Origin of the sequence: Mesobacillus foraminis, from assembly GCF_004340465.1 — a bacterium.
GTDB classification, from domain to species: domain Bacteria; phylum Bacillota; class Bacilli; order Bacillales; family Cytobacillaceae; genus Mesobacillus_B; species Mesobacillus_B foraminis.
Genome location: NZ_SLVV01000005.1, coordinates 392,435 through 449,456, shown reverse-complemented (window position 1 = coordinate 449,456; position 57,022 = coordinate 392,435). Strand labels below are relative to the sequence as shown.

At 42.9% G+C, this 57,022-nt stretch carries 63 protein-coding genes (1 of these 63 only partly in view); 49 read left to right on the top strand and 14 right to left on the bottom strand.

Going from position 1 to position 57,022, the window contains the following annotated elements:
• Positions 1–417, bottom strand: the 5' portion of a protein-coding gene (locus tag EV146_RS11090) for an aminotransferase class I/II-fold pyridoxal phosphate-dependent enzyme (RefSeq protein WP_121613731.1). The gene continues 1,053 nt to the left of window position 1, outside the view; 417 of the gene's 1,470 nt are visible here — the first part of the coding sequence; the start codon lies at positions 415–417; the stop codon falls past the left edge of the window.
• A 214-nt stretch (positions 418–631) separates the two neighbouring features.
• Between EV146_RS11090 and EV146_RS11085 the strand changes: the two genes are divergently transcribed.
• On the top strand, positions 632–1,603 hold the full coding sequence (locus EV146_RS11085; protein WP_132005831.1) for an NAD(P)H-dependent flavin oxidoreductase: 972 nt from the start codon (positions 632–634) through the stop codon (positions 1,601–1,603).
• Positions 1,604–1,670: 67 nt separating this feature from the next.
• Positions 1,671–1,940, top strand: a complete 270-nt coding sequence (locus EV146_RS11080) for a UPF0223 family protein (protein ID WP_121609401.1) — start codon at positions 1,671–1,673, stop codon at positions 1,938–1,940.
• 57 nt (positions 1,941–1,997) lie between these two features.
• Here EV146_RS11080 and EV146_RS11075 read toward each other — a convergent pair whose 3' ends face one another.
• Positions 1,998–2,618 carry a YktB family protein gene (locus EV146_RS11075; protein WP_132005828.1) on the bottom strand — a complete coding sequence of 207 codons (621 nt, stop codon included), beginning with the start codon at positions 2,616–2,618 and terminating at the stop codon, positions 1,998–2,000.
• Between the two features lie 168 nt (positions 2,619–2,786).
• Between EV146_RS11075 and EV146_RS11070 the strand changes: the two genes are divergently transcribed.
• The 3 genes from EV146_RS11070 (at position 2,787) to EV146_RS11060 (ending at position 4,448) form a co-directional block, all read left to right on the top strand.
• Positions 2,787–2,981, top strand: coding sequence for a hypothetical protein (locus EV146_RS11070; RefSeq protein WP_121609399.1), 195 nt, complete (start codon positions 2,787–2,789; stop codon positions 2,979–2,981).
• Positions 2,982–3,195: 214 nt separating this feature from the next.
• Positions 3,196–3,999: an inositol monophosphatase family protein gene (locus EV146_RS11065; RefSeq protein ID WP_132005825.1), complete on the top strand. Its 804-nt coding sequence runs from the start codon at positions 3,196–3,198 to the stop codon at positions 3,997–3,999.
• A complete protein-coding gene (locus EV146_RS11060; RefSeq protein WP_132005822.1) occupies positions 3,993–4,448 on the top strand; it encodes a GNAT family N-acetyltransferase in 456 nt (151 codons plus the stop codon). Before EV146_RS11065 ends, EV146_RS11060 begins: the two co-directional genes overlap by 7 nt.
• Before the next feature lie 26 nt (positions 4,449–4,474).
• On the opposite strand, the gene EV146_RS11055 is transcribed toward EV146_RS11060, so the two are convergent.
• Positions 4,475–4,660 (bottom strand): YlaF family protein, encoded by a 186-nt coding sequence (locus EV146_RS11055; RefSeq protein ID WP_132005819.1) that lies wholly within the window; start codon positions 4,658–4,660, stop codon positions 4,475–4,477.
• Positions 4,661–4,808: 148 nt separating this feature from the next.
• Between EV146_RS11055 and typA the strand changes: the two genes are divergently transcribed.
• The 3 genes from typA to EV146_RS11040 are packed head-to-tail and all read left to right on the top strand — an operon-like array spanning position 4,809 to position 7,284.
• Positions 4,809–6,644, top strand: coding sequence for a translational GTPase TypA (gene typA / locus EV146_RS11050; RefSeq protein ID WP_132005816.1), 1,836 nt, complete (start codon positions 4,809–4,811; stop codon positions 6,642–6,644).
• Between the two features lie 23 nt (positions 6,645–6,667).
• A complete protein-coding gene (locus EV146_RS11045) occupies positions 6,668–6,982 on the top strand; it encodes a YlaH-like family protein (RefSeq protein ID WP_132005813.1) in 315 nt (104 codons plus the stop codon).
• 11 nt (positions 6,983–6,993) lie between these two features.
• Positions 6,994–7,284: a hypothetical protein gene (locus tag EV146_RS11040; protein ID WP_132005810.1), complete on the top strand. Its 291-nt coding sequence runs from the start codon at positions 6,994–6,996 to the stop codon at positions 7,282–7,284.
• Between the two features lie 28 nt (positions 7,285–7,312).
• Here EV146_RS11040 and EV146_RS11035 read toward each other — a convergent pair whose 3' ends face one another.
• A complete protein-coding gene (locus EV146_RS11035) occupies positions 7,313–7,513 on the bottom strand; it encodes a YlaI family protein (RefSeq protein WP_121609392.1) in 201 nt (66 codons plus the stop codon).
• A 172-nt stretch (positions 7,514–7,685) separates the two neighbouring features.
• On the opposite strand from EV146_RS11035, the gene EV146_RS11030 reads away from it, so the two are divergent.
• Positions 7,686–8,141, top strand: coding sequence for a pyridoxamine 5'-phosphate oxidase family protein (locus EV146_RS11030; protein WP_121609391.1), 456 nt, complete (start codon positions 7,686–7,688; stop codon positions 8,139–8,141).
• A gap of 20 nt (positions 8,142–8,161) precedes the next feature.
• Here EV146_RS11030 and EV146_RS11025 read toward each other — a convergent pair whose 3' ends face one another.
• A complete protein-coding gene (locus EV146_RS11025) occupies positions 8,162–8,755 on the bottom strand; it encodes a YhcN/YlaJ family sporulation lipoprotein (protein WP_241993888.1) in 594 nt (197 codons plus the stop codon).
• Positions 8,756–8,962: 207 nt separating this feature from the next.
• Between EV146_RS11025 and EV146_RS11020 the strand changes: the two genes are divergently transcribed.
• Positions 8,963–10,300, top strand: coding sequence for a PhoH family protein (locus EV146_RS11020; RefSeq protein ID WP_121609389.1), 1,338 nt, complete (start codon positions 8,963–8,965; stop codon positions 10,298–10,300).
• Positions 10,301–10,323: 23 nt separating this feature from the next.
• Here EV146_RS11020 and EV146_RS11015 read toward each other — a convergent pair whose 3' ends face one another.
• Positions 10,324–10,821 carry a molybdopterin-binding protein gene (locus EV146_RS11015; RefSeq protein WP_132005899.1) on the bottom strand — a complete coding sequence of 166 codons (498 nt, stop codon included), beginning with the start codon at positions 10,819–10,821 and terminating at the stop codon, positions 10,324–10,326.
• Positions 10,822–11,004: 183 nt separating this feature from the next.
• Between EV146_RS11015 and EV146_RS11010 the strand changes: the two genes are divergently transcribed.
• Positions 11,005–11,286: an Fpa/YlaN family protein gene (locus EV146_RS11010; protein ID WP_132005896.1), complete on the top strand. Its 282-nt coding sequence runs from the start codon at positions 11,005–11,007 to the stop codon at positions 11,284–11,286.
• Positions 11,287–11,458: 172 nt separating this feature from the next.
• Positions 11,459–12,667 carry an FtsW/RodA/SpoVE family cell cycle protein gene (locus EV146_RS11005; protein ID WP_121609387.1) on the top strand — a complete coding sequence of 403 codons (1,209 nt, stop codon included), beginning with the start codon at positions 11,459–11,461 and terminating at the stop codon, positions 12,665–12,667.
• Positions 12,668–12,709: 42 nt separating this feature from the next.
• Here EV146_RS11005 and EV146_RS11000 read toward each other — a convergent pair whose 3' ends face one another.
• Positions 12,710–13,678: a COX15/CtaA family protein gene (locus EV146_RS11000; protein ID WP_132005804.1), complete on the bottom strand. Its 969-nt coding sequence runs from the start codon at positions 13,676–13,678 to the stop codon at positions 12,710–12,712.
• Between the two features lie 608 nt (positions 13,679–14,286).
• Between EV146_RS11000 and cyoE the strand changes: the two genes are divergently transcribed.
• From cyoE to EV146_RS10960, 8 genes are all read left to right on the top strand, one after another.
• Complete coding sequence (cyoE, locus tag EV146_RS10995) at positions 14,287–15,225, top strand: heme o synthase (protein WP_121609385.1); 939 nt, start codon at positions 14,287–14,289, stop codon at positions 15,223–15,225.
• 105 nt (positions 15,226–15,330) lie between these two features.
• Entirely contained in the window at positions 15,331–16,395 is a 1,065-nt protein-coding gene (gene coxB / locus EV146_RS10990; protein WP_132005801.1) for a cytochrome c oxidase subunit II, read from the top strand.
• Between the two features lie 27 nt (positions 16,396–16,422).
• Positions 16,423–18,291 (top strand): cytochrome c oxidase subunit I, encoded by a 1,869-nt coding sequence (ctaD, locus tag EV146_RS10985; RefSeq protein ID WP_121609383.1) that lies wholly within the window; start codon positions 16,423–16,425, stop codon positions 18,289–18,291.
• Positions 18,291–18,920 (top strand): cytochrome (ubi)quinol oxidase subunit III, encoded by a 630-nt coding sequence (locus EV146_RS10980; protein ID WP_132005798.1) that lies wholly within the window; start codon positions 18,291–18,293, stop codon positions 18,918–18,920. Before ctaD ends, EV146_RS10980 begins: the two co-directional genes overlap by 1 nt.
• A 4-nt stretch (positions 18,921–18,924) precedes the next feature.
• A complete protein-coding gene (gene ctaF, locus EV146_RS10975; RefSeq protein WP_132005795.1) occupies positions 18,925–19,260 on the top strand; it encodes a cytochrome c oxidase subunit IVB in 336 nt (111 codons plus the stop codon).
• 152 nt (positions 19,261–19,412) lie between these two features.
• Complete coding sequence (gene ctaG / locus EV146_RS10970) at positions 19,413–20,318, top strand: cytochrome c oxidase assembly factor CtaG (protein WP_132005792.1); 906 nt, start codon at positions 19,413–19,415, stop codon at positions 20,316–20,318.
• Positions 20,319–20,375: 57 nt separating this feature from the next.
• Positions 20,376–20,840 carry a DUF420 domain-containing protein gene (locus EV146_RS10965; protein WP_121609379.1) on the top strand — a complete coding sequence of 155 codons (465 nt, stop codon included), beginning with the start codon at positions 20,376–20,378 and terminating at the stop codon, positions 20,838–20,840.
• A gap of 115 nt (positions 20,841–20,955) precedes the next feature.
• Positions 20,956–22,131: a GNAT family N-acetyltransferase gene (locus EV146_RS10960; protein WP_132005789.1), complete on the top strand. Its 1,176-nt coding sequence runs from the start codon at positions 20,956–20,958 to the stop codon at positions 22,129–22,131.
• 273 nt (positions 22,132–22,404) lie between these two features.
• Here EV146_RS10960 and ytvI read toward each other — a convergent pair whose 3' ends face one another.
• Entirely contained in the window at positions 22,405–23,463 is a 1,059-nt protein-coding gene (gene ytvI, locus EV146_RS10955) for a sporulation integral membrane protein YtvI (RefSeq protein ID WP_132005786.1), read from the bottom strand.
• Positions 23,464–23,610: 147 nt separating this feature from the next.
• Between ytvI and EV146_RS10950 the strand changes: the two genes are divergently transcribed.
• On the top strand, positions 23,611–23,958 hold the full coding sequence (locus EV146_RS10950; protein ID WP_132005783.1) for a hypothetical protein: 348 nt from the start codon (positions 23,611–23,613) through the stop codon (positions 23,956–23,958).
• Positions 23,959–24,004: 46 nt separating this feature from the next.
• Here EV146_RS10950 and EV146_RS10945 read toward each other — a convergent pair whose 3' ends face one another.
• Positions 24,005–24,364 carry a YugN family protein gene (locus EV146_RS10945; protein WP_132005780.1) on the bottom strand — a complete coding sequence of 120 codons (360 nt, stop codon included), beginning with the start codon at positions 24,362–24,364 and terminating at the stop codon, positions 24,005–24,007.
• A 621-nt stretch (positions 24,365–24,985) separates the two neighbouring features.
• On the opposite strand from EV146_RS10945, the gene EV146_RS10940 reads away from it, so the two are divergent.
• Positions 24,986–26,032, top strand: coding sequence for a CAP domain-containing protein (locus EV146_RS10940; protein ID WP_241993887.1), 1,047 nt, complete (start codon positions 24,986–24,988; stop codon positions 26,030–26,032).
• 51 nt (positions 26,033–26,083) lie between these two features.
• Here the strand turns inward: EV146_RS10940 and EV146_RS10935 are convergent, their stop codons facing one another.
• Entirely contained in the window at positions 26,084–26,566 is a 483-nt protein-coding gene (locus EV146_RS10935) for a PaaI family thioesterase (protein WP_132005774.1), read from the bottom strand.
• A 147-nt stretch (positions 26,567–26,713) separates the two neighbouring features.
• Here EV146_RS10935 and ylbD point away from each other — a divergent pair, with 147 nt between their 5' ends.
• The 4 genes from ylbD (at position 26,714) to EV146_RS10915 (ending at position 28,304) form a co-directional block, all read left to right on the top strand.
• Positions 26,714–27,118: a YlbD family protein gene (gene ylbD / locus EV146_RS10930; protein ID WP_132005771.1), complete on the top strand. Its 405-nt coding sequence runs from the start codon at positions 26,714–26,716 to the stop codon at positions 27,116–27,118.
• Positions 27,119–27,130: 12 nt separating this feature from the next.
• On the top strand, positions 27,131–27,376 hold the full coding sequence (locus EV146_RS10925) for a YlbE-like family protein (protein ID WP_121609371.1): 246 nt from the start codon (positions 27,131–27,133) through the stop codon (positions 27,374–27,376).
• Positions 27,377–27,460: 84 nt separating this feature from the next.
• Positions 27,461–27,904, top strand: a complete 444-nt coding sequence (locus EV146_RS10920; protein WP_121609370.1) for a YlbF/YmcA family competence regulator — start codon at positions 27,461–27,463, stop codon at positions 27,902–27,904.
• 124 nt (positions 27,905–28,028) lie between these two features.
• A complete protein-coding gene (locus tag EV146_RS10915) occupies positions 28,029–28,304 on the top strand; it encodes a YlbG family protein (protein ID WP_121609369.1) in 276 nt (91 codons plus the stop codon).
• A gap of 47 nt (positions 28,305–28,351) precedes the next feature.
• On the opposite strand, the gene EV146_RS10910 is transcribed toward EV146_RS10915, so the two are convergent.
• The gene (locus tag EV146_RS10910; protein WP_132005768.1) at positions 28,352–28,741 is read right to left on the bottom strand and encodes a DUF7147 family protein; all 390 of its coding nucleotides are present in this window, start codon (positions 28,739–28,741) and stop codon (positions 28,352–28,354) included.
• A 163-nt stretch (positions 28,742–28,904) separates the two neighbouring features.
• Between EV146_RS10910 and EV146_RS10905 the strand changes: the two genes are divergently transcribed.
• From EV146_RS10905 to coaD, 3 genes are all read left to right on the top strand, one after another.
• Positions 28,905–30,317: a hypothetical protein gene (locus EV146_RS10905; protein WP_132005765.1), complete on the top strand. Its 1,413-nt coding sequence runs from the start codon at positions 28,905–28,907 to the stop codon at positions 30,315–30,317.
• A gap of 271 nt (positions 30,318–30,588) precedes the next feature.
• Positions 30,589–31,161, top strand: a complete 573-nt coding sequence (rsmD, locus tag EV146_RS10900) for a 16S rRNA (guanine(966)-N(2))-methyltransferase RsmD (protein WP_121609366.1) — start codon at positions 30,589–30,591, stop codon at positions 31,159–31,161.
• 1 nt (position 31,162) lies between these two features.
• A complete protein-coding gene (coaD, locus tag EV146_RS10895) occupies positions 31,163–31,648 on the top strand; it encodes a pantetheine-phosphate adenylyltransferase (protein ID WP_121609365.1) in 486 nt (161 codons plus the stop codon).
• A 27-nt stretch (positions 31,649–31,675) separates the two neighbouring features.
• On the opposite strand, the gene ylbJ is transcribed toward coaD, so the two are convergent.
• Entirely contained in the window at positions 31,676–32,899 is a 1,224-nt protein-coding gene (gene ylbJ / locus EV146_RS10890) for a sporulation integral membrane protein YlbJ (RefSeq protein WP_132005762.1), read from the bottom strand.
• Positions 32,900–33,173: 274 nt separating this feature from the next.
• On the opposite strand from ylbJ, the gene EV146_RS10885 reads away from it, so the two are divergent.
• Complete coding sequence (locus EV146_RS10885; RefSeq protein ID WP_132005759.1) at positions 33,174–33,965, top strand: patatin-like phospholipase family protein; 792 nt, start codon at positions 33,174–33,176, stop codon at positions 33,963–33,965.
• A complete protein-coding gene (locus EV146_RS10880) occupies positions 33,962–34,987 on the top strand; it encodes a SepM family pheromone-processing serine protease (protein ID WP_132005756.1) in 1,026 nt (341 codons plus the stop codon). The genes EV146_RS10885 and EV146_RS10880 overlap by 4 nt, the downstream gene beginning before the upstream one ends.
• A gap of 2 nt (positions 34,988–34,989) precedes the next feature.
• On the opposite strand, the gene EV146_RS10875 is transcribed toward EV146_RS10880, so the two are convergent.
• Entirely contained in the window at positions 34,990–36,222 is a 1,233-nt protein-coding gene (locus EV146_RS10875; RefSeq protein ID WP_132005753.1) for a nucleotidyltransferase, read from the bottom strand.
• A 165-nt stretch (positions 36,223–36,387) separates the two neighbouring features.
• Between EV146_RS10875 and EV146_RS10870 the strand changes: the two genes are divergently transcribed.
• The 4 genes from EV146_RS10870 to EV146_RS10855 all read left to right on the top strand — a co-directional run bounded on the left by EV146_RS10870 (position 36,388) and on the right by EV146_RS10855 (position 38,746).
• Positions 36,388–36,912 carry a YceD family protein gene (locus tag EV146_RS10870; RefSeq protein WP_132005750.1) on the top strand — a complete coding sequence of 175 codons (525 nt, stop codon included), beginning with the start codon at positions 36,388–36,390 and terminating at the stop codon, positions 36,910–36,912.
• A gap of 87 nt (positions 36,913–36,999) precedes the next feature.
• Entirely contained in the window at positions 37,000–37,173 is a 174-nt protein-coding gene (gene rpmF / locus EV146_RS10865) for a 50S ribosomal protein L32 (RefSeq protein ID WP_046522242.1), read from the top strand.
• Positions 37,174–37,294: 121 nt separating this feature from the next.
• Positions 37,295–38,047 carry an enoyl-CoA hydratase/isomerase family protein gene (locus EV146_RS10860; RefSeq protein ID WP_132005747.1) on the top strand — a complete coding sequence of 251 codons (753 nt, stop codon included), beginning with the start codon at positions 37,295–37,297 and terminating at the stop codon, positions 38,045–38,047.
• Positions 38,048–38,182: 135 nt separating this feature from the next.
• Positions 38,183–38,746, top strand: a complete 564-nt coding sequence (locus tag EV146_RS10855; RefSeq protein WP_132005744.1) for an RsfA family transcriptional regulator — start codon at positions 38,183–38,185, stop codon at positions 38,744–38,746.
• Positions 38,747–38,865: 119 nt separating this feature from the next.
• Here EV146_RS10855 and EV146_RS10850 read toward each other — a convergent pair whose 3' ends face one another.
• Complete coding sequence (locus EV146_RS10850; protein ID WP_121609357.1) at positions 38,866–39,339, bottom strand: N-acetyltransferase; 474 nt, start codon at positions 39,337–39,339, stop codon at positions 38,866–38,868.
• A gap of 246 nt (positions 39,340–39,585) precedes the next feature.
• Here EV146_RS10850 and EV146_RS10845 point away from each other — a divergent pair, with 246 nt between their 5' ends.
• The 14 genes from EV146_RS10845 to murB all read left to right on the top strand — a co-directional run bounded on the left by EV146_RS10845 (position 39,586) and on the right by murB (position 56,898).
• Complete coding sequence (locus EV146_RS10845) at positions 39,586–40,494, top strand: 2-dehydropantoate 2-reductase (protein WP_132005741.1); 909 nt, start codon at positions 39,586–39,588, stop codon at positions 40,492–40,494.
• Positions 40,487–40,882, top strand: coding sequence for a DUF3397 domain-containing protein (locus tag EV146_RS10840; RefSeq protein WP_241993886.1), 396 nt, complete (start codon positions 40,487–40,489; stop codon positions 40,880–40,882). Before EV146_RS10845 ends, EV146_RS10840 begins: the two co-directional genes overlap by 8 nt.
• 91 nt (positions 40,883–40,973) lie before the next feature.
• Positions 40,974–42,614: a bacillithiol biosynthesis cysteine-adding enzyme BshC gene (gene bshC / locus EV146_RS10835; RefSeq protein ID WP_132005738.1), complete on the top strand. Its 1,641-nt coding sequence runs from the start codon at positions 40,974–40,976 to the stop codon at positions 42,612–42,614.
• A 474-nt stretch (positions 42,615–43,088) separates the two neighbouring features.
• A complete protein-coding gene (mraZ, locus tag EV146_RS10830) occupies positions 43,089–43,520 on the top strand; it encodes a division/cell wall cluster transcriptional repressor MraZ (RefSeq protein ID WP_121609354.1) in 432 nt (143 codons plus the stop codon).
• Positions 43,521–43,574: 54 nt separating this feature from the next.
• Complete coding sequence (gene rsmH / locus EV146_RS10825) at positions 43,575–44,507, top strand: 16S rRNA (cytosine(1402)-N(4))-methyltransferase RsmH (RefSeq protein WP_132005735.1); 933 nt, start codon at positions 43,575–43,577, stop codon at positions 44,505–44,507.
• A gap of 54 nt (positions 44,508–44,561) precedes the next feature.
• A complete protein-coding gene (ftsL, locus tag EV146_RS10820) occupies positions 44,562–44,915 on the top strand; it encodes a cell division protein FtsL (protein ID WP_121609352.1) in 354 nt (117 codons plus the stop codon).
• A gap of 2 nt (positions 44,916–44,917) precedes the next feature.
• Entirely contained in the window at positions 44,918–47,152 is a 2,235-nt protein-coding gene (locus EV146_RS10815; protein WP_132005732.1) for a penicillin-binding protein, read from the top strand.
• A gap of 215 nt (positions 47,153–47,367) precedes the next feature.
• On the top strand, positions 47,368–49,284 hold the full coding sequence (locus EV146_RS10810; protein WP_132005729.1) for a stage V sporulation protein D: 1,917 nt from the start codon (positions 47,368–47,370) through the stop codon (positions 49,282–49,284).
• Positions 49,285–49,467: 183 nt separating this feature from the next.
• Positions 49,468–50,940: a UDP-N-acetylmuramoyl-L-alanyl-D-glutamate--2,6-diaminopimelate ligase gene (locus EV146_RS10805; RefSeq protein ID WP_132005726.1), complete on the top strand. Its 1,473-nt coding sequence runs from the start codon at positions 49,468–49,470 to the stop codon at positions 50,938–50,940.
• Between the two features lie 152 nt (positions 50,941–51,092).
• Positions 51,093–52,067: a phospho-N-acetylmuramoyl-pentapeptide-transferase gene (mraY, locus tag EV146_RS10800; RefSeq protein WP_132005723.1), complete on the top strand. Its 975-nt coding sequence runs from the start codon at positions 51,093–51,095 to the stop codon at positions 52,065–52,067.
• On the top strand, positions 52,068–53,420 hold the full coding sequence (murD, locus tag EV146_RS10795) for a UDP-N-acetylmuramoyl-L-alanine--D-glutamate ligase (RefSeq protein ID WP_132005720.1): 1,353 nt from the start codon (positions 52,068–52,070) through the stop codon (positions 53,418–53,420).
• Between the two features lie 91 nt (positions 53,421–53,511).
• Positions 53,512–54,612 carry a stage V sporulation protein E gene (gene spoVE / locus EV146_RS10790; protein ID WP_121609346.1) on the top strand — a complete coding sequence of 367 codons (1,101 nt, stop codon included), beginning with the start codon at positions 53,512–53,514 and terminating at the stop codon, positions 54,610–54,612.
• A gap of 226 nt (positions 54,613–54,838) precedes the next feature.
• Positions 54,839–55,930: an undecaprenyldiphospho-muramoylpentapeptide beta-N-acetylglucosaminyltransferase gene (gene murG / locus EV146_RS10785; RefSeq protein ID WP_132005717.1), complete on the top strand. Its 1,092-nt coding sequence runs from the start codon at positions 54,839–54,841 to the stop codon at positions 55,928–55,930.
• 59 nt (positions 55,931–55,989) lie between these two features.
• Positions 55,990–56,898, top strand: coding sequence for a UDP-N-acetylmuramate dehydrogenase (gene murB / locus EV146_RS10780; RefSeq protein WP_121609344.1), 909 nt, complete (start codon positions 55,990–55,992; stop codon positions 56,896–56,898).
• The last annotated feature ends 124 nt before the right edge of the window (positions 56,899–57,022 follow it).

The following is a 57,022-nucleotide window of genomic DNA, read 5'->3' as shown; positions in this document are numbered from 1 at the left end:
TTTCTCATCTATCTCAGGATGAATGAAAATTGGAATAGCTCCGGAGAAAACAATTGCTGACATGACGGATTTATGCACATTCCTTGGTACGATGATCTTATCCCCAGGGCCGCATACAGCCATGATCATCGTCATGATTGCCCCGCTGGTCCCCTGAACGGAGAAGAAGGTATGGTCAGCTCCGAATGCCTCGGCGGCCAACTCCTGGGCCTGTTTGATAATCCCTTTTGGTGAATGGAGGTCATCCAGTGGGCCTATATTGATTAAATCAATCGAAAGAGCATTATCACCAATGAATTTTCTAAATTCAGGGTCAATTCCTGACCCTTTTTTATGACCGGGAATATGAAATTGAACAGGGTTCTTTTTGGCATGTTCTACTAAACCGCTGAAAAGCGGGGTTTCTTTTTGAGACAACAATGGTTGCTACACCTCTTTATATGAGTACTAATAAACTTTACAAATAAAACAAATGAATTATAGCACTATTCATTACCTTTGCAAAGAAGTAATCGAGTATTAATGGGCAGTATTTCTTTTCACCCTCCTCTTATTAATACCCTTGTTTTATTAGAATAAAAGGAAATTCATTTTCAGAAGCGAATAGTGAAAACGAAAGGGGTGTAATAGATTGAATTGGAACACGAGAGTAACCAGGCTTTTGGGGATTCAATACCCTATTATTCAGGGAGGGCTGGCTTATCTGGCATATTCCGGGCTGGCAGCGGCTGTTTCAAATGCGGGCGGCCTTGGTCAAATAACAGCCATGTCGCTAGAGAACCCTGAAGCATTAAGGGAAGAAATCCATAAGGTCAGGAAGTTGACGGACAAGCCGTTCGGGGTTAATTTTGCCATAGGACAACAAAGGAGGCCGTTTTCGGTTTTTTTGGATGTAGCGCTGGAAGAAAAGGTCCCGGTTGTCACTATGACAGGAGGCAATCCTGCCCCCATTATTAATCAGCTCAAAGGAACACCTGTAAAAAAGCTCGTACTAGTAGCAGCAAAAAGACAGGCGCAAAAAGCGGAGGAGCTTGGGGCTGATGCGGTAATGGTTGTTGGTCAGGAGGGGGGAGGACACCTTGGGAAAAATGATACAGGGACCATGGTGCTGATTCCAAGTGTGGCTGATGCTGTTGATATTCCTGTTATTGCATCAGGTGGCATCGGGGATGGAAGAGGTCTTATGGCCGCACTAAGCCTCGGTGCAGAGGGCATTGAAATGGGCACCAGGTTCATTGCCACCAGGGAGTGTGTCCATGCAAGCGACCTTTATAAAAACAGTCTGATCATGGGCACTGAAAGCGATACTGTAGTCATCAAAAAGTCCCTCGGTTCACCTGGAAGGGCGATAGCTAATGAATGGACCAGGAAGATCCTGGAGCTCGAGAAGACAAATGGAGATTATGAGTCGCTAAAAGACTTCATCAGCGGAGAAGCAAATAAAAGATATATTTATGAAGGGAAGGCGGAGGAAGGGTTCGCCTGGGCTGGACAGGTTATGGGTTTAATTCAGGATGTTCCGTCTGTCAGCAAGCTTATGGAAACTATTATTTCGGAGGCAGAAGCGATCAGATCAAAGTGGCAGGTATCCAAAGACATGTAATTTGCACCAAATGCCAGCAATGTGTAAAATCAACAGGTAAATCTGTTAAGGCAGGTGCTGAAAGAATATGGAATATCAATATCCCATCGACCATACCTGGTCAACGGATGAAATCATTGATGTGATCCGTTTTTTTGAGGGAATCGAGCAGGCATACGAAAAAGGAATTGACAGGGAAGCATTAATGGCTGCCTACCGCCGCTTTAAGGAAATTGTTCCCGGCAAATCTGAAGAAAAAAAAATCTTTAATGAATTCGAGGAAGAGAGCGGATACTCCTCCTATCGGACCATTAAGGCGGCGAAGGAATTGCCCGCAGGAAAAGTGAAAATGAAATGAAGAAAAAAACGGCCTAGGCCGTTTTTTTTTTCATTCTCCTGCCTTTGCCAGCAAGGTTTATGCCATTTTATATAGGGGTATTAGGGTCTTAAATACACCATCAATCATCTTCGCCAAGTCATCGGGGCTGAGTTTGATGGCCCTTTCCCGGGGAACTTGATATCCACATAAAATTTCAGCCTTCTTAACTGTCTGCAAACGGCTGAACATGGAAAGCAGTTCATCTCTCGATAGCTCGTCATGCTTTATAGTGTCTGGTTTTGTATGATCAGTTGACCAAACAAAATCTGCTGGAATTTGCTTATAAATGAAATCAGCATTTTTTTCCAGTACCTTACCGAAAGCCTCTTTATCGGGTGCCTCGTAAATGAGTGCAAACCAAATGAAAACATGGCTTTCCCAAAGGCCGATTTGGAAGTGGGGCATCATTTTATAGCCGCGGGAATTAGCTGCAAATGCAACCCAGGTATCCTTTGGCGGATTTTTGGTACGGCGGGCATGTTTAGCTACATGGTAGAACATTTCTTCTCCAGTCAATGATGACAGGGTAGGAGTGAACTCCTTGCCCAGCTCTTCAAGCTTTGGCCTGACGTGCTCCTTCAGAGCCTCCATCCGTTCATCAAGACCGTCTATAGTAAAAACATTAAAATCGTTTTTTGTAAAACCGGAAACTGGCATGTCATAACCTCCTGAGTCTTTAAGACCAATTGTACCAAACTCGAATGTTATATTGAAGCAATTGGCTTGGAATCTAGGTAATAGCACAAATTTGTTACATCGTCCAATAGTATTTCATAGAATATAAACAAGAATCTTAATTTAAATGGAATGAAGGAGTGCATAGATGTGAAACAACTGATAAATACCACAAGAAAAAAGAATGGAGAGCTTCAAAGGAAAGCCGTACTTCGACTGGAAATGGATTATGAGCTTGCAACACTTTTTGAGGCCATGGGGGAATCCAATAAACCCAAAATGAAGGAATGTAAGCAAAAGCTGGAAAAAATCCGCCAGGAATTGGTCAGGTTAAAAGCACTATAGATTTCATCTTGTAGAATGAAAAAAGGATCGGGTAAAACAAATGGGTATTGGAAATATAAATAGCAGGGTAAAATGAAACGGACTCCTGGGCGATGCGGGGAGTTCGTTTATTATTTAACTTTCTTATTAGGGTAAAAGGGGAAAAAGCTTGAAGCTGAGAATTTTTTCCTTTAAGCTAAATCATAACATTATTGATCCGCAGGGGGAATAGACAATGCATATCGACTTGCATGAGATTGATACATACGCGAAACGATGGATAAAAGAAGCGGGGCAACGGATTCGTGATTCCTTCCCTAAAACCTTGAATGTCACGACTAAGTCGAATCCTAATGATTTGGTGACAAATATTGACCAGGAAACAGAACAATTTTTTATCAATAAAATTAATGAAACCTTTCCTGATCATCAAATCCTGGGAGAAGAAGGCTATGGTGACACGATATCGAAATTGTCTGGTGTGGTATGGATTATTGACCCAATTGACGGAACAATGAATTTTGTCCACCAGCAGCGTAACTTCGCCATTTCGATAGGAATCTATGTAAATGGTGAAGGGCGAATAGGACTTATATATGATGTTGTGCATGACGAACTTTACCATGTCATTAAGGGCAATGGCGTATTCTTAAATGATGAACAGATTCCCGAACTTGAGGAACGCAGTGTTTCAGAATCGATTATCGCCCTAAATGCAACATGGGTAACGGAAAACAAACGCCTCCCTCCCGAACTGCTTGCCCCTCTCGTAAAAGCAGCCAGAGGAACAAGGTCCTATGGTTCCGCTGCATTAGAAATGGTATATGTTGCCACTGGGAGAATTGACGCTTATATTACTCCAAGACTTGCCCCATGGGATTTCGCTGCGGGAATCATTATGATTGAAGAACTGGGCGGAGTTGCCACTAATCTAAGGGGACAGCAGCTTGACCTTTTAAAGGAGAATTCCGTTTTCGTTTCAAAACCTGGACTACATGCAGATATCATGCAAAATTTCCTGGAAAACGGAAAATGGTAAATCTGAATTGGAGGCCCTTCACCTTTAAAGAGATGGCCTTCTTTGAAAGTGTGGTGGAGGACAGCCCCGCTTGGCAAACAGTTGAACTTAACGGGAAAGCTTTATCAAATTTCATCGGGGAGTGGCAGTCTATAGGTGAGTGGCGAATTTGGGATATAGAGGGCGAATTAGCCGGAATCACCTTCCATTTAGAAACAGCACCTTCCAATGGAAAGCCATGGTTAGGAACGATGCTGGTAAAAAATTCGATGAGGGAAAAAGGCGCCGCCCATTCAATGATTCATTCCTTATCCCAGGAACTGAAAGATAAAGGGTCCTCCGTTCTGTTCACGGGAATCCCGATTGCTCAAAATACTTGGGCAGAATTCCTGTCCCGCTGTGGGTTTGAACAATTCAAAACAGAAACTTCAGAAGAAGGGACATATCTGATCCTCATTCGTCCACTATAAAAGGAGGCCGGAATTCCGGCCTCCTTTTAAATTTCCCCGCGTTCGCGCAATTTTTTCTTTGTTTTAAATCCAAAGCCCATGATGAAAACAAGAGCAGCGATAGAGGCAACAGCCCCGATAAAACTGCGTTCACCAATGGCAATTCCTATGCCAATCATGCATGTTGCAGCGGCAATTGCAAAAAATAACAATACCCATTTTATTTGTTTCATGGAGTTTTCTCCTTTTAAATAGCTTATAATCCTATAATTTCTATTGTACAACAAAATCTTTTTAGGTTTCTACAATAAATGTGATATAATAACTCAGTTGTTGTAAAAGAGAAAAAATAACATTTTATATAAAGGCAGGTAAACATTTTTGAAATTACGAGAAGATATCAGGAATATTGCGATCATCGCCCACGTTGACCATGGTAAAACCACATTAGTTGACCAGCTGTTAAGACAAGCGGGCACATTCCGCGCTAATGAAAATGTTGAAGAAAGAGCCATGGATTCCAACGATCTTGAAAGAGAACGCGGAATTACGATTCTGGCCAAAAATACAGCTATCCAATATAAAGACACAAGGATCAACATCCTGGATACACCGGGACACGCCGATTTTGGCGGGGAAGTAGAACGCATCATGCGCATGGTGGACGGTGTTCTGCTCGTTGTCGATGCGTATGAAGGGTGTATGCCGCAAACACGCTTCGTTCTAAAGAAAGCACTGGAACAGAAGCTGACACCGATTGTTGTAGTCAACAAGATTGACCGTGATTTTGCACGTCCAGAGGAAGTTGTAGATGAAGTACTTGATTTGTTTATTGAATTAGGTGCTGATGAAGATCAGCTGGAATTCCCGGTCATCTATGCTTCAGGTATTAACGGAACAGCCAGTGTGACTCCTGAGAAGCAGGACGAAAACATGCAATCCCTATATGAAGCCATTATCGATCATATTCCGGCTCCAATCGATAATAGCGATGAGCCGCTGCAATTCCAGGTTGCCCTTCTTGACTATAATGACTATGTTGGACGTATCGGAATCGGCCGTGTTTTCCGCGGAACCATGAATGTCGGCCAGCAGGTTGCCTTGATGAAGCTGGACGGCTCGGTAAAACAATTCCGTGTGACAAAGATGTTTGGCTTCTTTGGCCTAAAGCGGGAAGAGATTCAAGAAGCACAAGCGGGTGATTTGATTGCGGTATCCGGCATGGAAGATATCAATGTCGGAGAAACGGTGTGCCCAATTGATGAGCAGGATGCCCTTCCAGTGCTAAGAATTGATGAGCCTACATTGCAAATGACATTCCTGGTAAATAACAGTCCATTTGCCGGAAAAGAAGGGAAATATCTAACCTCCCGAAAAATCGAGGAAAGACTTCGCGCCCAGCTTCAAACCGATGTCAGCCTTCGAGTGGATAACACTGATTCGCCTGATGCATGGATCGTTTCCGGACGTGGTGAGCTTCATCTATCCATTTTAATTGAAAATATGCGCCGGGAAGGATACGAGCTTCAGGTATCAAAACCGGAAGTTATCGTTAAAGAGATTGACGGAGTTCGTTGTGAGCCGGTCGAACGCGTACAGATTGACGTGCCAGAAGAACATACTGGATCTGTTATGGAATCCATCGGTGCGAGAAAAGGTGAAATGCTCGACATGATCAACAATGGCAGCGGCCAGGTCCGTTTGATCTTTAATGTGCCTGCACGTGGATTGATTGGTTATACAACCGAATTCCTTACATTGACACGAGGCTATGGAATTATCAACCATACTTTTGACAGCTATCAGCCAATGGCCTCAGGCCAGGTTGGCGGACGCCGCCAGGGTGTACTCGTCTCAATGGAGTCAGGCAAAGCCTCTACTTACGGAATTATGGGAGTAGAAGACCGCGGAACCATTTTCGTTGAGCCTGGTACTGAGATTTATGAAGGCATGATTGTTGGTGAACATACACGTGAAAACGACATTACGGTTAATATCACGAAAGTTAAACAGGCGACGAATATTCGCTCAGCCAATAAAGATCAGACTTCCGTCATCAAAAAACCGCGCCTTATGACTCTTGAGGAATCACTTGAGTATCTGAATGATGATGAATATTGTGAAGTGACACCAGAAAATATCCGTTTGCGTAAAAAGATTCTTGATAAAAACGAGCGGGAGCGGGTTGCAAAGAAAAAGAAGTACGCAGAGCAATAAGCTATTAACTAGGGGGAAGGGTTATGGATGTAAGCGAGCGTCTGACGTTTTTTGCTGCATTGTACAAAGTGCATGAAAATCCCGATGCAGGCATGTGGATGCTTTACCTGACGATCATTATGCTTTGTGTCATCGTCTACAAGCTGGGCTTTGCCAAAAAATTGCCCTTGGGAAAATCAATCCTGATTTACCTTTTTCTAATACTTGGCTGTACGATTTTGACATTTCTTGGAGTATTCCTTCCAATAGCAGAAGGGCTGGTAGTTGCAGCACTTATCTTAATCATTTATAAGATCAGGCTCCGCCAGCACAAAAAACAAGAAATGGATGCAAGTTGAGGTGTTGAAGCATGATGTCGCTGCAGGATAAGCTCTATAACTGGATTACCATCAAAGTCGTAACAGATGAAAGGCCACACGATACGGCTGCTTCTGACACCAGGAAAATGTTTGAACAGCTTTTGGCCGATGAGCACGGAATTGTTGAGCCCAGTTTTACTACTGATGAGGAGATGTATTATATTTCTGTAGAAGTTGACAAGGAAACAAAGACCTACAGATTTCCTCGAGAGCTGATAGAAGTGATGCTTAAACAGATTTGTGATGAGCCGGAAAAGTATGTAAACTATCCAGACTCATAAAAAAAGCCGCCAGCATTGGCGGCTTTTTTTACCATTCATCATTTTCCACTGGCGATTTATAAAGACGGAAGTTTCCGGTCGCCAGTCTTTTTTCTGTTTTTTCGGTGATTCGATCGTGGCATTCTTTGCATAAGTATGTATGGATAGGGCGGTTTCGGAGCTGTTTCGCCTTAAGGGTTTCGTCATTGATTGATTCAATCTTTTCACAAATTACGCATTTGACTCTCATGTTATTTCACCTCGTTTAAAAGCGTTTAAGTATACATAGCTGAAACACTGCTGGTTTATATTATAGTATAGAATTCCTTTAATTTCGACATGTTTCATTTTTTGAATGAACAGATTATTTGCCCTGAATATGGTTCCGTAGTAAGATGGTGGTAATTTAAGGAGGCTGGACTATGGTAAATCAAGTTGAACCAAAACTGACATCTGTCTTGTTTGAGGATTTGCAAAACGAACGCTTCGTAACCATTGCCACTGTGGACCATGAAACAGGAGGCCCCAACGTCAGTGCTATTTCCTGGGTTTTGGCCAAGGATGACCAGACAATTTTTTTCGCTGTCGACAATCGCTCCCGGATTGTCCAGAATATTAACTCCAACAATAAAGTGGTTCTGAATCTTATTGCCAACGAATCGACGTATTCCATCCAGGGACAGGCGTCTGTTAAAGCGGAAAGGCTGGAAGAAGTGCCTTTAAAGCTCGCCTTGATTGAAATTCAAATCAGTGAAGTAAGAGACGTTATGTTTTATGGTTCAAAGATTGTAACTGAACCAAAGTATGATAAAACCTACGATAAAAATGCCGCTGCCCGTTTGGATAAGCAAGTGATGGACGCCATGAGAAAAGCTTAGTCAGAGTGACTAAGCTTTTTCTATTCCTTGTCCTTATGGTAATTGGACTGTTTGTCCTGTTTTTGTTCAAGATTCCGTTTTTCGTCAGTTTCCAGCTGTTCCTTGTTCTGCTCTGTTGCATTTTTAGGATTAGGTTCGATAATATCTGCCGGCACTTCCGGCATAATTCTTCCTGTAATATCAGCCAGTTCGTTCATGATTCCCTGAAGAGGCCTTCCATTGTTAAAGTCTTCTGCAATCTCGTCGAGGCGCGCTGTAATATCCGGATCGGCAACTACGATTGCCTCAGCTCCATAGGGGTCATCCTTCATGCTTTCTGCGACCGCATATTTAATTGTACCAACCTCCGACCTTTCAAGGTTTGCCTTAATATCAATTCCAACCACCGCGAGATTGCCAATTACCACGGCTGTGGCATTTTCAACCTGAGGGACACGCTCCGCCAGTTCAGCCAGGTGGTTTGAAATATTTTCGCTTTCCTCCCGGTCCACATGCTCAAATGCACTGTTTTTAACTTTTACTAAATCATCCTGCCTGTTCTGGGATGCATCTTCACGAGTACCGCATCCTGAAGCCAGCAGAATTAAAATGAATATCGCTGCTATGCTTTTCACTTTTGACACCCCCGAATTTACTTTTGGTTTAAAAGAAGGATGATAACCATGAACGTTTTTCTTACCTTCAGAAGATAAAAAAGACTTGCCTACATGGTATTGTGCAAAATACATTCTATCTTTATACGGAAAAACATATATTTTACCAAGTCCCAGCTGAAAGTCTTTAGCGGCGCAAGAAAAAACAGGAAGGTGGGAGGCAAGAATTTGGGTAAAATATACGTACTAGATACGAATGTCCTGCTGCAGGACCCGCACGCCATATTCTCGTTTCAGGATAATGAAGTGGTCATTCCTGCTGTAGTGCTCGAGGAAGTTGATTCGAAAAAACGGTATATGGACGAGATTGGGCGAAATGCGAGGCAGGTTTCCAGGCTGATAGACGGAATGAGAGAAACTGGAAAGCTTCATGAAAAAATTCTCCTTGAAAACGGGGGAACTTTAAGAATCGAGCTTAACCACCGTTCTTTTCATCAGCTTCAGGAAATTTTTGTGGAAAAAACGAATGATAATCGAATTCTGGCAGTTGCCAAAAACCTTTCTCTTGAAGAGCAGACGAAAGAGGATGGACGTCCTGTCATTCTTGTCAGCAAAGATGCATTAGTGAGGGTAAAAGCTGATGCTATCGGACTTACTTCGGAGGATTTCCTGAGTGACCGTGTAGTTGCAATCGACGACCTGTATACAGGTTATCTGGAAGTATATGTTGAAGCGGCCAAAATGAATCAATTTTATGAAAAAGGGGAGCTCTCATTAACAGAAATCAAAGGACATACTCTCTATCCCAATCAGTTCCTCCTAATGAAAGACCTGCTGGGAGGTTCTGCTTCAGCACTAGGAATAGTGGACAAGAAAAAAATGAAAGTCAGAAAGCTGATTTTTGACCATGAGGGGAAGCCGGTTTGGGGAATCAGGGCAAGGAATGTCCAGCAAATTATGGCGATGGAGATGCTGTTGCGGAATGATCTTCCGCTGGTAACTTTAAGCGGCAGGGCAGGTACCGGAAAAACGCTGTTGGCCCTCGCAACCGGTTTATATCAAACAGAGGACCTTGGCAGGTATAAAAAGCTGCTGGTGGCTCGTCCAATTGTTCCTGTCGGAAAAGACCTGGGCTTTCTGCCAGGTGAAAAGCAGGAAAAGCTTCGCCCCTGGATGCAGCCAATATTTGACAATCTTGAGTATTTATTTAATGCCAAAAAGCCGGGCGAATTGGATGCCATCCTTGCCGGAATGGGTTCCATAGAGGTGGAAGCATTAACATATATAAGAGGAAGAAGCCTGCCGGACCAGTTCATAATTATCGACGAGGCACAAAACTTGACCAAGCACGAGGTTAAGACCATCCTGACACGGGTAGGGGAAGGAAGTAAAATTGTTTTAATGGGAGACCCGGACCAAATTGACCATCCTTACTTGGACGCCTACAACAACGGGCTTACATACGTGGTCGAAAAGTTCAAGGATCAGCATATTGCCGGTCATGTCAAGCTGGTAAAGGGAGAAAGGTCCGCACTTGCCCAACTGGCAGCAGACCTACTGAATTAGCCGGGCTGAACCAGCCCGGGTTTTTATTTTACAGTGAAGCTTTTTACGCCTTTCAGAGGATCGTTGGAATTGGAGCCATCCCCGTAATAGGCATGAACAGGGCCGTCCTCGGTCAAAGGCCTGCCTGATTTTGAAAAACCGAGGATTAATTTTTGGGCTTCCTCAAGCGGCAATTCTAATTCTCCATCTCGATGTTCGACAAGAACGATTTTTGCATCATCCTTGATTCCTGCATTAAGAAGGAAGGGTTTTAATGGAATGCCGTAAGTGCCCTCCAGTAATTTCTGTTTTTCATACTTGCGCTCACTTTTCAGTGTTGGAGGAAATACTGCACCTTCCATGATCTCCCTGTCCCAATGTTTAGAGACGGATTGGGTGTATTTTTCTGTTTCATCGTGGTTTTCTGCGGTTTGATTAAAGTATGTATCTAAATTAACTTTACGATCATCAAAAATCCAGACACTGGGATCGAGTGTGATCTGATAATTGGTCTTTCCCTTTATTGGAATGATGGATTCCATCATGCGCGCACCTCCGTAACTTATTCAAGACAAGTATATCTCTATTTTATTTAATTGTCATTCGACCCTTCCTCCAGCCTTGATTTAAATTCTGCTGGTGCTTAATAGTCTTGCATTTTCGGCCATCTAACTGTAAAATTTATAGATAGGATTGGGTTATGCTCGGAAACGGGGGGATCAATGTTGGCGTCTGAAATGATTATTAATCATCAGGAGAAAGCCCATGCCATACTAAAGGCTGACGCTGATAAAATTTTAAAGCTGATAAAAGTGCAAATGGATAATCTCACAATGCCTCAATGCCCTCTTTATGAAGAGGTATTGGATACGCAAATGTTTGGGTTATCCAGAGAGATAGATTTTGCAGTCAGACTTGGGCTAATAGAAGAAATTGACGGTAAAAATCTCCTGGGCGAGCTGGAGAGAGAGCTTTCTGCTCTTCATGAAGCTTCAGTGAGAAAATGAGATATTAAGAAACTCAAACAATTCAGGGGAATTGTTTGAGTTTTTTTATGCCAGAAGGGTGTGGAGGCTTTTTGTAAAAATCACTTCCTTTTCAACTTTTCCTTCTCTATGAGCAGGATATCCTTTGTTATGATAGAATAAATAATACAACTTAGAAGATGGGGACGAGACGATGTTAAAAAAAATACTTAAATCCTATGATTACTCTTTAATCATTGTAATTGCCCTCTTGTCTTTGTTTGGACTGGTTATGGTCTACAGTGCCAGCATGGTCACGGCCATTCAGCGGCATGAAGTCCCGGCTGACTTTTTTTATGAAAAGCAAAAACTCAATCTTATCGTGGCAATGGCTGCCTTTATCTTAACCGCGCTGTTCCCTTATAAAGCAATGAAAAGCACACGGATATTGGTTCCGATGGTGACTCTGACCCTTCTTGGATTAGGAGCCTTATTCCTGTTCGGAAAAGTGACCAACAATGCGTTAAGCTGGATTGAATTGGGAGCAAGGAGCATTCAGCCTTCAGAGTTTGCCAAGGTGAGTGTCATTATTTACCTTTCTGCGGTTTATGCAAAGAAACAGTCGTACATCAACGAATTCAATAAGGGTGTTGTCCCGCCGCTCGTCTATCTGGTCCTGGTGTTTTTCCTGGTAGCGGTGCAGCCTGACTTCGGTACAGCGGGCATTATCATGCTGATTGCAATTAGCATCATCCTGTCATCAGGAATGAATCTGAAAAACATCACCAAGCTCGTCCTGATTGCTGTAATTCTTGTCGCTCCACTTGCTTTAATCATGAAGGATGAAGTATTTTCGGCAAAAAGGATGGATCGTCTGACCTCTTACAGTGACCCATTTAAGGATGAGGAAAACTCGGGTTACCATTTAGCCAATTCCTATTATGCAATTGGTTCTGGAGGACTCACTGGGCTAGGACTTGGACAAAGTGTTCAAAAACTCGGGTATTTGCCTGAAGCGCATACGGACTTTATCATTTCCGTTATCTCGGAGGAGCTGGGAATCTTCGGGGTGGGATTTGTACTCCTTTGCTTGGGCTTTATCGTCTTAAGAGGAATTTATATTGCCCTTAAATGCAAAGACCCATTCGGGAGCCTGCTCGCAATCGGGATTTCCAGCATGGTGGGAATCCAGTCATTCATTAACCTGGGCGGAGCTTCAGGAGTCATACCGTTAACCGGTGTGCCTCTACCATTTGTCAGCTACGGGGGCTCATCCCTGCTCCAGCTTGGGATTGCAATGGGGATACTAGTGAATGTATCCATGTTCGTAAATTTTGAGGAAAAGTATAAAAGCCGGGACAAACAAAAAGCAGAAACGGAAGCTGCTAGCGGCTCCGGAAATGTGTACAGATTTCGATCATAAAAAAAGCTGCAGTCCATCAGGACAGCAGCTTTTTTTTGAGTATCAGACATTTGGCGGGGATGGTTTCTGATGAGCCTTTTCAATATTTGCATTTTCCGCCAGCCTGAAGGAATTCTTCCTGTTTCGTGAGACAAGCAGGATAAGATAGCTGAGCACTCCGAACAAACAAGAGATAAAGAAGGCATGGGCTAATGCGATATAGAGGTTAAGCCTCGAGAAGATCACCAGTGCACCTGCGATTACTTGCAGGGAAACCAGGATAAAGGAAGCTATCCATGACCAATAAATAACCTTTTGGCTCTTATAATGCCTAACAGCGATTACAGTAATATAGGCAATCCAGACAAAAATCAGGCCTGCAGCTGTCCTGTGCCCCATTTGCACCCATTCATAAAGATTTTCAGGCAGCTTTGGGTCAGAATTAACGCACATTGGCCAATCCGGACAAACAAGGCTTGAATTGGTATGTCTGACAAGGGCGCCTGTATAAACAACTAAATAGCTGTAGACGGTAATCCCAATGATATGAAACGTCATTCTCCTGTCAATCACTACTTTATCCGCTTCGAATTTTTTATCTACTTCAAAGATTAAAAGGGTCAGCAGAAATACTGCCGCAAAAGAGATGAGCGAGATTCCAAAATGGAGGGCAAGTACAAAATCATTTTGCCCCCATACAACAGCCGCAGCTCCGATGAGACCTTGGAGAACGATGAAGAAGAGGGACAAAAAAGCCAAAAATTTTGTTTCCCGAATATGGCCGATTGTACGCCAGGTCCAGATAGAAAGTGCGAGCACCATTATTCCGAGGGCTCCTGATACAACCCGGTGGGCAAGCTCGATGACAAGTTCAGGAGTTATATCAGATGGGACCAGCTGACCGTTGCACAGAGGCCAGGAGCGGCCACAGCCCATTCCCGACTCTGTTTTTGTAACGAGGGCACCGCCCAGCAGGACAAATAGCATCCCTATTGTCGTCAGGACGGCAAGCCATTTTAATGAACGTTTCAATGAATTCACCTGCTTGTTTAAAAGTTCGATAAGTTGTTATATAATTCAGATGCAATGTATAATGGATGGTGATGTGTTTGTCAGCAGTATGCCCGATTTCTATCATAGCCGAATTCGAGGAAAAAAGACAGATTCCAACATTCCATACTTTATCGATACTACACAATCTAAAGGGATTATACAATACATAAAATACAGGTACTTTTAAACAAAAAGGTTGATTCCCACTCCTAGCTTTGCTAGTAATATAGATAGTGTTTTGTGAAAATACCCACAGAATGCAATCCCTTTTAATATTATCCGGAAATACATATTTTCCTTATGAATCTGCAGGAGCCGGCCAGCATGGCAGAAAAAGCAGCGTTTTATTTATTGAGGAAGATAAGGGATAAGGTCTAAACACTTTTTGTCACAAAACAGTTACAATTTGTTCAAAAAAAGTTCACAAAAATTATTCAAAGTGTGATTTAATATACTTTGGAACCTTTATTTTTCTACACAAATATTTTTTATCTTTTTCACAATGATTATTGTAGAAAAGACGAATGATAAACATACATTCACTAGAACGTTTGGTGTAGCAGTATAGAAGAGAAGGAGGAAGTGAAATGTCTAATCCAAAAGCTTACAGTCAAGCTGTTCTGGATGGCAGCCAACAGGCCCTCGATTCGGGAATGGGAGAAAATTCGACATTGAAGGATTTTCTAGCACTCATTAAAATTGGGATCGTCAACTCGAACGCAATTACCACTTTCACAGGATTATGGCTTGCACTGCACTTTAGCGGCAGCCGCTTCTTGGATAACCTTGATATCGTTTTTTTAACATTGATTGGATCATCTCTCATTATTGCTGGTTCGTGTACTTTGAATAACTATATAGACCGGGATATCGACCATTTGATGGAAAGAACGAAAGGACGACCTACTGTAACAGGAAAAATGCAGGCTTCGAGAGTGGCGCTGCTTGGTTTCTTGTTAATAGGCCTTGGATCGGTCCTTTTATTTATGACAACCATAACGGCTGGAATTATCGGCTTGATTGGAGTTTTCAGCTACGTTGTTCTTTATTCCATGTGGTCCAAACGCCTGCATGTATCGAATACCATTGTTGGAAGCATTTCCGGTGCTGCCCCGCCATTAATCGGCTGGGCTGCTGTGGATGGCAATCTTGATATCATGGCATGGACATTGTTTTTGATCATGTTTGTCTGGCAGCCTCCCCATTTTTATGCTTTAGCCATGAGAAGGGCCGAAGAATACCGGGCCGCAGGCATCCCTATGCTGCCTGTTGTTAAGGGATTCAAGCGAACAAAATTATCCATTTTTCTTTGGGTGACCGCACTGCTGCCGCTCCCTTTTCTGCTACTTGACCTGGGGACGACATTCTTAATCCTTGCGACAGCATTAAATATTGGCTGGCTGGCACTGGGAGTATACGGCAGGAAGTTTAAAGATGATATTAAATGGGCTACAAAGATGTTTATCTATTCGATTCAATATCTGACAGTTTTGTTTGTAGCCATGGTAATTGTTACACTTATTTAATTGGTAGGACTTTTACTCCAGAAATTCTTCTGGAGTGAATTTATCCATATTTTATTTTCAGAATCATTTAATGAATTTTTTACGAAAGAGGGGTTTTATTAAGCTATGAAAAGGCTTGCGAAATGGCGTCTGCTACCATTATTTGCTGTCATGGCACTCTTGGCCGGCTGCGGCGAACCGTTTCTGTCAGCATTGAAGCCGGCAGGAGAGGTTGCACAAATGCAGTATGACCTGATGCTGCTCAGTACTGCAATTATGGTGGGGGTAATTGTAGTTGTAACAATAATCTTTATTATTGTAGTAACTCGTTTTCGTCGTAAGAACGACAACGAAATACCAAAACAGGTTGAGGGCAGCCACAAACTGGAGATGATTTGGACCATCATCCCAATTCTTCTGCTTTTGATACTGGCTGTACCGACAGTAGCTGCAACTTTCAAACTTGCTGATGTATCTCCAATGGAGAAAAAGGGTGAGGATGGAAAAACGGAGGCAGTAGTTGTCAAAGTACGTGCGAATCTTTACTGGTGGGAATTTGAATATCCGAACGAGGAAATCCTTACGAGCCAGGACTTGGTTGTCCCAACGGATGAAAAGGTTTACTTTGAGCTGAAGGCGTCGGATGTCAAGCACTCCTTCTGGATTCCTGCGGTTGGCGGTAAAATGGATACCAATACAGAAAACGTCAATAAGTTCTGGCTAGAATTCGATGGGAAGGCTTCAGATGAAGCTGGCAGTCTGTTCTATGGAAAATGCGCCGAGCTGTGCGGTCCATCCCATGCTCTGATGGATTTTAAAGTAAAAGCACTTCCACGTGATGAATTTGATCAGTGGGTTGCGGCTGCGAAGGCTGTTAAAGAGCCTAAGCAGGCTGAAACTGCCCAAGCACAGGCAGGCCAAGAAGTATTTAACAACAGCTGTATTGGCTGTCATGCTGTAACTCCAGCAAATTCAACCCCTGAGCAAGCTCGGATGGGCCCGAATTTGACCGACTTTGGAAACCGTTCTCGTGTGGCCGGTGTTCTTGAACATAACGAAGAAAACATAAAGAAATGGCTGAAAGATCCTGAGGCTATCAAGCCAGGGAACAAGATGACAGGGAAATACAATCTGTCAGACGAAGAAATTGACGCCGTTACTGAATACTTAATGGGCTTGAAAGTCCAGTAATTACAGGGGACGAATGGAGGTAAAACTGTGAGTACCTATGCTCAGAAAAAAGGGGCAGGCGCTGTGATTTGGGACTTCCTTACAACGGTTGACCATAAAAAAATCGCTATCCTATACTTGATAGCGGGTGGGTTTTTCTTTATCGTTGGTGGACTGGAAGCCATGTTCATCCGAATCCAGCTTGCTATCCCGGATAATAATTTTGTCAGTGCCGGAGTTTACAATGAAATTTTAACCATGCATGGAACAACAATGATCTTCCTTGCTGCCATGCCGCTAGTTTTTGCATTTATGAATGCCGTTATGCCGCTACAGATCGGAGCCCGTGATGTAGCATTCCCGTTTCTAAATTCTTTAGGTTTTTGGCTGTTTTTCTTTGGAGGAGTGTTCTTAAACCTTTCATGGTTTTTAGGCGGTGCGCCTGATGCCGGGTGGACATCTTATGCATCTTTGTCACTGGCTTCCGAAGGGCACGGCATTGACTTCTATGTTCTCGGATTGCAGATTTCCGGAGCAGGGACCTTAATAGGGGGCATTAACTTCCTGGTAACAATCATTAATATGCGTGCGCCAGGTATGACATATATGCGGATGCCGCTGTTTACATGGTCTACATTTGTCGTTTCTGCACTAATTCTATTTGCATTTCCTCCGCTTACAATCGGTTTATTCTTAATGATGTTTGACCGTATGTTTGGAGCGAACTTCTTTGACCATACAATGGGTGGAAATACAGTTATCTGGGAGCACTTCTTCTGGATCTTCGGACACCCGGAAGTATATATTTTGATTTTGCCGGCTTTCGGTATTTTCTCGGAAATATTTGCTACATTCTCAAGGAAACGTCTGTTCGGATACTCATCAATGGTTTTCGCAACCGTACTTATCGGGTTCCTGGGCTTCATGGTTTGGGCCCACCATATGTTTACGACTGGTTTAGGTCCAATTGCAAATGCGATCTTTGCGGTTGCCACAATGGCCATTGCCGTACCGACTGGTATCAAGATTTTCAACTGGCTGTTCACAATGTGGGGAGGATCTATTAAGTTCACAACCCCAATGCTATATGCCATTGCGTTCATTCCATCCTTCGTTGCCGGTGGAGTAACTGGCGTCATGCTTGCATCAGCTGCTGCTGACTATCAGTATCATGATACTTACTTTGTAGTTGCCCACTTCCACTATGTTATCGTGGGGGGAGTTGTGTTTGGTCTTCTAGCAGGAACACATTTCTACTGGCCAAAAATGTTTGGAACCATGCTGAACGAGTTTTTAGGAAAGATTTCCTTCTGGCTTTTCCTGATTGGCTTCCATTTAACATTCTTTATCCAGCATTTCCTTGGCTTAATGGGAATGCCGCGCCGTATCTTTACATTCCTTCCAGATCAGGGGTTTGAGACTGGAAACTTGATTTCTACAATCGGCGCATTCTTTATGGCGATTTCAGTCATTGTTTTACTAATTAACATCATCATGACCTCCGTGAAAAATGAGAAGGTTGGAAACGATCCATGGGGTGACGGACGTACTCTTGAATGGGCACTTCCATCTCCGCCGCCGTTTTATAACTTTAAACAGCTTCCGTTAGTTCGCGGACTTGATGCTTACTGGCTTGAGAAAATGGAAGGCAAGAAAGGGATGACACCAGCTGAACCGCTCGGTGATATCCATATGCCGAATAACTCGTTCATTCCGTTCGTCATATCCCTTGGCCTGTTCATAGCTGCTTTCGGTGCTATGTACCGTGCAGAACATTCTTGGGGTCTTCCTGTACTGATTGCCGGAATGCTGGTTACTCTTCTTTCCATGCTTGTTCGCTCTGTCAAGGATGATCATGGCTATCATATCCATAAGGAAGATCTGATTGATGATAATGATAAGGGGGTAAAGGCATAATGCACGCTGATGAAAAATTTACGTATGAAACATGGCCTGCGGCGCCTGAAAGAGCTACCCTTGAAGCAAAGAATAAATTTTTAGGCTTCTGGTTCTTCCTGGGCGGAGAGACTGTATTGTTTGCGTCTCTCTTTGCCACCTATCTTGCCTTAAAGGATAAAGTTCCTACTGCTGAACATCACCTTGCCAAGGACTTGTTTGAAATGCCGCTTGTATTCTTAATGACCATGCTGCTTTTAACAAGCTCATTGACAAGCGTATATGCAATGTACCACATGAAAAATTTTGACTTTAAGAAAATGCAGCTATGGCTCGGTATAACTGTGCTGCTTGGCCTGGCCTTCCTTTGCCTGGAAGTATATGAATTCAATCATTATGTTCATGAATTCCATCATACATTTACGAGCAGTGCCTTTGGTTCAGCCTTCTATGCATTGGTAGGTTTCCATGGAGGACACGTGGCATTTGGACTTTTATGGATTGTGGCTTTAATGGTCCGCAATTCCAAGCGTGGGCTCAGCTTGTATAATGCACCCAAATTCTATGTGGCAAGCCTTTACTGGCACTTCATTGACGTAGTATGGGTATTTATCTTTACAGTTGTATACTTAATGGGAATGGTGGGATAAACTGATGGCAAATCAACAACCAACTTCAGGTAACCCAAAAGTCGACCTGGAATACAGACGGAGAAAAAATTCAGAGGAAATGAGATACCAGGTCATCACTTTCTCGCTGATGATTTTCCTGACCCTAATTGCTTTTGCGGCAGTTGGATTCTCTGACTTTTCCGGCTGGTTCATTGTACCGTTTATCATTCTTTTAGCAGTCATTCAGGTAATTTTCCAGCTTTACTATTTCATGCATATGAGCCATAAAGGCCATGAAGCGCCTCAGCTGTTCCTGTACTCGGGAGTTCTGGTCGGAGCATTGACACTTCTCGCTTTTATGACAATCGTTTGGTGGTAAAGATACTAAAAATCGGCGTCTAGCACGCCGATTTTTTTGTCTTTGGAAGTATTTCCTAATACATAAAAGGTACCTTGTTTCGTTGCAGTAGGCTCCATCCAAAAGGTATAATAGACTTAAAGCTTCCTTAAAAAATTTGGGGTGATATAGTAGTGTTATCTTTAGATTTATTCGGATTCAGGGCGAACTGGAGTCCTTATTATTTGGTAAGCCTGGTGCTGGCGCTGGGTGCTTATTTATTGCTTGTATATAAATATTATCCGCGTTTTAAAGAAGGGGAAAAAGGGAAAGCCGGCCAGACTGTTTATTTTACAATTGGTATCGTACTTCTCTATGCTGTTAAGGGGTCTCCACTTGATTTGATGGGACACATTACGTTTTATGCTCATATGATTCAAATGGCGGTCCTCTATCTGGTCATCCCGCCTATCCTTATTCTGGGAATACCAGAGTGGTGCTGGAGAAGTTTGCTAAGGAACAAGTTCATCAAGCCCGGGTTTTTGTTTATCTCAAAGCCGCTGATTGCATTGATTCTGTTTAATGGGTTCTTTTCTTTTTATCATATCCCTTTGATTTTCGACGTTGTTAAAACAGATATGTGGCTTCATGCCGTTTATACATCCGTGCTGTTTGTCTTTGCACTTGGAATGTGGTGGCCGCTGATTAACACTCTTCCTGAATATCAAACCTTGTCAGGACTAAAAAAAGTAGGGTATATATTTGCGGATGGGGTTCTTTTAACTCCGGCATGCGCCCTGATTATTTTTGCCGATTCAACCATGTATGCCTCATTTTCAGACCCTAACGCATGGGCTCAGGCCCTAATGCTTTGTGTACCGGCATCAACACTTTCCGGCTTGGATTTAAGCGGTCCTGAAATGTTCAGTTCCCTCTCCCTGCTCGAAGACCAGCAGTTAGGCGGAGTGCTGATGAAAATCATCCAGGAAATCGTATATGGAGTTGTGCTTGCACATATATTCTTCAATTGGTACAGAAGCGAGCAGAAGGTGGACAGTGATGAAACACCAGTATACACTCAGCCAAGGCCCGCTGAATAACATAAGTGCTGGCTGTATTAATAAAATGAGAGAACGATTAGAGAGAGGATAATAAAAATGCAAAACCTTCCCGTCCTGCCTACGATCAGTACGACGTTCATAGTCCTGAGCGCCATATTTGTCGCTATTGGTTGGTGGCAAATTAAACAGAAAAAAATTGAGGCGCACCAGAAGACCATGCTTTTAGCTGGTGTCTTTGCCCTTATTTTTTTCATTATCTATGCATCAAGGACCATTTTTATTGGGAATACCTCATTTGGCGGACCAGACAACATCAAAATTTATTACACGGTGTTTTTGATCTTCCATATTACCCTTGCTACAACCGGTGCTGTATTGGGCATCATATCGCTTTGGTCAGGCTATAAGAACAATCTTTCATTACATCGACGGCTGGGACCGGTCACAAGCATAGTCTGGTTTTTTACCGCGATTACCGGTGTTGCAGTTTATTTGCTGCTTTATGTATTTTACAAAGGTGGGGACACTACTTCCGTCATTAAAGCGATTCTGGGAAGCTAGTACTCAATGTGTTATTTTAAATGCTGCCATTTGGCGGCATTTTTTATATTGGCAAAGGAATTGTGCCTCGGGAGGAGAAATTTAATAGTAGAAGTTTTTGAGGGGGAATCTGAAGATGATGATCAGAAAGTTGGAGGAAAGAGACTTCTTAGAATCCATAAAACTATCCATGTATGCCTTTCAATATACAGTACCTGATGCTGAGATACCGAAACGAAAGGAAATGTTAAAGGAGCATCAGATCTTGGGAATTTGGGAAAAGGAGAAGCTTTCAGCAAAGCTCCATATTTTGAATCTTAAAATTTGGCTGGGAGACACTCAATGGGACATGGGAGGTATAGCTGGAGTGGCTACCTACCCGGAGTACCGGAGGAAGGGATATGTAAAAATATTAATTCAAGAGGCATTAAAGGAAATGAAAAGGTCTGGCCAGCACTTTTCCTTTCTGCATCCTTTTGATATTTCCTTTTATCGGCATTTTGGGTGGGAAATCATATCGGAATATAAAAAAGTCACGATTCCTAAAAACGATCTACAATTCATGGAGGCTTCTTCTGCAGGAAGGGTTGAGAGATTCAGTAAAGCAACGCACACAGAAGATTTGGAAGCCGTGTATAACCGTTTTGCCGCAGGGTTCTCATGCATGCTCGTCCGGGATGCTCAATGGTGGGTGGACCATGTCTATGGTGATTTAACAGCAGCGGTTTTATATAATGGTTCAGGCAAGCCTCAAGGCTATCTTTTATACAAAATAAAAGACAGAGTAATGGATGTTAAGGAATTTGTATCGTTAGATAGAGAAACCAGGATACAGCTTTGGAACTTTATTTGCCAGCATGATTCCATGATCGATCAGGCAAATTTTACATTATCGGTTCATGATTCTTTTCCCTATTACCTTAAACAGCCCAAACAACGAATTGAACATACACCTTATTTCATGGGAAGGATTGTTGACGCCAGGGCCGTATTGAAAAAATATCCGTTTCGGGAAACAGGAAAGCAGGTATTCCTTCATGTTTCCGACGAATATGCGGGATGGAATGCAGGTACATATTTGCTAAAAGATGGTGAGATTACTTATTTTGAAGCAAGAGAGGGAAGCCACTGCACTCATCCACCCAAAAAAGGCCTTCATTTAAACATTAATACCCTTAGCTCCATTTTGTTGGGGAATAAAAGGCCGATGGAAGTTTATGAAATGGGGTATATTGCTGGTTCGAAAGCAGAAGTTTTAGCCTTGGAAGAGAAAATCCCTCAGGCTAAATCATTTTTCTATGACTTTTTCTAGATAAATAGAGTGTGTCCCAAAAGCCCAGCTTTTGGGCATTGTTTTCCCATAAAAAAAGAAAATCGTTCTTGGGTAAAGATTTGTCCCCATAAACGATTTTCTGTGCACATAAATGAAGGGTAGTTCTGGACAATTTTTTCTGCTACTGGATATAGAGGCTCTGAACGGCAGATTCAGCCGCTGAGAACTCAAAGCGATTCCTGGCTATAACTATTCTGTCATGGCGGATAGCCGTCCTACTTCTCCTTCAAAAGTGTTTGAAGGAGAATCCTCTTAAATTTTAAAGTTTGCTTTGATAATTCCTGCTTCCTTTGCTGTGTTGTATCCAATCAATAATAACGGCCCGATGATAAAACCAGCAAGTCCCAGCAGTTTTAAACCCAGATACATGGCAATGAGGGTAGAGAGTGGTGACAGTCCAATATGGGTACCCATCATTTTAGGCTCCACTGTTCGCCGGATAATCAGCAGTACGGCAGCAAGAATAGCCAGTTTGGATCCCAATGCAAGATTGCCGGCAAGCAAATGGAACAAAGCCCAAGGGCCAAGAACCGCTATGGAACCGATGATCGGAATAAAATCAATGATCCAAAGGACAACAGCCATCACTAAAGCCACTTTTGGGGAAATCAGCAGCAGCCCAATCAGAGAGACAGCAAAAATAATCACACTTACGAGAAATTGGGCCTTAATAAAACCCAATAGAACGAATGAAAGCCGGGTAGTCATAAAATGCACCTTCTCAGCCGTTTTCTCTGTAAGTCTGTTATAAAATCCTTTGCGAAGCTGTGGCAAGTCCAAAAGGAACAGAAACAGCGCAATTAAATAAACAAGAAAACTGACAAGAAAGTTTGGTATGTTCGTAAGCAATGCCTTAACATTATTAATATTAATAAATGCTAGCAAATCGTTTTTGACATTAATGAGGAAGTCCTCGCCACGATTGTTTATTTCTTCTACCAACTCTTCAGGAAGTTCCTTAGCAGCTTCAATAAAACGATCCTGTGCATCAAACCAATCCTTCGAAATCTCATTAATATATTTTGGTGCATCCTCGACAAAGCTGATTGCCTCAGTAATCACTTTAGTTGTAATGAAGTATCCTGCTAAACCAATTAAAATTACGAATGTCAAGAATACAATCAGGACGGCAAATTTCCGGCCAAGCCCTGAATGCTTTTGTAAAAAGCGGACAGAGGGCTCAAGAACCATTGCGGTCAGCAAAGCTGCGATCAACGGAATGGAGACGGGAAGGATTATGTAAAGAATAAGTATCGCGATTAATATTCCTATACTAATAAGAATATTTCGCTTTGAAATAAATTTAAGCAATTTAAACTCCTTTCCGCACCTAGATTAGAAAATGGTGAACGAGCTTTTCTTGTTACTAGGTAACCATTTCATTATAGTATGCATTTAATATGGTAAACAACCAAAACAGTCCCGGCTAATACTTTCAAACCATAAGGTGGTTTTGTCATGAAAGAACAGGGGATACAATTTGGGGAAAAAGAATTATTTACAGCCATAAGAGCGATTGTCATCGCCAACAGTAAGGACTCAGAGTGGTTTATCCTATCCGAGGGACATGCTGGAGAAAAGATTGCCTCCATTGCGAGAAGCAGTTTTAAGGGCGACGGAATCACTGTTACATTTTGTAGCCATGAGATATGTATAAAATTGAGGATAAAGGCAAGACCTGGTTTAACAGATCTCATCTCGAAGGCAAAAATTTTTCAGGAAATAATTTATCAGGATATCTATCACTTAACAGGAGTTAAAACGGGGAGAATTGATGTAACGATAACGGGGGTAGACTTCAGATAGAAAAGGCATGTAAAACATATGCCTTTTCTATGGAAGTCAAGATGCACTATAAAGCAATGCTTTCAATTTCAGACTTGAGATTGCTCAAAATCTTTTCGCATTGGCTGATAAGTGACTTTGGAAAATACTCACCGTCACCGTATTCTACACCGTGAGGATAATAATGTTTGCCAAGAAGCGGATCCATTAGTTGAATCACTGCCCGGTGTGCACCAACATCGCCTTCTACGGCATGCCCCATGACTCTTAGGTAGTATCTGCCTTCTTTTAAATCAAAAAGGCGGTCATATGTAACGCGACCGTAGTCCCATTGATCTCCACGGAACAAACCGTAGTCATTCATCAGCTCGTCTAACCGGGTCAAATCAGTTTTTAAATTTTCTAATCCAGTATTTTCAAATTTCATCCTAATCCCTCCTAAAACACATACCTGCAATACAAATAATCCAAGATATCTCAGTTCAATAATAGTAAAAATACCGAAAAGTTGCAATGTATAATGTAAGCATTATTTACACTTTGATGGGCGAGTCCCAACATACAGCCGAAAATGCCGTATGATGGGAAGTTGAATAAAAGGCATAAACAGTATCCAGTGACCTCTAAAGTGAAGCCCATTGCCTTTTCATTATCTTGCCGATTTGTCTATATAGGTATCCGGATAAATCGTAATGAAAATAATTGCTCATAATGTACCCAGCTTTTGAGAAAGGCCGTTTTTCCGAGGCAATAAACGGCGTAAACGCTCTCCCGTCCGTAATCATGCTCGAGTCAATGTTGGGTATAGGTATCGCTCCACAACATGATGACTTCAATTAAACAGCTGCTAAAGTTTAACTGGAATTTCCAGGTGAACAACTACTGCTTCAATAGAATCATTATACATAAACAGGAAATTAAAATTTACGTTAAATGTCTTTAGTGGCCTGTTCCATTCATAAGCCTGATTTAAATGATATAATATTGTAAGATCCACAGATATAATGATAGAAAAGGAGGGAGCCCTCTGCGAACTGTCATTCGAATCTTGCTTTTTGCTTCAATTTTTTTACTGGCAGGTTTTTATGTAAGCTTGAAGCAAGGAGAAGACCAGCATCTTGTTGGTCAGGAACAAAGCAGCCCGAAAATCGATCAGTCACTCGAATTGGAAAACGAGACGGAATCTGAAATAGAAGCTGAAGTTCCAGGGGACAGCCTGGGTGCCTTGATTGGCAAGGATACTAAGGTACTGGTATCAACGCTTGGAGAGCCCGACCGTAAAGACCCTTCGGCTTATGGCTATACATGGCTGATTTATAGTACAGATCAGCAGCAATACATACAAGCAGGTGTCCTTGATGGAAAAGTAGTCACTTTGTATGCAGCAGGAACGGATAGCAATATAGCTCCTTTCAAGATCGACCAGCATGTGGAAAAGATCTTTATTCATTATCCAATTCAGCCGGAAGTTACGTTAAAGCTTGGCAGCAATTCCTACAAATTTGAGTTGTCAGAGAATGATATGAATACCAGGCCGTTGATTAAGGTTGGCGAAAACTATGCCCAGCTTTACATTGACAGGTACACTGGAAGATTGTCGAGTGTACGGTTTTTGGATAAGAAAACTCTTCTTAAGCATCAGCCATATGAAATGGTCTATAACGGAAATTTAATTCAGTCTGAACCCCCGACTGATGAAGAGTCACTCCAAATTGAGGCTGGCATTGAGAAACAAATTCTGGATATTACCAATGCGATCAGGCAAAGACATGGTGTTAATGGTTTGAACTGGCATCAGAAGGCGGCAAGGGCAGCATACAATCACAGTAAGGACATGCAAGAGAATGAGTATTTTTCCCATGAATCCGACAGGCACGGGAGTCTGGAGGACCGTTTGGAAAAAGCGGAAGTCGATTATTCACTGGCCGGGGAAAATATTGCTTTTAATTATATCGACGGTCCTGATGTAGTCGAGGGCTGGCTTAATAGTAAAAATCACCGGGAGGCACTCCTGAATGTGGAATTCACCCATCTTGGTGTGGGGGTTTATCAAAAATATTATACTCAAAACTTTGTAAAGCTCAACAAGGAATAAACGAAAAGGGAAAACCCTTTTCGTCCTTTTTTTATGGCCTGGTATAGAAGTTTATTTTTTTACAATGAAAAAGCTTCCGGTCGCATGAGCAATTTTGGTTCCGTCATCGCGGCGGATGTCAGCTTCCATTACCATTGTCTTTGTTCCCCGATGGACTACACGGGCCGAGCAGTTTAAACACCTTCCGGTTCCGGGTGCTATATAGTGTATATTTAGCTGAGTGGTCACAGCAGCAGTACCTTTAGGCAGCATCTTATTAGCCAGGATCCCCATGGCCGAATCAATGACGGTCGCCGTAATCCCCCCATGCAGGATACCAAGATGATTGTTCACCAGGGAGGTAAGAGGGAGAGTCAGCTCAAAGGTATCCCCTTCCAGATTCCCTTCCATCCCCAGGATATGGCCAAGGTAATTTCCATCATCCCTAAGTTTATTCCTCACTCCGGTCAGCAGATCTTTCAGTATTTCAAGATCCTCCTCCCCGGCAAGTGTCTGGCACTCTTCCAGCAGCTGCTGCAATTCTGTTTCTTTCAATTTAGCTCCCTCTTTTCATAAATATGTCCTGAGTCCATTTTAACGCAGTTCCCAAATGAGTTATATCTAACATTCTCCAGGAATCACCTTTTTTAGAGGAAAACATAAGGTATTAATAGGCAATTGTATTAGTGCGAGGTGAAAATTATGGCAGCCAAAGAACTGCACCCATCCATTACTCAATTTAAAGAATTTGTTAAGCAAAACCCAAAGCTAATACAGGAAGTGAGAGCGGGGAAAGCGACTTGGCAGGAGCTTTATGAGGATTGGTATTTATTGGGCGAAGAAGACTCCAGATGGAATGAGTACAGTGAAGGCGTAACTCCGGGAAAAAAAGAAACGCAACAGGAAAAAACAGGAGACTGGATCTCTAAAATTGTGAATGCTGTTAAACATATGGATGCGGATCAAGTACAGGGACAAATCCATAACATAAGCCAGGCGATTGGTGCCATCCAAGGGGTATTGTCACAATTTCAGGGAGGCCAGGGCTCAATTCAAAAGCCAAAAAGGGAAGCTCCCCATCATCCATTTATTTTTAGAAAAGATTAAAGGAGAACAGGGATGAGAAAAGATGTACTGGATCTTATTCAAAAACGAAAGGATTTACTTGAATTTATCAGGGTACAGCCTCACTGGTACCGGAAGTTGTCCAGAGATCCCGGTGAAATCAATAAATTAGAAATTGCGGCACTCCACTACTATGAAAAAACGATTCCACATCAGGTTCAAAAATTCTCAAACGGAATACAGATGGCCTCTATGATGCTTCACATGTTTTCGACCATGAACTCTTCATCTGATCAATAACTATAAAGGTAAGGATTATTTTGTTTCCAACTTTAGCAATTAGCTTCGTTTCATGTTAAAATATGAGACGGAGGTGGGCAAAGAGTGCTTGCTACAATTGAAAGGATAGAATTATTGGACCAGGCGGATGAACTTGTTCAAATGGTGATTCATTCAGATATCGCCGAATATTATCGGCATTGTTTAAATAGATTAAAGTCCAGCAAGGAAACACAGGCCAAAATCAGGGCTTTTGTTCAGATGAAGGATCGATATGAAGAGGTCCAGAGGTTTGGAAAATATCATCCTGATTATAAAGAAGTAATGGGCCAAATTCGAATTCTGAAACGGGAAGTAGACATCGATGACCATGTTGCAGAATTTAAGCGGGCAGAAAATGACCTGCAAGGACTTCTTGATGAAATCAGTGTCATCATCGGAAAATCTGTCTCTGATAGTGTGAAGGTTCCAACTGGCAATCCATTTTTTGATAGCGGCTCTGCATGCGGCGGAGGCTGCGGCAGCGGGGGCAGCTGCGGTTGTTCATAAAAAGCATGGAGAATCCTTCTCCATGCTTTTTTCTTAAAAAATGCTTTATCTCAAGTATATTGTAAAATGCTGCCTGGATATGCTAGACTGTTGAAAAGCGAACGTTTTCTGAAGGGGAAATAATATGATAGGTCAAAGACAGGGGATTATAATCTGGCTTTATTCATTAAAACAAGCCAAGATGCTTAGAAGATTTGGAAATGTTCATTATGTTTCCAGAAGGCTGAAATACGTGGTACTCTATTGTGACTTAGAGGATACTGATGCATTGATTCAAAAAATTTCCTCGTATTCATTTGTTAAAAAGGCAGAACCTTCCTATAAACCATACTTGAAGATGGAGTATGAAAATGCTGCCCCTGACAAAGCCAAGGAATACGATTATAAAATGGGTATCTAATAGAGGAAGCGCCTTGTCGAGTATCTGGACAAGGCGCTTCTGTTTGGTTATTGCAAGGGCGGGATATAGTGGTTTAGTCGGAGGATGCCAACCAGGTGCTGATAAAAAAGTTCTTTTTCAGGAAACATCGATGAGGGCTTAACATCAAGTTCAATGATGCTTTTTCCAAGCTCCTCCGCACAATCCTTAAAGAGGTCAAAGCGTTTGTTTTCTTTGTAGTGAGGATTAGGTATTCCTTCACGGCAAATATAAAGGGCCTGGAACTTTCCTGTATCCGTCGGTTTTAGAATGACAACAAGCGATGTTGCAGGCTTAACGTCAATGTTTGTATGTAAGGCCATCATATGGGCAAGCCTGTGTCGGTTAGCCCGGGCAAGCTCCAATAATTCATAAATATCTGCATAACCTTCACCAAGCTCTATAAATCGTTGAATCACCTTGGGTCCTCCTTTTTGTTTCCTACTTAATGTAGCATGGAAATAAAAAAAATTAAAGCAGCAACATCAGGGTGAATGGAGAGTTATTGGCTAAAAATTGTGGCTGACGCCTGGCAGCGATTCTGCTAAAGTTAGAGTAATAGTGCAAAAAAAGGAGTGGCAAATGAGCAGGTTTTTTAAGCTCTTTATGATATTACTGCTTGCTGTTTCGGGAGGGATTGCTTTTCGGCATTGGGAAGAGTTCTCCTCCGGAAAGCCAAAGATTGCCGAACCGCAAATGAACCGTCTTTCGGTGGAAGTGACTGTTGAACCAGACGGAAATAAACTTGACGTTATTCAAAAAATAACAGGGTTTGATCATGAAAAAACGTATGAGGCGGTGTACCCAAAGGGGATCAGTGATGTCTTTTGCGGAAGCCGGAATACATGCAGCGAGTATGCGGGCGGAACCATTACCCTTCCGGAAAATGGAGAGATTACATTTACTTATTCCATTAAAGCAGCCACGGAGAATGGCTTTCTCTTTTTGGATGATTGGCTTATTGGTATCCGGGGAGTGGATACTTGGAAAATGAAAATGATGATTACGGACGAAAAAAGAGAAGGGGGGACATGGGCTGCAGGACTCCCCTTAAAAGGTCATGAAAAGCTGGACTACGTTGATTATTATGTATTTGAAGGAGATGGCAGCAGGCCGGCTCTCTATTGGGAAAACAGCAAGCTAGAGGAATTTCACAGCGAAGGACTCTTATCTTTTTTTGCTGCCGGGGAGCTGTCACTTAAATCGGTGGACTTCAGCAGTCTGGTCAAATTGTCCCATACAATTCCTTTTTCTGTTGTGTGCACCTCTCGGGATCATGAACTGGCTGGAGAAGGGCTTTTGATTTCTAGTTGCACGAAATCAATCAGCAAAAATCTGGAAACTAAGATAGCCTGGGAGATGCTGTCACTTAAATACGGAACTTCGGCTGACAAACAGGTGATGCTGGAGGTGCTTGCTTCGCTTTTAACAGGGAAGCAGGCGAAATCGCAAAAGGCCCAATCAATGGTTAGGGAGTTAAAATCAGGACTTTCGAAAAACCAGATACAGGCATTTTTAACTGGTTTTCTTGACGATTCGTCCCGTATCTCTTATAAAAGCATGGACCATTTTCTTGGCGCAGCCGCTGGAATGGAGACTGACTTTTTCTCAGTGAACAATAAAAGACAGCGGGGTCTGGTGCCTCTATTGTTTTATAAGACAAAGTCTTTGTTATTAAATGACCGAAAAGTTGGGAAAGCCCGTGTGTATATCCATGAAGAGAAACGATTGTATCAGCTTCTTGACCTGCTGGGAGCCCTGGGTTATAAGGCAAAGACAAAAAAGCCTGATATTTTTCTATTTAACAAGCGAAATGAAAGCTATGAGTTTCAGGCAGAAAGTAAAATTTATCATTATAACAATGAAGAGTACGGGGTATTTAATTTTCCGATAGTTATCATAAATGGAGAGGCCTACATGAAAGAGAATATTTTTCAATCAATCTTTGGCTTCAGAATCAATGAAACTGAGTCGGAATTGTTTCTTCGGAGGTAAGCAGCCTCAATAAAAAGAAAAAACCCTGCAACATTTGCAGGGTCCTTCTATATCCCGCCATTGGGATAGAAGGCAAAGGGAGAGGAGAAACCGGAGGAAGAACTTATGGGGAAACGTAAGTCTTCTCCGCGGTTGGCAACAACATCCTCAAAATGATGTTGTTATTGTCATTATTTCCACAAACAGACAGCTTATACACATTTTTTGATAATCTTTTTTTAACTGTGGTAGGATAAATAAGATTGTAATGCTAGATGAAGGAGTTCGAAATATGAGGGTTGTATCAGGAGCCTTGAAAGGACGAGGCTTGAAAGCGGTGCCAGGAGTCAGCACAAGACCGACTACTGATAAAGTGAAGGAAGCAATCTTTAATATGATTGGTCCTTATTTTAAAGGAGGAACGGGCCTTGATTTGTTTGCAGGAAGCGGCGGCCTTGGAATTGAAGGCTTAAGCCGGGGATTGGAAAAAGTCATTTTTGTTGATATGGACCGCAAAGCTATACAAACGATTCAGGAGAATATAAAAGCATGCGGGCTGGATGAACAGTCAGAGGTTTATCGAAATGAGGCTTCACGCGCTCTTAAGGCTGTAAAAAAAAGAGATTTGAAGTTCGATTATATTTTCCTTGATCCGCCTTATAAAAAACAGCAGCTCATCAAGCTGATGGAATTTATTACTAAAGAGCACTTACTAAAAGATCAGGGCGTAATTGTGTGTGAGCACGGGTCAGAAATTCAGCTTCCAGAAAAAGTGGACAGGCTGGAGCAGACAAGACATGAGGAATACGGAATAATAGGGATCACCATTTTTACATATTCATCTGAAGAAGAAGGGGTTTTATAATATGACAAGCATTGCGGTTTGCCCGGGCAGTTTTGATCCGGTGACCTATGGACATCTAGATATAATCAGAAGAGGAGCAAAGGTGTTTGATGAAGTTTATGTTGCAGTGCTTAATAATTCATCAAAAAACCCCCTATTCTCTGTTGAAGAGAGGATGGAATTGATCAGGAAAGTGACAAAGGATCTTCCAAATGTAAAAGTTGATACCTTCCAGGGGCTTTTGGTAGAGTATGCTGCAAGCGTCAAGGCCAATGCGATAATCCGCGGCCTGAGGGCAGTTTCGGACTTTGAATATGAAATGCAGCTGACTTCCATGAACAGGGTGCTTAATGATAAAATTGAAACATTTTTCATCATGACGAACAATCAGTATTCATTCTTAAGCTCAAGCATCGTAAAAGAAGTCGCCCGGTATAACGGTAAAATTTCAGAGCTTGTTCCTCCCGAGGTGGAATCAGCATTAATGAAAAAGTTCAGCAACAAGTAAACGAGCCAGCCGGCTCGTTTTTTTATATTAATCTTTCTGCCCAATCCTGGCCATATAGATTGTAATATAGAGCATGAGGGAGACAAGGGTTATGACCGGGCCTGCTCCAGCGAGCATGAAATGATAATCAGCAAGCTTTGTCCCTTCTTCCGCCAGCCTGTTCATGGCTGGCAATGCATTCGATGGCTTTTCAGTATTAAAGAAACGCAAATAGATTGGTTTCCAGAGGAGCATAGCATAAATGCCGGCAGTAAGCCCATGTAAAAGACGGGCCAAAAAAAATGGCTTAAAACGAATATCCGTTGGGGCCAAGATGCTTGCAACCTGGGCCTGAACGCTGAAGCCGCTGAACCCAAGGATAAATGATACAATTACAATCTGGTGCAGAAGGGTAGAGTCCTTCACCTGGCTAGTAAGCTGGCTTCCCATTGTTATTTCAAAAAGACCTGATATGAAAGGCATGCTAAGCATTCCGTTTATTCCTGTCATTCCGAGGATAATTTCAACGAAACCTGCAAAAAAAGCAGTGACCCCCAAAAGGAACAATAGTTTATTGATGACTGAAAATAATATAATAAAACCGCCGATCATTAATAAGGTTTGTATAGAGGACATAACAGCGTCACCGAGCAATTTACCTAATGGGCGATTATCTTTTATCCTTGTTCTGTGCAAGGCGGAAAAGGCATCGCGTATGGAAACCCTCTTTTCCTTGATGTTGGATGTCCGTTCTTCACTCTTGCCGTAAAACCTCATCACCAGACCAACAGTTACATTGCCTAAATAATGGGCTAAAGCTAAAATGATGCCAAGGTGAGAGTTATAAAAGAAACCAACTGAGACTGCTCCAAAAATAAATAGCGGGTTGGATGAATTTGTAAATGAGACAAGTCTTTCTGCTTCTAATTTTGTAAGCTGATTTTCCTGTCTCAATCTCGCAGTCAGCTTGGCTCCGGAAGGGGAACCTGAAGCCATGCTCATTGCCCAGACAAACCCTCCGACACCGGGTACTTTAAACAGTGGCCTCATTAGGGGTTCTAATAGGACACCAATAAACTTTACGACCCCGAATCCAATCAGCATTTCTGATACAATAAAGAAGGGGAGCAGGGAAGGGAAGACGATTTTCCACCACATATTTAGCCCTCTGATTGAGGCGTCCAGTGATTGCTGAGGAAAGGCAATCATTGAGGCTGCAATGACCGAAATGGAAACTGCCAGGAATATGGTTTTTATTTTTGATTTAAGCAATGTATATCCTCCCCCCACAGGTTTACGGCTGTCAAACATGTCAAAACAATGCTAAAATGAAAAATATTATTTTCACCAAAAGTACTCTCAGCCGCCTGTGCTCGAATAAAACTTATATTAATGGAACCGTTATTGGAGATTTTACAGCCTTGTCCTATAAACCAATATACTCGCATGCAATTAAAATAGACCATAAATTAAAACAAGCTAAATTTACAGGTCAGTGAATGTTCCCGTTTTAGAGGTTAAGTTTGATTCAAAGGAGGAAAATTCTTTGAGGCGTCCAAAAATCGGGTTAGCACTTGGATCAGGAGGAGCCCGGGGGTTTGCCCATCTCGGGGTAATTAAGGTGCTTCGGGATGAGGGAATCCCGATTGATATGATTGCAGGCAGCAGCATGGGAGCAATGGTGGGCTGTTTTTATGGAGCAGGTCTTGATGTTGACAGGCTTTATAAACTCTCAAGGGCATTTAAACGAAAGTATTATCTTGATTTCACTGTTCCCAAAATGGGATTTATCGCAGGGAAAAGAGTAAAGGAACTAATCAGGATCTTTACTCATGGTAAAGAGATACAAGAATTGGATATACCTGTAGCCGTAGTGGCGACTGATTTAGTTTCGGGTGAAAAGGTTGTGTTTAAGGACGGCCCGATAGCAAATGCTGTAAGGGCAAGCATTGCTATCCCCGGTATTTTTACACCAGAGAAACTGGGCGGCCGTTTGCTCATCGATGGCGGTGTAATAGACCGGATTCCGGTTTCTGTAGTGAAGGAGATGGGAGCGGATATTGTGATAGCTGTAGATGTTTCCCACGTAAAGACAAATGCTGAAATTACTTCAATCTTTGATGTCATCATGCAAAGCATCGATATTATGCAAATGGAATTAGTTGCCACAAGGGAGATAGCATCCGATATTATGATTAAGCCCAGAGTAGAGATGTACAGCTCAAGGGCTTTTACCAATATTGATGATATTATTGCTAATGGTGAAAAAGAAACGGTTAAACAGATTGGAAAAATCAAACAGGTAATTGAGCAATGGAAGGAGCCTCAAACTGAATGAGCAAAAAAGCATCATTTCGGCTTACTATACTCCTAAGTATACTGCTTTTGGCAAGTGTGTTTATCTACTTGCCGTTCTATGTATCCAAGCCGGGCATGGCTAAGGAGCTTGAGCCGATTATTGACGTTGAAGGCGGATATGACGAAGAGGGCAGCTTCATGCTGACCACTATTAGAATGGGAAGGGCGAATATCTATTCCTATATACTTGCACATCTGAGCAAATATCAGGAAATTTACCCTCTCGAAGCCATCAGGGCAGAAAATGAAACGGATGAAGAGTATACAAGCCGCCAGCTTCATATGATGGATAATTCGAAGGCCAATGCGATTGAAGTAGCTTATAAAAAAGCAGGGCTTCCTGTTGATTATGAATATAAAGGTGTTTATGTCCTTCAGGTTGTACCCGGGATGCCGGCGGATGGAAATCTCGTTCCAGGAGACCACATCCTGAAGATCGATGACAGGTCATTTACATCATCAGCTGAATTCATCGAATACATTGGGAGCAAGAAGTCGGGGGAGAAAGTTACATTAACAGTAACTCATAAAAACAAAGAGAAAAATGTCACCCTTGCCTTAAAGCAGTTTGAAAGCGGCAGCGAGAAAGCAGGGATTGGAATAGTTCCTGTTGATGATAAAGAAATTGAGGTCGACCCGGAAGTCAGCGTAGATACGGCCGAAATCGGCGGCCCTTCTGCCGGGCTTATGTTTTCACTTGAAATATACAATCAGCTGACAGAAGAAGATTTGACTGCGGGACGTGAAATTGCTGGAACAGGGACGATTTCCCCTGATGGGACGGTAGGAAGGATTGGAGGAATAGAGCAAAAGATTATTGCGGCAGATAAAGCCGGAGCTGAAATCTTCCTTGCACCGTCTGAAAACGGGGCAGACGATTCCAATTATGAAGCCGCTGTACGAACCGCAAAAGATATTGGTACAAATATGGAAATTGTTCCAGTCAATAATTTTGATGAAGCGGTGGATTATCTGGAAAAATTGCAGCAAAAAACAAGCTGATGTCAGCTTGTTTTTTTGTTAGCACCTATCATGATCGGTGGCTGTGAGTATTCCATTTTCATGAGCATGCGCTGCTCTCTCCCCTGAAGGCCCAGAGAATAAATACTTGAGGCCCTGATGTCCAGCTCGAGTTCTCTTTGATTGGCAGATGTTTTCGAGACAAGAGGCAAACCAAGGTTCTTTTTTTCTTTTTGTAAATACTCCCGTCCTTTATTTGTCATGCCCAGCAATCTCAGGTAGCTTGATTTTTGTGCATCCTCCATTTCTGCTTTCTTAACATTCATAAGGATGTGCAAACAGGCCCGCTGTAATCTTGTCCAGGTATAGCGCTTCGTTTTAACTCTTTCCATAAAGGCAAGAAAGGTGTCTGATTCTAATGCTGTGCTGACTAGTCTATGCTCGAGCCCTTCTTCAACACCGTGGATATTCCTCATTTCTTCTGGACTGGTTTGAAGCAGTTTATACTTTAACAAAGGCCAGTAATTCTCCCACGAATGAAAACACCCAAACTGTTGTTTATATTTTTCCAGCAGTTCAAAGGAGGATTGGGGCATAAAAGGACGGATGTTCTCAGGTGATCCATGGTTTGAGAACAAGGATTTCCTTATGCTGGTTGCGCTTGCAATCGTTTCTGATGCGAAGTTCTCATCGTGATATTCTGCACTCTTCCTGGCAATGGTGATTGGAGTCATTCCTGACTTTTGTTTTCTGATGGCAGATACATATTGGAGACCCAGTATGTTGTTGGGCTTTGAGAGATCGAGCAAATCGGAGTCCTGTTCCGGGGAGAGCTTTTTGAAGCTTAGGGCCGCGGCCTTCGGGTAGCTTACTCCAAGTGAAATTTGTTCTTTTACCTGTTGCTGGAATTCAGCATCATGCTTCTCAAGAAAATCGAGCGTATTAATAAAAGCTTCTATATCTCCGGACTCACTGCCAAAGCAAATGGAATCGCAGCCTGAAGCTTCAAGCAGAGAAACGGCACCATTTGCAAAAATATCCGCATTTTGTGTAGCAAAACGGTAGGGTAATTCAAATACTAAATCGGCGCCAGCTAAAAGAGCCATCTCTGTACGATTCCATTTTGAAACAAGGGCAGGCTCACCGCGCTGTAAAAAGTTGCCGCTCATGACACAAATAACGATTTCTGATCCTGATATCACTTTTGCCTGCTCCAGATGAAACTTATGACCGTTGTGAAAGGGGTTATATTCAACAATTACTCCAACAGCTTTCATTGCAACTCCTATTCCTTTTTCGCGTGCTGGCCTGTATAGTAATTATGTAAGGCGAAAAAAATGTTTAAAGTCGTGTGTTATCGTATAAAGTATACTGTAAAGAAAAAATATTGACAAATAGATTGGCGAAAGCTATAATTACTTTTGTTGCCTTGGGGTGATTCTATGAAATGGACAATTAGTCAGTTACAAAAATATCGAAACAAGGACTTTCCGCTTGACGAAACGGTCAGGGCAGATGAGATCAAAGAAACGGATCCATCTATTCGTGACGTGTCTCCGATGCATATAACGGGCAGGGTTGACATTAGTGCAACAAAAGTAACTTTCCATATACGTATCGAAGGTTACCTTATCCTTCCTTGTTCTCGTACACTGGTTGATGTCAATTATCCAATAGATGTTGAGACAACTGAAACCTTCCTTCTTTCCCCTCTTGATTATGAAACAGAAGAGGAGGTCCACCAAGTAAAAGGCGAAGTCATTGACCTGATGCCTGTCATTAGGGAAATACTTTTGCTTGAGGTACCGCTGCAGGTTTTCTGTGATGATGATCCAAACCAGAAAGGCGCTCCACAGTCAGGAAAGGACTGGGAAGTGATCCATGAAGAGGACAACCAGAAAAAAGTGGATCCGCGGCTTGCAGAATTAGCGAAGTTTTTTGAGCAGACCGACACTAAGGATGATTAGAATCAACTGAACCAAAAAAAGAATGAAGCACCAGTTCGGACTGGCCTTCATAAACTACCTTTAAAACTCTTTAAGGAGGTGGGAAGAATGGCTGTACCATTTAGAAGAACGTCTAAAACTGCAAAAAGAAAACGCCGTACTCATTTTAAATTACAGGTTCCAGGCATGGTAGCATGCCCTAACTGCGGTGAAATGAAATTAGCTCACCGTGTATGTAAGGAATGTGGAACATACAAAGGAAAAGAAGTCGTTAACGACTAATTTACAAGGATGTTCTTGTAACTTCTTTTCATCTAAAAAGCACAGGATTTGTCCTGTGCTTTTTTGTATGCTTGAATTGCAAGATATAATAGGGATGAACCACAGAGTTAGGAGGGTAAGGATGGAGTATCTAATATCGAAGGGACCACAGGGCCTGCTCATTTTTACGATAAACCGGCAGGAAAAAAGGAATGCCGTTAATTACAAGGTTATGGAGGGACTCGAAAAGGCGGTTCAGGAAGCTGCCAGTCCTGATGTAAAGGCTTTGGTGATCACGGGGAATGGGGATAAAGCCTTTTGTTCTGGCGGTGATCTTTCTGTTTTTCACGAGTTAAAAACCGAGGAAGAGGCATTCGGGATGCTGTCAAAAATGTCCAGGATTATTGGTGATTTACTTATGCTGCCTAAACCAACAGTGGCACTCATAAATGGGGCAGCCGTTGGCGGAGGATGTGAAATTGCTGCAGCCTGTGATTTTCGAATTGGAAAGCAGGGAATTCAGGCTGGCTTTATACAGGGGAATCTAGCCATAACCACTGGCTGGGGCGGAGGAACCATCCTTCTAGAAAAGCTTTCGGCCTCAAAGGCATTAAAAATGCTGACAGATGCCCGTCTCTATTCAGCAGGAGAATTAAAAGAGCTGGGCTTTCTTGATTCAATATACGAAGGCGATCACATGGAAAACTGTTCTGCTTTTTTAGAGCAATTATTGGATAAAGATGGCGCTGTCCTTACTGCCTACAAAGAAATGCTCAGGAAAAAATGGGCAAATGCCTCTGTTCTTGAAAGAATGGAGGAAGAAGTAAAGAATTGTGCGGCTTTATGGGAGAAGGAAGTTCATCACGAAAAGGTTGCGTCCTTTCTAAAAAAGTAAGATTCTTGCAGGGTGATGGCAGACTCATTTCTAAACTCTTTTACATATTGTGAGGCCGTACCATTTAAAATAACAGTCTATCTTTCCTAGCAGATGCATAAGAATGAATAAAAAACACTAGGAGGGATATCCAAAATGCCTATCACCCGACAGGATGCCTGGTCCCAGGATGAAGATTTATTATTGGCAGAAACCGTGCTTCGTCATATACGCGAAGGGGGAACTCAGCTCAAGGCTTTCGATGAGGTTGGAAAGAAGCTGTCTAGAACGGGTGCAGCCTGTGGTTTCCGATGGAACTCATTTGTCCGCAAACAATACGAGTCCGGGATAGAACTGGCGAAGCAGCAGCGGAAAGAATTGAAAAAGCAGTCAAAGAAGGCGGCAGCCGAGATTGACGATGTTGCGGCTATTCCTCAAACAGAAGAAGCATCCCAGCCGGAAGAAGCTGACAAGCTAAGCTTTAATGTGATTATGAGCTATCTCGAAGATTTATATAAAAAGGCTGAAAGAGCACAACATCAGGAATTGAATATAGAGACTTATACGGAAAAAATTAAAGATCTTGAAGGCCAAATCTATTACTTGTCTGATGAAAACAAAAAATTAGTGGCGGAGTTAAGGGCCATTGAAAGCGACCATCGTGCATTGCTTGAAATTATGGAGCGGGCAAGAAAGATGGTTACAATTAAAGAAACATAATGTTCAGGAGTAAGGCAGGATTTGAGCAATAAATGGGAAAAACGCCGATGGCCATCCATGCGGCGTTTTTTTTACATTCGTTCTTCCAATCCCAAACGAAGACTGTTTTCCCTAAATTATTAATTTTCCTGCTCTTTCACTCCGGTTGGATACCAAACGAATGGATTTTCGCCTCGATCCCGCTCCACGTCATAGGTGGCAGGGGTGAAGCCCATGGAATTCCAGAATTCCGAGGAATTGACTCTCCCGTTTGTCTTAATCGGACGTCCAAATGTTTTCGCAAACTCTACTAAAGCTTTTCCATAGCCTCTTCCCTGATAATCCGGGAGAACTTCGAGTTTCCATAGTTCCAGATAATCCTGCCTGGGCTCAAAGTAACGGTCATACTTGGCTTGAATCCGGTAAAGGCTCATTCTGGCAACAAGCTTATCCCCGAAGTAAATGCCATAGAAAGGTGAGTCGCTGTCATTTTCAATCATGTTGGCTTCCAGGTCTTCCAGCATGGATAATTCCTGCTGTCCATACTGTTTAAACTTTTTAAAATCCTCTAAAGTCTTATAGTTGATTCTTAATTTTTCTACTTTGTGTCTCACCGTCAATCCCCCCAATATAACTGCATTACTATCAGATGATTCCTATTTCCGTCCCATTTTAATTATATTATAAATAAACTAAAAGTTCTGCATAAAAATTGGAATCCGCTTTCGTAACTGGGTTGCAGCATATGCTAATAAGCATTGCTCATAAGAACCCAGCATTTCTTGATCACATAACCCATCTTCCATACATTGTATAAATTCTGATAAAATAGGACTAAAGATTGGAATCGGGGTTTTTTTATGAAAATAGGAATTGTTGGAGGGGGCTCAATCGGTCTGCTGTTTTCTTTTTACTTGAGCTCACTTCATAAGGTAACTCTTTATACACGGACTCCTTCACAGGCTGAACGAATAAATGAAACTGGTGTCAATCTTGTGAGAGGGAATTTGAGTGAATGCAGGAAGATCCAAGCGGTGTCCTTCTCTGCATGGAGAGGAACGGACGATATTGTCATTATTGCAGTTAAGCAGTATCAGCTTCCCGGCATCCTTGCTGTCCTTAAAAAGCAGCCTTTAGACTCGATGTGCCTGCTCTTTTTACAAAATGGCATGGGACACCTCAAGCTCCTGCAAGATATAAAGGCAAGAGCCATTTTTGTTGGTACCGTAGAGCATGGTGCTGTGAGGGATGCTCCAAATAAAGTTTCCCATAATGGGGCAGGAGTTACGAAATGTGCGGTTTTTAAAGGGGAAGGGAAACTTCTCTCCGAATTGTCATCCGAAGCTCCGCCGGAGTTTTCTCTTAAGGTGGAACGGGATTATTATTCATTGTTGGTACAAAAACTGGTGGTAAATGCGGTGATCAATCCACTGACTGCTGCTTTCCGAGTCACAAACGGAACACTTCTTGAAAATCCTTTTTATTATCAAATCCTTTGCCGTGTTTTTGACGAGACGGCTGAAGTACTAGAACTGGAAAGAAAAGAAGAATATTTCAGCAATGTGATTTCCATTTGCCATAACACCCAAAAAAACAGATCCTCGATGCTAAAGGATATAGAGGCTGGCCAGCCAACAGAAATAGAGGCAATCCTTGGCTATGTATTAGAAGTGGCCGAGAAAAAGCAAAAGGCTGCTCCGCTAATTCGGAATTATTATACTCTCATTAAAGGAGAGGAGATTCAGGGGGAGGGTTTAAGGAGTGGCTGAGTTTATTTCCATGATTGCCGCTGCATTCGTGACAGTGCCATTAGCAGGGTATCTGATTGTTTTCATTTTCAGCAAACACCTGACTAAAAACCATCGCAGGTCCGTCCACAGGGCAATTGATTTTAGCACTCTGTTATTTATAATCTCCGTCCATTTTTTAATCATGATTATTTGCGAGAAGTCGTTTCTATGGCTGATTATGCTTATTCTGGTGATCCTTGCTTTGACATTTGTGGTGATTCATTGGAAGTACCGTCAGGAAGTTGATTTCCTTCGGGTGTTCAGGGGCTATTGGAGGTTTAACTTTTTGCTGTTTTCCCTTGCCTACCTCGTCCTTATTGTCCTGGGTCTGTTCCAGCGGGTTTTTTGGCAAGTGGCTGGGCTATAAAGAGTCCTGAATCAAAGTCTTTTTATTTTCCATTCTAACAATGCTATACTACAAAGAGCGAAAATGTCTACGAGAAAGGAAGTACAATTGAATGGAGATTTTGAATCTCTCACTCCCGGCTGCAAATCGGTTTGCAACAGGTTATTTGGAAGGAAGCTCGGATATCCAAAACTTCTTTCATTATGATTATAAAAACGATTCGGATTATATTCAGCGTCTGGACGAATTAACCAGGCGGAAGTTTTACAGACAGGAGCTTGCGGACCATATAAAAGGTTTTATGTCAAAGTTCCCTCATTCAGCCGAGATTGAGAAAAATATTGATAAGCTCCGGCTTGATAATAGTGTAGCTGTCATTGGCGGCCAGCAAGCCGGTCTATTGACAGGCCCGCTCTACTCAGTACATAAGGTGATATCGATCATAAAATTGGCTCAGCAAAAGGAACGGGAATTGGGGATACCGGTTGTACCAATCTTCTGGATTGCAGGAGAGGACCATGATTACCAGGAAGTGAATCATGTATATGTGTTGAAGAACAATAAACCCGAGAAATGGATCTACCCAGAGAAAAACCTTGAAAAAAAGATGGTCACTGATATTCCTGTAAATAAGGAAACCTGCCTTGCATGGGTTGAAGAAATTATTGAAACCTTCGGTGAAACAAACCATACCAATCATTTAAGGCAGTTTGCTAAAACAGCTTTAACGTCAGCTAAGGAACTGACATTTGTTGATTTTTTTGCTTCGATGATCATGGAAATGTTTAAAGAGTCGGGTTTGCTGATTGTGGATTCCGGAAATAAAGGAATCCGTAAGCTGGAAAAGGAATTCTTCACGAAAATGATCCGCGATCATGCCGAAATCACCTCAAGTGTGCTTGCCCAGCAGCAGAAGGTTGACCGTGCAGGTTTTAGACCGGCTATTGATATAGGCGAGGACGCCGCCAATCTATTTTATTACGATGAGCTTAATAATGAGCGGCTTTTGCTGCAATTTGATTCTCAAGCCGGGGTCTTTACCGCGCGAAATGGAGATATACAGTTTTCAATGGAAGAACTGCTGGAGATGGCTTCAGAGTACCCGGAGTTCCTGAGCAACAATGTGGTAACAAGACCTCTGATGCAGGAATGGCTGTTTCCGACTCTTGCCTTTATCGGGGGACCGGGAGAAATTGCCTATTGGGCTGAATTGAAACAGGTGTTTGAGCATTTTCAAATCAAGATGCCTCTCCTGGTTCCAAGGCTGAACATTACGATTTTAGACAGGTCCGTAGAAACAGATCTTGCTGAATTGAATCTGGAGCTTCAAGCTGTCCTGGAATCAGGAACAGAAAGGCACCAGCTGGAATTTATTGATTCCCAAAGAGATAAAGAGCTTGATGACATATTTGACCAGGTCAGACAAACTCTCTCAACTCAATATGGCTACATTCATTGTAAAGTCGAACATCTTGATAAAGGGCTGCTTCCCTTGGTGAAAAAAAATGAGGATATTCTTCATAAACAAATCAGTTTCATGGAAAAAAAGATCGATGAAGCTGTTTGCCGGAAACATGATGCCATCCTGAAAAAATTCACCAGGGTTGAAAATGCTCTTAGGCCGGGAGGTTCGCCGCAGGAGAGGGTCTGGAACCCATTCTATTATTTGAATCAGTATGGTACTGACTTTATCTCAGAGTTATTGCAGCTGGAATTTACTTTTGATGGCATGCATAAAGTGATTAAAATGTAGACTTTATCTATGAGATGAGGTCCCAGTTTGTCGGCTAAAGGGGTTTGGAATGGTCTCATTCTGAACCCCTTTTGACTTTTAATAAAACCCTGATGACTGGAGTGGAAAGCGCGAAGACTCCTAAGGGATCAGCGGTACAGGTGTGACCCAGCAGGAGCAGTAGCGACCAGGAGGCTTACCACCTGCCCCGCGGAAAGCGAAACGCCTGGAACGGAAGTCAACAGCCCGGTTTTACAACCAGACAAAATAAAAAAAGACTGTGACAACTCGATTTTAATCGAACTATTTACAGTCTGAGACTTCAGCTATGGGATGAGGTCTTTTTTTATTGTCCTTTTTTGCAGGATTTAAAATTTGAGAAAGAAAATTGCATGCTTCGCAGGTTTTTTTAGGGGAAGGGGAGAATAATTAAAAATATGTGGTAGAAAGTGGAGGGATGTGGTACATTGGATTAAGAAAGTGGGGGTAGTAGGTATGTTCATGGGCGAGTACCATCATAACATTGATAATAAAGGCCGCTTGATTGTTCCCGCTAAATTGCGCGATGGACTGGGAGAAATGTTCATCATAACCAGAGGCCTCGATCAATGTTTGTTTGGATACCCGCTGTCCGAATGGGAAGTGATTGAGGACAAGCTCAAAGGACTGCCTCTTACTAAAAAAGATGCACGTGCATTTACCCGTTTTTTCTTTTCGGGTGCTACAGAGAGTGAAATTGACAAACAGGGGAGAATCAACATACCAGCCCCGCTTCTGCAATACGCAAAGCTGGAAAAAGAATGTGTCATTTTAGGAGTTTCCAATCGGATCGAAATATGGAGCCAAGCCATTTGGGAAGAATATTTTACACAATCTGAAGAATCTTTTGCTGAAATTGCAGAAAATATGATTGGGTTTGATATTTAAGGGTAACATTATTCTGATATAATATTACCTTGTTCGATTGGAAAGGGGTAAGACATGTTTAAACATACAACAGTATTGCTTGAAGAAGCGGTGGAAGGGCTAAATATAGACCCGAATGGTATATATGTGGATTGTACTCTCGGTGGTGCCGGCCACAGCGAGCTCATCTTATCGAAGCTGTCCGAAAATGGAAGGCTCTTTGCCTTTGACCAGGATGAGACAGCGATTGAAAGTGCAAGAGAAAAATTAGCCAGATTTGGCGATAGGCTGGTTATCATCAAAAGCAATTTTCTTCATCTGAAAGATGAGCTGGAAAAGCAGGGAATCCATGAGGTAGACGGAGTTCTCTATGATCTTGGTGTTTCTTCGCCGCAGCTTGATACTCCAGAACGGGGCTTCAGCTATCACCACGATGCTCCGCTGGACATGAGAATGAATCAGGAAGCTGATACATCTGCGTATGATGTCATTAATCGGTGGACTTATGAGCAGCTTGTAAAGATTTTCTTCCGTTATGGAGAAGAGAAGTTTTCAAAACAAATTGCCAGGAAAATTGAGGCTGCACGGGAAGCGAAGCCGATCGAAACCACCGGGGAACTTGTCGAGCTTATAAAAGAAGCAATTCCAGCCCCGGCAAGACGAAAAGGTGGACATCCAGCCAAAAGAATCTTCCAGGCGATTAGAATTGCGGTAAACGACGAACTTGGAGTATTTGAGAAGTCTCTGGACCAGGCAATTGAAATCCTTGGAAAAGGAGGGCGTATAAGCGTTATCACGTTCCATTCTTTAGAGGACAGAATCTGTAAGGTGACCTTTAAAAAGGCCAGCGAAATACCGCCGCTTCCTCCGGGGCTGCCTATTATACCAGAGGAGTTCAAGCCAAAGGTTAAATTAATAACCAGAAAACCCATCCTGCCAACAGACGAAGAGCTGGAAGCGAACAACCGCGCCAGGTCAGCAAAACTCAGGGTCGCAGAAAAATTGTAATTAGCCAGTTTGAATAGAGAGAGATTCGAATCAACAAAAACAGGAGGGAAAAGGATGAGCAATCTTGCAAAAACATTGCAACAGGAGACACAGCAGCAAACGGTAAAATCGCTGAAACCATCCGTCAAGAAGCTAAACGCCTGGCTGTCCCCTGGAGAAAGAGTTCTATTTTTTGCTTTCGGTATTTTAGTCTGTATTGGAGCGGCGTTCATCGTTTCAAAACAGGCGGCTATCTATGAAGCAAACAAGGAAATCCAGCTTGTTGAGAGTTCCATTCAGGAACAGCAGAAGGTGAACGGGGATCTCGAAATGCAAATCAGCGAGCTCAGTACATATGAGCGCATTTGGGAAAAGGCCAAAGAGCTTGGATTAACATTGAACGAGAATAATGTTAAGGTTGTGCAATAACGATGTTAAAGAAACAGCCAAATATGAATGTGGGAGCAGCTGGGTTATTTATATTATTCAGCCTGCTCTTTTTTATCTTAATTTACAGATTTGCGACCATCCAGGCTACTGGCGAGGCACATGGGCAGGCACTTGCTGCCAGAGCCCAGCAAAAGTATTCGAGGGAGAATGTAATTGAGGCATCCAGAGGAACGATCTTTGACCGGAATAAAGAGGTTATTGCCGAAGATACAACCGCCTATACCCTTGTCGCAATCCTGGATAAAAAGATGACAAGCGACCCGGAAAAGCCGCGGCATGTTAAAGACCCGGAAAAGACAGCAGAGGTGCTGGCTAAATATATTGAAATGGACGAATCAGAAATTTATGACCGCTTAACGAAAGAAGGAGTTTTCCAGGTTGAATTCGGCAAGGCAGGCAGGGATATATCACATCAGGTTAAGGCGAAAATAGAAAAGGAGAAAATGCCTGGAATCATCTTCACCCAGGATTCCAAGCGTTTTTATCCAAATGGCGTTTTTTCATCCCATCTCATTGGATATGTGGAAAAAGAAGAGAAGGAAACCGGGAAAACGGAAACTGTCGGACAACTGGGAATCGAAAAAAGCTTCGATAAATACTTAACGGGAAAGAATGGGTCCATTAAGGTGGAAAATGATCTTTGGGGCTTCCTGCTTCCTGATGCAAAGAAAGAGATAAAACCGGCAACAAATGGAAGTGATATTTACCTTACACTGGATAAGAAAATCCAGACTTTCCTTGAAGATGCCATTAATCGGGTGGATAAGGAGTATAGTCCGGAGAAAATTATTGCAGTCGTTGCTAATCCCAAAACGGGTGATATCCTGGCAATGGCCCAGCGTCCAACTTTTCATCCGAAAACAAGAGAAGGGCTGGAACAATCCTGGCATAATGAGGTCATAGAAACCTCCATTGAGCCGGGTTCGACCATGAAGATTTTTACCCTTTCTGCAGCGGTCGAGGAAAAGGTTTTTAATCCTAATGAGCTATTTAAATCAGGAACCTACAAGGTCACTCCGAAATCCGTTGCGATTCGCGATCATAATGGAGGAAAAGGCTGGGGGCCGATCAGTTACCTGGAAGGAATTCAGCGTTCCTCCAACGTGGCAGTTGCAACACTGGTGAATGAGAAGATTGGTGTTGATACTTTCAGGGATTACCTGACAGCTTTTGGTTTCGACAAACCAACCGGAATTGAACTGCCTGATGAAGTATCCGGAAGGGTTCTATATAAATGGCCTATAGAAAAGATTACCACATCGTTTGGGCAGGGGACGACTGTGACCCCGCTTCAGCTGGTGCAGGCAGCTACAGCAGTTGCAAATGATGGGAAAATGATGAAACCAAACATTATTGACAAAATTGTCGATCCAAATACCGGAAAGGTCATAGAAGAGAGTAAACCTCAAGTCGCCGGAACTCCTATATCAGCAGAAACAGCCAAAGAAGTCCGCGAGATTCTCGAAACGACCATAACGGACGAGGATGGTACCGGGGGCAACTATAAAATCAACGGGTATGATGTGGCAGGTAAAACAGGAACAGCGCAGATTCCGGGGGCTGATGGCAGGTATATGACCGGCCACGAAAATTTCTTATTTTCTTTCCTGGGGATGGCTCCAACGGATGATCCTGAACTAGTTGTGTATGTTGCTGTACAGCAGCCAGAAATAGATGAAAGCACAAATGGTTCCGTCCCTGTCTCTGAGATATTTAATACTGTAATGAAAAGCAGTCTTCAATATTTGGATATCCAGCCTTCCAAGCAAGGAAAGGTTACATCCAATGAGGTGCCAGACCTATCAAACATGTCGGTCGAGAAAACTGAAAAACAATTGAAAAATATCGGACTTAAGCCAGTAGTGATTGGCCAAGGGGCGAGGGTTGAAAGGCAGACACCTGCCTCCGGCACCGAAGCGCTGGAGGGGGAAAGAGTGATTATAAAAACCTCCGGGAAGATTACAGCTCCCGATCTCTCTGGATGGTCCCTCCGTGATGTGATGAAGTTTGCCCAGACCGCAGGCTTAAAGCTGAATAAAGCAGGAAGCGGCTATGTTTCAAAGCAGAGCATCAAAGCAGGGGCAACAGTGAAGCAGGGGGACTATTTAATTGTAGAACTGGCAACACCTTTACAGCAGGTTGAAGCAGAGCAGAAAGCCAAAGAGAGTAAAAAGAAGCAGGAAAACAGTGAACAAACAGAGGAAGTCACAGACTGATCCTCTGTTTTTTTTTTTTTTTGGGAGCTAGAGAATACGAATCAAAGTGCTTCCGGATTAAGGGGCTGAAGTTCTATCCTTCAGGGTACAAGCATATAGTTGAACAAGCTATGCCAAATCAATTAGTTGCAGGCATAGACCTTAACGATCAGTGTTCAGCAGTTTTGCTGACAGGGGGCTGGTTGCTGTTTTTATAAGGGAGGTTTGTTCATTTCATGCGAGTTTCTAATGTGACGGTCAGGAAAAGGCTGGCATTTGTACTGGTGGTAGGTATCCTTGTTTTTTTTATCATTGACATCCGCCTCGGATATGTCCAGTTTTTTATGGGGGAGTGGTTAACGGACGGTGCAAAAAGTTCGTGGAGCAGGAATATTCCATTTCAGCCGAAGCGGGGCGAAATTACTGACCGAAACGGGGTGGCCCTTGCAACCAATATCAGTGCCCCGACTGTCTGGACTGTTCCAAGGCAAATAGAGAATCCGGCGGAAACGGCCGAAAAGCTTGGGAAAGTCCTTAACATTTCCAAAGAGAAGGTTTACCAATACATTACAAAGAGTGCTTCCATCGTCAGGATTAACGAAGCAAGAAAAATATCACACGAAAAAGCAAAAGAAGTCCGGGCGCTTGACTTAAAGGGAGTATATATTGGGGAGGATTCAAAACGGCATTATCCATTTGGAAACTACCTGTCTCATGTGCTTGGATTTACTGGAGTCGATAACCAGGGGTTAATGGGGCTTGAACTTTTTTACGATAAGGAGTTAAAAGGTAAAGAAGGTTCTGTTCAGTTTTATGCCAATGCGAAGGGCCAGCGGATGAACGACATGGCGGATGATTATCAGCCTCCGATAGATGGCATGGATCTCCGTCTGACGATTGACAGCAAGATCCAGACGATTGTCGAGAGGGAGCTGGACATTGCCGAAGCCAAGTATAATCCGGATGGAATTATCGCAATTGCCATGGATCCGAACAACGGGGAGATATTTGCTATGTCAAGCCGGCCTGGTTTTGATCCGGCCAATTTTCAAAATGTTCCCCAGGAGGTATACAATCGAAATCTGCCTGTCTGGAGTACATATGAGCCCGGTTCCACCTTTAAAATCATTACTTTGGCTGCAGCCTTGGAGGAAGGGAAGGTTAATCTCGAAAAGGAACATTTCTATGATCCTGGCTTTGCAGAAGTCGGAGGTGCGAAGCTGCGCTGCTGGAAGGCAGGTGGCCATGGATCCCAAACCTTCCTTGAAGTGGTTCAAAATTCCTGCAACCCAGGTTTTGTTGAACTGGGTGAACGTTTAGGGAAGGATACGCTGTTCAAATACATTAAAGACTTTGGCTTTGGTCAAAAAACCGGGATCGACCTTCAGGGTGAGGGAACAGGTATCATGTTTAAGCTGGACAGAGTAGGGCCAGTTGAACAGGCGACTACAGCTTTCGGGCAAGGGGTTTCTGTAACTCCCATACAGCAGGCGGCTGCGGTTTCTGCCGCCATTAACGGAGGGATCCTCTATACGCCATATATTGCCAAAGAGCTGATTGATTCAGAGACTGGAAAATCTGTAATGGAGAAAACCCCTGTTGCAAAAAGAAGGGTTATATCTGAAGAGACCTCAAAAGAGATTAGACATGCTTTGGAAAGTGTGGTGGCAAAGGGGAGCGGTAAAAATGCATTTGTCGAAGCCTACCGCGTAGGCGGGAAGACAGGGACAGCCCAAAAAGCAAAGGATGGGAGATACTTAGAGAACAACCATATTGTGTCTTTCATTGGATTCGCTCCTGCTGATGACCCCGAGCTGCTCGTTTATATAGCTGTTGACAATCCAAAAGGAACCATACAATTTGGCGGGGTGGTAGCAGCGCCCATTGTCGGTAATATTATCGAGGACAGCCTGCACGCAATGAATGTGAAACCAAGGAAAAATCAAATAGAAAAAGAGATGACATGGCTTGATACCCCAATGATCGAAGTGCCAGACCTGGTAGGTTTAACAAAAAGGGAGATCCAGCAAATGATGGTAAACCTGAAGATCGATGTCAGCGGTGAAGGGGATAAGGTGGTTAAACAAGCGCCATCCGCCGGGGTAAAGGTAAAAGAAGGTTCAACCATCAGACTTTATATGACAGAAGACTAAAACGAACGTATATGAATGACAGTATAGCGGGAAGAGGCGGCGATAAAGCAATTTAAATCGCCGCCTTTTTTTATGGGAGAAAAAGATGGGGACTCCCTGGACTTTTCAATGAGAATGATAGCTAAATTTGCCCTAATCATGTAAAATATAAAACGCCATGTTTGTTTGGAGAGGATTGATTATATGAAACTACATCAGCTATTGGGATATTTGCATCCTTTCGTTGACTATAAAGGGGAAAACCCTGAGATTATTTCGATCGAAAATGATAACCGAAAAGTACAGAAGGGAAGCTTATTTATCTGTATCAAAGGCTATACGGTCGATGGGCATGACTTTGCCCAGTCGGCAGTAGCCAATGGAGCTTCAGCCGTTCTGGCTGAAAGGGACTTAAATTTGAATGTCCCTGTCATCGTGGTGAAAAATACGATTAGAGCCATGGCCGTTCTGGCCGATGCTTTTTATGGGCAGCCAAGCCATAAGATCCATATGATTGGCATAACCGGGACGAATGGAAAAACAACCACCAGTCATCTGATTGAAAAAATCTTTGCAGATGCAGGTCAGAAAACCGGACTGATCGGGACAATGTATACAAAAATCGGGGAAAGAACGTTTGAGGTAAAAAATACGACTCCAGAAAGCCTCACGCTGCAAAAAACCTTAAAGCAAATGGCAGATGCAGAGGTTCAGACTACGGTGATGGAGGTTTCTTCGCATGCGCTTGTTCATGGAAGGGTCCATGGCACGGATTATGATGTGGCGGTATTCACAAACCTTACACAGGACCACCTTGACTATCACAAGACTATGGAAGAATACAAAAAAGCAAAGGGCCTTCTATTTGCGCAGCTGGGCAATGCTTATTCTCATAATAAGCCCAAATTTGCTGTTCTTAATGCGGATGACCCGGCAAGTGAAGAATATGCCAGGATTACGTCTGCCCACACTCTGACCTACGGAATAGACAATCACGCTGATCTGAAGGCAACAAATGTGCACATGACAGCGAGCGGCACTTCTTTTGAACTTGTAAGTCCTCTCGGAGTGAATAAGATTAATATTCAGCTTATTGGGAAGTTCAGCGTTTATAATGTATTGGCTGGAATTGCTACTGGTCTGGCATCAGGTTTGCCGCTGGCGGGGATTATTTCTTCCATTGAAAGTGTAAAAGGGGTATCAGGCCGTTTTGAACCTGTAGATGGAGGCCAGGATTTTTCAGTTATTGTTGATTACGCCCATACTCCTGACAGCCTCGAAAACGTGTTGAAAACGGTGGGGCAGTTTGCGGAAAAGAGAGTTTTTGTTGTTGTGGGCTGCGGCGGAGACAGGGACAGGACCAAACGGCCGTTAATGGCTAAAATCGCGTGTGAATATGCAAGCAATCCAATCTTCACCTCGGATAATCCACGAAGTGAAGATCCCGGGCAAATCCTCATTGATATGGAGGAAGGGGTTGAAGGGGAGTCCTACATCAAGATAGTTGACCGTGAAGAAGCGATTCATTATGCTGTTAACAATGCCCAGACTGGGGATGTCATCCTGATTGCGGGGAAAGGTCATGAAACCTACCAGCAGGTTGGAGATCAGATTCTTGATTTTGACGATCGGGAAGTTGCATTGAAAGCTATAAAGCAGAAAGGAAAAATAGAATAAAACGATGGACAACTTAAAAAAGCAAAGCAATCATTTGATAAGCTATTATTTTTGTAACGAAAGACTTCTGTATCTCTCCCAAAAAACATATGATATTCCGGACACCTTTGGTGTAATACCGGAAAAGTCTGTCAAGAAAGGGGAGAGTAAAAATGCTTGAGCAAGTTATCTTTTTCACGATTCTACTGGGTTTTTTAATTTCAGTTCTGCTTTCTCCCCTTTTTATTCCGTTCCTTAGAAGGCTTAAATTCGGGCAAAGCATCCGGGAAGAAGGACCTAAATCCCACCAGAAGAAAACGGGTACTCCAACGATGGGCGGCCTCATGATCCTGCTGTCTATCACGGTCACGACCTTGGTGATGATCGGTAAATTCTCTGAGCCTACAGTTGAAACCTATTTACTATTGTTTGTAACGCTGGGGTTTGGGCTGCTCGGTTTTCTTGATGACTTTATTAAGGTTGTCATGAAGCGGAATCTTGGACTTACTTCAAAACAGAAACTTTTAGGACAGATTGTCATTTCTGTAATTTTTTACATTATATTCAGGCAGAGTGATTTTTCAACGGAAATCAGTGTGCCGCTTACGGACCTATCCTTTGATCTTGGATGGGCATATGTGCTGTTTGTTATTTTTTGGCTGGTCGGTTTTTCAAACGCCGTTAACCTGACAGACGGCCTTGATGGACTTGTTTCAGGGACTGCTGCGATTGCATTCGGTGCATTTGCAGTCCTGGCCTGGAGCCAGGACCAGTATGAACTCGCAATCTTTTCTGTTGCTGTAGTGGGGGCAGTACTGGGGTTTCTTGTATTTAATGCCCACCCTGCAAAGGTATTTATGGGTGATACAGGTTCACTTGCGCTTGGTGGTGCCATCGCAACAGTAGCCATTCTTACTAAGCTCGAGATCCTGCTGATTATTATTGGCGGAATCTTTGTCCTAGAAACATTGTCTGTTATCCTCCAGGTAATTTCCTTTAAGACAACAGGCAAGAGGATTTTCAGAATGAGCCCTCTGCATCACCACTATGAACTGATTGGCTGGTCAGAGTGGCGTGTAGTGGTCACTTTCTGGACTGTCGGTCTTTTATGTGCCATTATTGGAATCTATATTGAGGTGTGGGTATAAGTGAAAGCAGTAACTAATTATCAGCATAAAAAAATACTCGTCCTTGGCCTTGCGAAAAGTGGAGTCAGTGCGGCTTCCCTGCTGCACAAGCTTGGTGCATTCGTCACGGTCAATGATAATAAACCTTTGTCAGAAAACCCCGAGGCACAGGGCCTTCTTGAACAGGGCATCAAAGTGGTTTGCGGGGGCCATCCTGTTGAATTAATGGACGAAGGGTTTGAATTGGTCGTTAAAAATCCGGGAATCCCTTATCATAACCCAATGGTCCAAAAGGCAATGCAAAACAGCATTCCTGTTATTACAGAGGTAGAGCTTGCCTATCAGATTTCTGAGGCTCCTTTTATAGGAATTACCGGGACAAATGGCAAGACCACTACTACCACGCTGGTATTTGATATGCTTAAAGCGGGGAAGAAAAACCCTCTAATTGCAGGCAATATTGGTACGGTTGCCTCAGGAGTGGCACAGGAAGCCGGACCTGAAAACAAGATTGTAATTGAGCTGTCCTCGTTTCAATTGATGGGGATTTCTACTTTTAAGCCAAAAATTGCGATTATAACCAATCTATATGAAGCACATCTTGATTATCATGGAACCTTGGGAGAATACCATCAGGCTAAAGCAAGGATTACCGAAAATCAGGAAAAAGACGATTATTTAATTGTAAATGCAGATCAGGAAAAAGTTATGGGAATTGCAAGAAAATCGCAGGCTCAAGTGATTCCTTTTTCAACCAGGGAAGTATTATCGCACGGAGTATATGTCAGTGACGGATGGATCTGTTTTAACGAAGAAAGAATCATCCGCCGGGAAGAAGTTGCCCTTCCGGGAGAACATAATCTTGAGAATATCCTCTCGGCAGTCGCTGCTGCCAGGCTTGCCGGGGCAGATAAAGAGGCAATTATCAAGGTGCTAAAAACCTTCACCGGGGTTCGGCATCGCCTGCAGTTTGTAGAAGAAATCGGGGGCCGTAAATTTTACAATGATTCCAAGGCCACTAATATATTGGCCACCCAAAAGGCCCTTTCCGCATTCCAGTCACCTGTTGTCCTCCTGGCTGGAGGGCTGGACCGGGGCAACAGCTTTGACGAGCTTGTGCCTTCGCTTGATGGCGTAAAAGCTCTGGTGACTTTTGGGCAGACGGCAGAAAAGATTAAAATGGCGGGAGAAGCGGCAGGGATAAAAACAATCGTTCACGTCGATAATGTTGAAAAAGCTGTTCCTGAAGCTTTCAACCTTTCCGATGCGGGAGACGTTGTTCTCCTTTCCCCTGCCTGTGCAAGCTGGGATCAATATAAAACTTTTGAGGTCAGAGGAGACATGTTCATCGAAGCCGTGCATAAGCTTAAGTAGGGCTTGTCTTCGATCTCACAAATCATTGCTTCGGCTAAATGGATTGGTAAGCATCGTACAGGTTCTAATCTAACCGTCGAGGTGTGTTCCATTGCCAACCAAAAAAACGACTCCTGACTTCATACTTTTAATTGTCACTTTTTCACTTCTGGCCGTTGGACTGACGATGGTATACAGTGCAAGCGCAATTTGGGCAGAATATAAATTTGATGACTCCTTCTTCTTTGCCAAAAGACAAATGTTATTCGCAGGTGTCGGTATCATCGCGATGTTTTTCATAATGAATGTCGATTACTGGACATGGCGGACATGGGCAAAGGTGCTGGTCATTGTTTGTTTCGTTCTTCTGCTGCTTGTCCTCATACCTGGGATTGGAAATGTCAGGAACGGTTCAAGGAGCTGGATCGGGGTGGGGGCTTTTTCCATTCAGCCTTCCGAGTTTATGAAATTGGCGATGATTGCATTTCTTGCTAAGTTCCTTTCGGAAAAGCAGAAATTAATCACTTCGTTTAAATCTGGACTGCTGCCTTCTCTGTCATTGGTTTTTACCGCGTTTGGCATGATTATGCTTCAGCCCGATCTTGGGACAGGTACTGTCATGGTTGGAACATGTGTTGTCATGATTTTTATTGCGGGAGCAAAAATAAGCCATTTTGCGTTTTTGGGCCTGCTGGGCGTAGCAGGATTTGTGGGCTTGATTGCATCTGCACCCTACCGGATGAAAAGGATTACTTCCTTTCTCGATCCCTGGGAGGATCCGCTTGGCAGTGGTTTTCAGATGATCCAGTCTCTTTATGCAATAGGGCCCGGGGGACTATTCGGGCTCGGGCTTGGACAAAGCAGGCAAAAGTTCTTTTATCTGCCCGAGCCTCAAACTGATTTTATTTTCGCCATTATCGCTGAGGAATTAGGGTTCATAGGCGGTTCGTTTGTCCTGATTCTATTTTCCCTGCTGCTTTGGCGGGGAGTCAGAATCGCTTTGGGTGCCCCGGACCTGTATGGAAGCCTGTTAGCCGCTGGGATTATAGCCATGGTCGCTATCCAGGTCATGATCAATATAGGTGTTGTTACCGGGTTAATGCCTGTTACGGGGATTACCTTGCCGTTTCTGAGCTATGGTGGATCTTCCCTGACTTTAATGCTTATGGCAATAGGAGTGCTGCTGAATATAAGCAGATACTCCAGATATTGAATTAACCCTGTGAAGCAGGGTTTCTTTTTATTCTCATTCATGCCTTAATAGTTAATAAAAACACTATTTCTATATTACAGTTCAGTAACAATCATTTTAAAAATCCCTGCTGTGTTTAGAATGTAGTAGAATAGGGTAAAGCCGGGGGGTGCCCGTTTTATTGCAAAGACTCCCTCGGTTTTTAGCTGCAATAGAAATATTGATAATCTCTCCAAGAGGTGGAAAAATGAAAATAGTAGTAAGCGGCGGAGGAACTGGAGGCCACATTTATCCAGCACTAGCCTTGATCAGAGAAATTCAAAAAACAGATAAAAACGCCGAGTTTCTCTATATAGGAACAGAAAAAGGACTTGAAAGCAAAATAGTGCCGAGAGAAAATATCGCTTTTAAATCAATACATATTACAGGATTTAGAAGGAAGCTAAGTTTCGAGAATGTTAAAACTGTTTTAAGATTCCTCAAAGGTGTGAGAAACAGCAGAAAAATCCTGAAGGAGTTCAAAGCCGATGTAGTCATAGGGACAGGGGGCTATGTTTGCGGGCCAGTGGTTTATGCAGCCGCCAAGCTCGGAATTCCTACTGTCATTCATGAGCAAAACAGTGTACCAGGACTGACCAATAAGTTTTTAAGCAGATATGTGGACCGAATTGGAATCTGCTTCGAGGAAGCGCGGCAATTTTTCCCTGAAAATAAAGTGGTCATGACAGGAAATCCACGTGCCTCTGAGGTGCTCGGACAGGATGGTATCAAAGGCCGGCTTTCAGCAGGGTTGAAAATAAACAAACCAGCTGTATTAATCTTTGGCGGAAGCCGGGGGGCAAAGCCTCTTAACGAAGCGGTGCTGAAATCCATCACCGAACTTGGAAGCAAGCCATATCAGGTACTCTATGTTACCGGTGATGTTCACTATGATGAAGTGAAAAAAGAAGTCGAGCTGATCGGAAATCCCGAAAATGTAATTATCAAGCCTTTCATTCATAACATGCCTGAAGTGCTTGCAGGGATTGATTTGACCGTTGCCCGTGCTGGGGCTACTACACTCGCAGAATTAACTTCGCTTGGCATCCCGAGCATCCTGATTCCTAGCCCTTACGTAACGGATAATCATCAAGAAAAAAATGCAAGGGCATTAAGCGACCACGAAGCCGCTGTACTTTTGCTCGAGAAAGATCTTACCGGGCCTAAGCTGGTAGAGCATATTGACAGCATCCTGACAGATGGAGACCGATTGAAGCAAATGAAGGCGGCGTCCAAAGAACTGGGCATTCCCGATGCTGCCGCAAGGATGTACCGTTTGTTACAGGAACTAGTCAAGTAGCCCTGTAAAACCGATCGGCATATCATGAATGTAAGAGCTAGCAGGAAAGGAAGATATAAATGAAGGAACTGGCAAGTAAACTCCTTGAAATGAATATAGGGAGTGTTAGAGTGCAAGAGCCGCTGTCAAGCCATACGACAATTAAAATCGGCGGTCCTGCGGACTTGTTTATCGAACCATCTTCAATTGAAAATCTTGCGAAGGTGATGACAGCAATTAAAGAAGCAGGGGTAAAGTGGACAGCGATTGGCCGTGGTTCCAATCTGCTTGTCTCCGATAAAGGTATTGAAGGCGCAGTTATCAAATTAGGAGCCGGACTTGACCATCTTGAAATCGACGGGACAAAAATTTCGGTTGGCGGCGGGGTTTCTGTTGTAAGCCTGGCAATGGCAATGAGCAGAAAAGGATTGTCTGGTCTAGAATTTGCGGCAGGCATACCGGGGTCCGTAGGCGGGGCTGTTTATATGAACGCCGGAGCCCATGGTTCTGATGTTTCTAAGATCCTGGAAAAAGCACATGTTCTGTTCGAGGACGGAGCAATGGAGTGGCTGTCTGTCGATGAAATGGAGTTTTCCTATAGAACCTCAGTGCTTCAGAAGAAACGTCCGGGAATTGTACTGGAAGCTGTTTTTCAGCTCAAGGAAGCCAATAAGGACGAAATAATTGCTGAAATCAAGAAAAATAAGGATTACCGGAAGGATACCCAGCCATGGAGTTCGCCTTGCGCCGGCTCAATCTTTAGAAATCCCCTACCTGAGTATGCAGGCCAGTTAATTGAAAAGGCTGGGTTGAAAGGACATCAAATCGGAGGGGCAAAGATTTCTGAAATGCATGGGAACTTTATTGTCAATGCTGGAAATGCAAAGGCTGAGGACGTCCTTGCCTTAATCGAACATGTTAAGGCAACCATCCAGGATCTTTATGGTGTAGAGATGGAAACTGAAGTAGAAATAATTGGGCGGATTTAGCTGGAAACTAACACCCTTAATACTAAAAATGTGGTATAATAGTTCATCAGATTATGCAGCGGCAGATGTGGTCCTAAAGAAATAACGGCATGAATTTCGTGCCGTTGTTTTCACTTTAGCCCCT

Excerpts from the sequence above, each read along its gene's own strand:
- EV146_RS11080 (WP_121609401.1), top strand. The coding sequence starts at position 1,671 with ATGGAATATCAATATCCCATCGACCATACCTGGTCAACGGATGAAATC.
- EV146_RS11075 (WP_132005828.1), bottom strand. The coding sequence starts at position 2,618 with ATGCCAGTTTCCGGTTTTACAAAAAACGATTTTAATGTTTTTACTATA.
- EV146_RS11065 (WP_132005825.1), top strand. The coding sequence starts at position 3,196 with ATGCATATCGACTTGCATGAGATTGATACATACGCGAAACGATGGATA.
- EV146_RS11060 (WP_132005822.1), top strand. The coding sequence starts at position 3,993 with ATGGTAAATCTGAATTGGAGGCCCTTCACCTTTAAAGAGATGGCCTTC.
- EV146_RS11055 (WP_132005819.1), bottom strand. The coding sequence starts at position 4,660 with ATGAAACAAATAAAATGGGTATTGTTATTTTTTGCAATTGCCGCTGCA.
- EV146_RS11045 (WP_132005813.1), top strand. The coding sequence starts at position 6,668 with ATGGATGTAAGCGAGCGTCTGACGTTTTTTGCTGCATTGTACAAAGTG.
- EV146_RS11040 (WP_132005810.1), top strand. The coding sequence starts at position 6,994 with ATGATGTCGCTGCAGGATAAGCTCTATAACTGGATTACCATCAAAGTC.
- EV146_RS11035 (WP_121609392.1), bottom strand. The coding sequence starts at position 7,513 with ATGAGAGTCAAATGCGTAATTTGTGAAAAGATTGAATCAATCAATGAC.
- EV146_RS11030 (WP_121609391.1), top strand. The coding sequence starts at position 7,686 with ATGGTAAATCAAGTTGAACCAAAACTGACATCTGTCTTGTTTGAGGAT.
- EV146_RS11015 (WP_132005899.1), bottom strand. The coding sequence starts at position 10,821 with ATGGAATCCATCATTCCAATAAAGGGAAAGACCAATTATCAGATCACA.
- EV146_RS11005 (WP_121609387.1), top strand. The coding sequence starts at position 11,459 with ATGTTAAAAAAAATACTTAAATCCTATGATTACTCTTTAATCATTGTA.
- cyoE (WP_121609385.1), top strand. The coding sequence starts at position 14,287 with ATGTCTAATCCAAAAGCTTACAGTCAAGCTGTTCTGGATGGCAGCCAA.
- coxB (WP_132005801.1), top strand. The coding sequence starts at position 15,331 with ATGAAAAGGCTTGCGAAATGGCGTCTGCTACCATTATTTGCTGTCATG.
- EV146_RS10980 (WP_132005798.1), top strand. The coding sequence starts at position 18,291 with ATGCACGCTGATGAAAAATTTACGTATGAAACATGGCCTGCGGCGCCT.
- ctaF (WP_132005795.1), top strand. The coding sequence starts at position 18,925 with ATGGCAAATCAACAACCAACTTCAGGTAACCCAAAAGTCGACCTGGAA.
- EV146_RS10965 (WP_121609379.1), top strand. The coding sequence starts at position 20,376 with ATGCAAAACCTTCCCGTCCTGCCTACGATCAGTACGACGTTCATAGTC.
- EV146_RS10960 (WP_132005789.1), top strand. The coding sequence starts at position 20,956 with ATGATGATCAGAAAGTTGGAGGAAAGAGACTTCTTAGAATCCATAAAA.
- EV146_RS10950 (WP_132005783.1), top strand. The coding sequence starts at position 23,611 with ATGAAAGAACAGGGGATACAATTTGGGGAAAAAGAATTATTTACAGCC.
- EV146_RS10945 (WP_132005780.1), bottom strand. The coding sequence starts at position 24,364 with ATGAAATTTGAAAATACTGGATTAGAAAATTTAAAAACTGATTTGACC.
- ylbD (WP_132005771.1), top strand. The coding sequence starts at position 26,714 with ATGGCAGCCAAAGAACTGCACCCATCCATTACTCAATTTAAAGAATTT.
- EV146_RS10925 (WP_121609371.1), top strand. The coding sequence starts at position 27,131 with ATGAGAAAAGATGTACTGGATCTTATTCAAAAACGAAAGGATTTACTT.
- EV146_RS10915 (WP_121609369.1), top strand. The coding sequence starts at position 28,029 with ATGATAGGTCAAAGACAGGGGATTATAATCTGGCTTTATTCATTAAAA.
- EV146_RS10905 (WP_132005765.1), top strand. The coding sequence starts at position 28,905 with ATGAGCAGGTTTTTTAAGCTCTTTATGATATTACTGCTTGCTGTTTCG.
- rsmD (WP_121609366.1), top strand. The coding sequence starts at position 30,589 with ATGAGGGTTGTATCAGGAGCCTTGAAAGGACGAGGCTTGAAAGCGGTG.
- coaD (WP_121609365.1), top strand. The coding sequence starts at position 31,163 with ATGACAAGCATTGCGGTTTGCCCGGGCAGTTTTGATCCGGTGACCTAT.
- EV146_RS10880 (WP_132005756.1), top strand. The coding sequence starts at position 33,962 with ATGAGCAAAAAAGCATCATTTCGGCTTACTATACTCCTAAGTATACTG.
- EV146_RS10875 (WP_132005753.1), bottom strand. The coding sequence starts at position 36,222 with ATGAAAGCTGTTGGAGTAATTGTTGAATATAACCCCTTTCACAACGGT.
- EV146_RS10870 (WP_132005750.1), top strand. The coding sequence starts at position 36,388 with ATGAAATGGACAATTAGTCAGTTACAAAAATATCGAAACAAGGACTTT.
- rpmF (WP_046522242.1), top strand. The coding sequence starts at position 37,000 with ATGGCTGTACCATTTAGAAGAACGTCTAAAACTGCAAAAAGAAAACGC.
- EV146_RS10860 (WP_132005747.1), top strand. The coding sequence starts at position 37,295 with ATGGAGTATCTAATATCGAAGGGACCACAGGGCCTGCTCATTTTTACG.
- EV146_RS10855 (WP_132005744.1), top strand. The coding sequence starts at position 38,183 with ATGCCTATCACCCGACAGGATGCCTGGTCCCAGGATGAAGATTTATTA.
- EV146_RS10845 (WP_132005741.1), top strand. The coding sequence starts at position 39,586 with ATGAAAATAGGAATTGTTGGAGGGGGCTCAATCGGTCTGCTGTTTTCT.
- bshC (WP_132005738.1), top strand. The coding sequence starts at position 40,974 with ATGGAGATTTTGAATCTCTCACTCCCGGCTGCAAATCGGTTTGCAACA.
- mraZ (WP_121609354.1), top strand. The coding sequence starts at position 43,089 with ATGTTCATGGGCGAGTACCATCATAACATTGATAATAAAGGCCGCTTG.
- rsmH (WP_132005735.1), top strand. The coding sequence starts at position 43,575 with ATGTTTAAACATACAACAGTATTGCTTGAAGAAGCGGTGGAAGGGCTA.
- ftsL (WP_121609352.1), top strand. The coding sequence starts at position 44,562 with ATGAGCAATCTTGCAAAAACATTGCAACAGGAGACACAGCAGCAAACG.
- EV146_RS10815 (WP_132005732.1), top strand. The coding sequence starts at position 44,918 with ATGTTAAAGAAACAGCCAAATATGAATGTGGGAGCAGCTGGGTTATTT.
- EV146_RS10810 (WP_132005729.1), top strand. The coding sequence starts at position 47,368 with ATGCGAGTTTCTAATGTGACGGTCAGGAAAAGGCTGGCATTTGTACTG.
- EV146_RS10805 (WP_132005726.1), top strand. The coding sequence starts at position 49,468 with ATGAAACTACATCAGCTATTGGGATATTTGCATCCTTTCGTTGACTAT.
- mraY (WP_132005723.1), top strand. The coding sequence starts at position 51,093 with ATGCTTGAGCAAGTTATCTTTTTCACGATTCTACTGGGTTTTTTAATT.
- murG (WP_132005717.1), top strand. The coding sequence starts at position 54,839 with ATGAAAATAGTAGTAAGCGGCGGAGGAACTGGAGGCCACATTTATCCA.
- murB (WP_121609344.1), top strand. The coding sequence starts at position 55,990 with ATGAAGGAACTGGCAAGTAAACTCCTTGAAATGAATATAGGGAGTGTT.